Origin of the sequence: Empedobacter sp. UBA7611, assembly GCF_002484365.1 — a bacterium.
Classification (GTDB): domain Bacteria; phylum Bacteroidota; class Bacteroidia; order Flavobacteriales; family Weeksellaceae; genus Empedobacter; species Empedobacter falsenii_B.
In genome coordinates this window covers 1,462-59,132 of record NZ_DLJR01000038.1, presented here as the reverse complement: position 1 = coordinate 59,132, position 57,671 = coordinate 1,462, and the positions used below count along the sequence as shown (strand labels likewise).

Annotated in this window: 60 protein-coding genes (1 of these 60 running past the window's edge); 28 read left to right on the top strand and 32 right to left on the bottom strand. The window is 31.2% G+C overall.

Annotation, left to right across the window (positions count from 1 at the left end; all coding sequences use genetic code 11):
* From B3R94_RS06175 to B3R94_RS06155, 5 genes are all read left to right on the top strand, one after another.
* A protein-coding gene (locus B3R94_RS06175) for an ABC transporter ATP-binding protein (protein WP_115000904.1) crosses the window boundary here: on the top strand, window positions 1-238 show its final stretch. It extends 659 nt beyond the left edge of the window; 238 of the gene's 897 nt are visible here — the last part of the coding sequence; the start codon falls outside the window, past its left edge; its stop codon occupies window positions 236-238.
* Between the two features lies 1 nt (window position 239).
* Window positions 240-1,070, top strand: coding sequence for an ABC transporter permease (locus tag B3R94_RS06170; RefSeq protein ID WP_291099380.1), 831 nt, complete (start codon window positions 240-242; stop codon window positions 1,068-1,070).
* A 98-nt stretch (window positions 1,071-1,168) separates the two neighbouring features.
* On the top strand, window positions 1,169-2,194 hold the full coding sequence (locus tag B3R94_RS06165) for a DHH family phosphoesterase (RefSeq protein WP_280049281.1): 1,026 nt from the start codon (window positions 1,169-1,171) through the stop codon (window positions 2,192-2,194).
* Window positions 2,194-2,721 carry an FKBP-type peptidyl-prolyl cis-trans isomerase gene (locus B3R94_RS06160; protein ID WP_115000909.1) on the top strand — a complete coding sequence of 176 codons (528 nt, stop codon included), beginning with the start codon at window positions 2,194-2,196 and terminating at the stop codon, window positions 2,719-2,721. The genes B3R94_RS06165 and B3R94_RS06160 overlap by 1 nt, the downstream gene beginning before the upstream one ends.
* 25 nt (window positions 2,722-2,746) lie before the next feature.
* The gene (locus B3R94_RS06155; RefSeq protein ID WP_291099376.1) at window positions 2,747-3,826 is read left to right on the top strand and encodes a peptidylprolyl isomerase; all 1,080 of its coding nucleotides are present in this window, start codon (window positions 2,747-2,749) and stop codon (window positions 3,824-3,826) included.
* 50 nt (window positions 3,827-3,876) lie between these two features.
* On the opposite strand, the gene B3R94_RS06150 is transcribed toward B3R94_RS06155, so the two are convergent.
* On the bottom strand, window positions 3,877-4,104 hold the full coding sequence (locus tag B3R94_RS06150; protein WP_038331196.1) for a hypothetical protein: 228 nt from the start codon (window positions 4,102-4,104) through the stop codon (window positions 3,877-3,879).
* 48 nt (window positions 4,105-4,152) lie between these two features.
* A complete protein-coding gene (locus B3R94_RS06145; RefSeq protein WP_038331194.1) occupies window positions 4,153-4,497 on the bottom strand; it encodes an arsenate reductase family protein in 345 nt (114 codons plus the stop codon).
* A gap of 39 nt (window positions 4,498-4,536) precedes the next feature.
* On the opposite strand from B3R94_RS06145, the gene B3R94_RS06140 reads away from it, so the two are divergent.
* From B3R94_RS06140 to B3R94_RS06120, 5 genes are read left to right on the top strand one after another with little or no spacing between them, the layout of a single operon-like run.
* Window positions 4,537-4,944 (top strand): DUF6146 family protein, encoded by a 408-nt coding sequence (locus tag B3R94_RS06140; protein ID WP_038335835.1) that lies wholly within the window; start codon window positions 4,537-4,539, stop codon window positions 4,942-4,944.
* A gap of 33 nt (window positions 4,945-4,977) precedes the next feature.
* On the top strand, window positions 4,978-5,376 hold the full coding sequence (locus B3R94_RS06135; protein ID WP_038335837.1) for a hypothetical protein: 399 nt from the start codon (window positions 4,978-4,980) through the stop codon (window positions 5,374-5,376).
* A 42-nt stretch (window positions 5,377-5,418) separates the two neighbouring features.
* Entirely contained in the window at window positions 5,419-6,519 is a 1,101-nt protein-coding gene (gene prfB / locus B3R94_RS06130) for a peptide chain release factor 2 (protein ID WP_125350433.1), read from the top strand.
* A 20-nt stretch (window positions 6,520-6,539) separates the two neighbouring features.
* Window positions 6,540-7,907, top strand: a complete 1,368-nt coding sequence (gene trkA / locus B3R94_RS06125) for a Trk system potassium transporter TrkA (protein ID WP_291099372.1) — start codon at window positions 6,540-6,542, stop codon at window positions 7,905-7,907.
* Window positions 7,907-9,448: a TrkH family potassium uptake protein gene (locus tag B3R94_RS06120; protein WP_280046507.1), complete on the top strand. Its 1,542-nt coding sequence runs from the start codon at window positions 7,907-7,909 to the stop codon at window positions 9,446-9,448. Before trkA ends, B3R94_RS06120 begins: the two co-directional genes overlap by 1 nt.
* On the opposite strand, the gene B3R94_RS06115 is transcribed toward B3R94_RS06120, so the two are convergent.
* Window positions 9,445-10,419 (bottom strand): glycosyltransferase family protein, encoded by a 975-nt coding sequence (locus B3R94_RS06115; protein ID WP_291099369.1) that lies wholly within the window; start codon window positions 10,417-10,419, stop codon window positions 9,445-9,447. The two genes, B3R94_RS06120 and B3R94_RS06115, sit on opposite strands and share 4 nt — an antisense overlap.
* Window positions 10,420-11,244: a UDP-2,3-diacylglucosamine diphosphatase gene (locus B3R94_RS06110; RefSeq protein WP_291099367.1), complete on the bottom strand. Its 825-nt coding sequence runs from the start codon at window positions 11,242-11,244 to the stop codon at window positions 10,420-10,422. It lies immediately after the preceding gene.
* A 92-nt stretch (window positions 11,245-11,336) separates the two neighbouring features.
* On the opposite strand from B3R94_RS06110, the gene B3R94_RS06105 reads away from it, so the two are divergent.
* Window positions 11,337-11,549: a hypothetical protein gene (locus tag B3R94_RS06105; protein WP_286476837.1), complete on the top strand. Its 213-nt coding sequence runs from the start codon at window positions 11,337-11,339 to the stop codon at window positions 11,547-11,549.
* A 58-nt stretch (window positions 11,550-11,607) separates the two neighbouring features.
* Here B3R94_RS06105 and B3R94_RS06100 read toward each other — a convergent pair whose 3' ends face one another.
* Window positions 11,608-12,378, bottom strand: a complete 771-nt coding sequence (locus B3R94_RS06100; RefSeq protein WP_052217822.1) for a T9SS type A sorting domain-containing protein — start codon at window positions 12,376-12,378, stop codon at window positions 11,608-11,610.
* 137 nt (window positions 12,379-12,515) lie between these two features.
* Window positions 12,516-13,907, bottom strand: coding sequence for a dihydrolipoyl dehydrogenase (gene lpdA / locus B3R94_RS06095; protein ID WP_291072778.1), 1,392 nt, complete (start codon window positions 13,905-13,907; stop codon window positions 12,516-12,518).
* Window positions 13,908-13,997: 90 nt separating this feature from the next.
* Between lpdA and B3R94_RS06090 the strand changes: the two genes are divergently transcribed.
* Complete coding sequence (locus B3R94_RS06090) at window positions 13,998-14,345, top strand: hypothetical protein (RefSeq protein ID WP_291099363.1); 348 nt, start codon at window positions 13,998-14,000, stop codon at window positions 14,343-14,345.
* Between the two features lie 28 nt (window positions 14,346-14,373).
* Here the strand turns inward: B3R94_RS06090 and B3R94_RS06085 are convergent, their stop codons facing one another.
* Window positions 14,374-14,571 (bottom strand): hypothetical protein, encoded by a 198-nt coding sequence (locus B3R94_RS06085; RefSeq protein ID WP_038335852.1) that lies wholly within the window; start codon window positions 14,569-14,571, stop codon window positions 14,374-14,376.
* Between the two features lie 107 nt (window positions 14,572-14,678).
* Here B3R94_RS06085 and B3R94_RS06080 point away from each other — a divergent pair, with 107 nt between their 5' ends.
* Complete coding sequence (locus B3R94_RS06080) at window positions 14,679-15,293, top strand: alpha-ketoglutarate-dependent dioxygenase AlkB family protein (RefSeq protein WP_291099360.1); 615 nt, start codon at window positions 14,679-14,681, stop codon at window positions 15,291-15,293.
* Here the strand turns inward: B3R94_RS06080 and B3R94_RS06075 are convergent, their stop codons facing one another.
* Together B3R94_RS06075 and B3R94_RS06070 are read right to left on the bottom strand one after the other, a co-directional pair.
* Window positions 15,294-15,830, bottom strand: coding sequence for a hypothetical protein (locus B3R94_RS06075; protein WP_280037620.1), 537 nt, complete (start codon window positions 15,828-15,830; stop codon window positions 15,294-15,296).
* A 103-nt stretch (window positions 15,831-15,933) separates the two neighbouring features.
* Window positions 15,934-16,680: a M15 family metallopeptidase gene (locus tag B3R94_RS06070; RefSeq protein ID WP_280037621.1), complete on the bottom strand. Its 747-nt coding sequence runs from the start codon at window positions 16,678-16,680 to the stop codon at window positions 15,934-15,936.
* Between the two features lie 69 nt (window positions 16,681-16,749).
* Here B3R94_RS06070 and B3R94_RS06065 point away from each other — a divergent pair, with 69 nt between their 5' ends.
* The 4 genes from B3R94_RS06065 (at window position 16,750) to B3R94_RS06050 (ending at window position 20,449) form a co-directional block, all read left to right on the top strand.
* Complete coding sequence (locus B3R94_RS06065; protein WP_291090383.1) at window positions 16,750-18,027, top strand: hemolysin family protein; 1,278 nt, start codon at window positions 16,750-16,752, stop codon at window positions 18,025-18,027.
* Window positions 18,028-18,414: 387 nt separating this feature from the next.
* Window positions 18,415-19,473 (top strand): 3-oxoacyl-ACP synthase III family protein, encoded by a 1,059-nt coding sequence (locus B3R94_RS06060; RefSeq protein WP_291099355.1) that lies wholly within the window; start codon window positions 18,415-18,417, stop codon window positions 19,471-19,473.
* 339 nt (window positions 19,474-19,812) lie between these two features.
* Entirely contained in the window at window positions 19,813-20,238 is a 426-nt protein-coding gene (locus B3R94_RS06055) for a cold shock domain-containing protein (protein WP_115000942.1), read from the top strand.
* Window positions 20,239-20,257: 19 nt separating this feature from the next.
* Window positions 20,258-20,449: a cold-shock protein gene (locus B3R94_RS06050; protein WP_038335863.1), complete on the top strand. Its 192-nt coding sequence runs from the start codon at window positions 20,258-20,260 to the stop codon at window positions 20,447-20,449.
* An 87-nt stretch (window positions 20,450-20,536) separates the two neighbouring features.
* Here the strand turns inward: B3R94_RS06050 and B3R94_RS06045 are convergent, their stop codons facing one another.
* The 6 genes from B3R94_RS06045 to B3R94_RS06020 form a co-directional block, all read right to left on the bottom strand.
* Complete coding sequence (locus B3R94_RS06045) at window positions 20,537-21,286, bottom strand: GLPGLI family protein (protein ID WP_291099352.1); 750 nt, start codon at window positions 21,284-21,286, stop codon at window positions 20,537-20,539.
* A gap of 13 nt (window positions 21,287-21,299) precedes the next feature.
* Complete coding sequence (locus tag B3R94_RS06040) at window positions 21,300-22,025, bottom strand: GLPGLI family protein (protein ID WP_291099349.1); 726 nt, start codon at window positions 22,023-22,025, stop codon at window positions 21,300-21,302.
* 6 nt (window positions 22,026-22,031) lie between these two features.
* Window positions 22,032-22,784: a GLPGLI family protein gene (locus B3R94_RS06035; protein ID WP_291099347.1), complete on the bottom strand. Its 753-nt coding sequence runs from the start codon at window positions 22,782-22,784 to the stop codon at window positions 22,032-22,034.
* Window positions 22,785-22,928: 144 nt separating this feature from the next.
* Window positions 22,929-23,708, bottom strand: a complete 780-nt coding sequence (locus tag B3R94_RS06030) for an HAD family hydrolase (protein WP_291099344.1) — start codon at window positions 23,706-23,708, stop codon at window positions 22,929-22,931.
* Between the two features lie 60 nt (window positions 23,709-23,768).
* Window positions 23,769-25,058 (bottom strand): L-lysine 6-transaminase, encoded by a 1,290-nt coding sequence (lat, locus tag B3R94_RS06025; protein WP_291099341.1) that lies wholly within the window; start codon window positions 25,056-25,058, stop codon window positions 23,769-23,771.
* 12 nt (window positions 25,059-25,070) lie between these two features.
* Entirely contained in the window at window positions 25,071-26,600 is a 1,530-nt protein-coding gene (locus tag B3R94_RS06020; protein ID WP_291099338.1) for an aldehyde dehydrogenase family protein, read from the bottom strand.
* A gap of 140 nt (window positions 26,601-26,740) precedes the next feature.
* On the opposite strand from B3R94_RS06020, the gene B3R94_RS06015 reads away from it, so the two are divergent.
* Window positions 26,741-27,907, top strand: a complete 1,167-nt coding sequence (locus tag B3R94_RS06015; protein ID WP_038335874.1) for an acyl-CoA dehydrogenase family protein — start codon at window positions 26,741-26,743, stop codon at window positions 27,905-27,907.
* A gap of 72 nt (window positions 27,908-27,979) precedes the next feature.
* The gene (locus B3R94_RS06010; protein WP_038335875.1) at window positions 27,980-29,659 is read left to right on the top strand and encodes a PNGase F N-terminal domain-containing protein; all 1,680 of its coding nucleotides are present in this window, start codon (window positions 27,980-27,982) and stop codon (window positions 29,657-29,659) included.
* Between the two features lie 23 nt (window positions 29,660-29,682).
* Here the strand turns inward: B3R94_RS06010 and B3R94_RS06005 are convergent, their stop codons facing one another.
* The 3 genes from B3R94_RS06005 to B3R94_RS05995 form a co-directional block, all read right to left on the bottom strand.
* Complete coding sequence (locus tag B3R94_RS06005; RefSeq protein WP_038335880.1) at window positions 29,683-30,609, bottom strand: alpha/beta fold hydrolase; 927 nt, start codon at window positions 30,607-30,609, stop codon at window positions 29,683-29,685.
* 186 nt (window positions 30,610-30,795) lie between these two features.
* Window positions 30,796-32,127, bottom strand: a complete 1,332-nt coding sequence (locus B3R94_RS06000) for a metal-dependent hydrolase family protein (protein WP_115000951.1) — start codon at window positions 32,125-32,127, stop codon at window positions 30,796-30,798.
* Between the two features lie 110 nt (window positions 32,128-32,237).
* Complete coding sequence (locus tag B3R94_RS05995) at window positions 32,238-33,113, bottom strand: DUF808 family protein (protein ID WP_291093282.1); 876 nt, start codon at window positions 33,111-33,113, stop codon at window positions 32,238-32,240.
* Between the two features lie 197 nt (window positions 33,114-33,310).
* Between B3R94_RS05995 and B3R94_RS05990 the strand changes: the two genes are divergently transcribed.
* The 7 genes from B3R94_RS05990 to B3R94_RS05960 all read left to right on the top strand — a co-directional run bounded on the left by B3R94_RS05990 (window position 33,311) and on the right by B3R94_RS05960 (window position 39,001).
* Window positions 33,311-33,895: a Crp/Fnr family transcriptional regulator gene (locus B3R94_RS05990; protein ID WP_115000954.1), complete on the top strand. Its 585-nt coding sequence runs from the start codon at window positions 33,311-33,313 to the stop codon at window positions 33,893-33,895.
* Between the two features lie 54 nt (window positions 33,896-33,949).
* Window positions 33,950-34,384, top strand: coding sequence for a carboxymuconolactone decarboxylase family protein (locus B3R94_RS05985; RefSeq protein WP_038335884.1), 435 nt, complete (start codon window positions 33,950-33,952; stop codon window positions 34,382-34,384).
* A 93-nt stretch (window positions 34,385-34,477) separates the two neighbouring features.
* Complete coding sequence (locus tag B3R94_RS05980; protein ID WP_115000956.1) at window positions 34,478-35,191, top strand: AAA family ATPase; 714 nt, start codon at window positions 34,478-34,480, stop codon at window positions 35,189-35,191.
* A 74-nt stretch (window positions 35,192-35,265) separates the two neighbouring features.
* Window positions 35,266-35,688, top strand: a complete 423-nt coding sequence (locus tag B3R94_RS05975; RefSeq protein ID WP_260392513.1) for a GNAT family N-acetyltransferase — start codon at window positions 35,266-35,268, stop codon at window positions 35,686-35,688.
* A gap of 79 nt (window positions 35,689-35,767) precedes the next feature.
* Entirely contained in the window at window positions 35,768-36,805 is a 1,038-nt protein-coding gene (locus tag B3R94_RS05970) for a sulfite exporter TauE/SafE family protein (RefSeq protein ID WP_291090431.1), read from the top strand.
* Between the two features lie 81 nt (window positions 36,806-36,886).
* Window positions 36,887-38,170 (top strand): MFS transporter, encoded by a 1,284-nt coding sequence (locus tag B3R94_RS05965; RefSeq protein ID WP_291099331.1) that lies wholly within the window; start codon window positions 36,887-36,889, stop codon window positions 38,168-38,170.
* 66 nt (window positions 38,171-38,236) lie between these two features.
* Window positions 38,237-39,001: an Eco47II family restriction endonuclease gene (locus B3R94_RS05960; protein ID WP_291099328.1), complete on the top strand. Its 765-nt coding sequence runs from the start codon at window positions 38,237-38,239 to the stop codon at window positions 38,999-39,001.
* Here B3R94_RS05960 and dcm read toward each other — a convergent pair.
* Both dcm and B3R94_RS05950 read right to left on the bottom strand, forming a co-directional pair.
* Window positions 38,977-40,233: a DNA (cytosine-5-)-methyltransferase gene (dcm, locus tag B3R94_RS05955; RefSeq protein WP_375730946.1), complete on the bottom strand. Its 1,257-nt coding sequence runs from the start codon at window positions 40,231-40,233 to the stop codon at window positions 38,977-38,979. The two genes, B3R94_RS05960 and dcm, sit on opposite strands and share 25 nt — an antisense overlap.
* Before the next feature lie 103 nt (window positions 40,234-40,336).
* Window positions 40,337-42,721: an outer membrane beta-barrel family protein gene (locus B3R94_RS05950; protein WP_291099325.1), complete on the bottom strand. Its 2,385-nt coding sequence runs from the start codon at window positions 42,719-42,721 to the stop codon at window positions 40,337-40,339.
* A gap of 164 nt (window positions 42,722-42,885) precedes the next feature.
* Here B3R94_RS05950 and B3R94_RS05945 point away from each other — a divergent pair, with 164 nt between their 5' ends.
* Window positions 42,886-43,440, top strand: coding sequence for a DUF4303 domain-containing protein (locus B3R94_RS05945; RefSeq protein ID WP_219034351.1), 555 nt, complete (start codon window positions 42,886-42,888; stop codon window positions 43,438-43,440).
* A gap of 36 nt (window positions 43,441-43,476) precedes the next feature.
* On the opposite strand, the gene rpoN is transcribed toward B3R94_RS05945, so the two are convergent.
* From rpoN to B3R94_RS05890, 11 genes are all read right to left on the bottom strand, one after another.
* Complete coding sequence (rpoN, locus tag B3R94_RS05940; protein WP_280036142.1) at window positions 43,477-44,949, bottom strand: RNA polymerase factor sigma-54; 1,473 nt, start codon at window positions 44,947-44,949, stop codon at window positions 43,477-43,479.
* 82 nt (window positions 44,950-45,031) lie between these two features.
* On the bottom strand, window positions 45,032-46,480 hold the full coding sequence (gene asnS, locus B3R94_RS05935) for an asparagine--tRNA ligase (RefSeq protein ID WP_125349294.1): 1,449 nt from the start codon (window positions 46,478-46,480) through the stop codon (window positions 45,032-45,034).
* Between the two features lie 158 nt (window positions 46,481-46,638).
* On the bottom strand, window positions 46,639-46,968 hold the full coding sequence (locus B3R94_RS05930) for a hypothetical protein (protein WP_291099319.1): 330 nt from the start codon (window positions 46,966-46,968) through the stop codon (window positions 46,639-46,641).
* 58 nt (window positions 46,969-47,026) lie between these two features.
* Window positions 47,027-49,438, bottom strand: coding sequence for a DUF5686 family protein (locus tag B3R94_RS05925; RefSeq protein ID WP_291099316.1), 2,412 nt, complete (start codon window positions 49,436-49,438; stop codon window positions 47,027-47,029).
* A 76-nt stretch (window positions 49,439-49,514) separates the two neighbouring features.
* A complete protein-coding gene (gene frr, locus B3R94_RS05920) occupies window positions 49,515-50,069 on the bottom strand; it encodes a ribosome recycling factor (RefSeq protein WP_280036147.1) in 555 nt (184 codons plus the stop codon).
* 8 nt (window positions 50,070-50,077) lie between these two features.
* On the bottom strand, window positions 50,078-50,788 hold the full coding sequence (gene pyrH, locus B3R94_RS05915) for a UMP kinase (protein WP_038335903.1): 711 nt from the start codon (window positions 50,786-50,788) through the stop codon (window positions 50,078-50,080).
* Window positions 50,789-50,838: 50 nt separating this feature from the next.
* Window positions 50,839-51,606 carry a TatD family hydrolase gene (locus tag B3R94_RS05910; RefSeq protein ID WP_038335906.1) on the bottom strand — a complete coding sequence of 256 codons (768 nt, stop codon included), beginning with the start codon at window positions 51,604-51,606 and terminating at the stop codon, window positions 50,839-50,841.
* Window positions 51,596-52,582, bottom strand: a complete 987-nt coding sequence (locus tag B3R94_RS05905; protein WP_291099311.1) for a GSCFA domain-containing protein — start codon at window positions 52,580-52,582, stop codon at window positions 51,596-51,598. The genes B3R94_RS05910 and B3R94_RS05905 overlap by 11 nt, the downstream gene beginning before the upstream one ends.
* 3 nt (window positions 52,583-52,585) lie before the next feature.
* The gene (locus B3R94_RS05900) at window positions 52,586-53,557 is read right to left on the bottom strand and encodes a polyprenyl synthetase family protein (protein ID WP_180904652.1); all 972 of its coding nucleotides are present in this window, start codon (window positions 53,555-53,557) and stop codon (window positions 52,586-52,588) included.
* 39 nt (window positions 53,558-53,596) lie between these two features.
* Complete coding sequence (locus B3R94_RS05895; RefSeq protein ID WP_291059380.1) at window positions 53,597-54,052, bottom strand: hypothetical protein; 456 nt, start codon at window positions 54,050-54,052, stop codon at window positions 53,597-53,599.
* 42 nt (window positions 54,053-54,094) lie between these two features.
* Window positions 54,095-55,084, bottom strand: a complete 990-nt coding sequence (locus tag B3R94_RS05890) for an LLM class flavin-dependent oxidoreductase (RefSeq protein WP_280036155.1) — start codon at window positions 55,082-55,084, stop codon at window positions 54,095-54,097.
* Between the two features lie 504 nt (window positions 55,085-55,588).
* Between B3R94_RS05890 and B3R94_RS05885 the strand changes: the two genes are divergently transcribed.
* Window positions 55,589-57,166: a tetratricopeptide repeat protein gene (locus B3R94_RS05885; protein WP_280061161.1), complete on the top strand. Its 1,578-nt coding sequence runs from the start codon at window positions 55,589-55,591 to the stop codon at window positions 57,164-57,166.
* Between the two features lie 7 nt (window positions 57,167-57,173).
* Here the strand turns inward: B3R94_RS05885 and B3R94_RS05880 are convergent.
* On the bottom strand, window positions 57,174-57,671 hold a 498-nt coding region (locus tag B3R94_RS05880; RefSeq protein WP_291099304.1), incomplete at its 5' end, for a CBS domain-containing protein.

Here is a 57,671-nt window from a genome sequence, read left to right as displayed (position 1 = left end):
AAGCATCGAAGTTGCTGCGCAAAATATGGAAAGTTTGGAATATACATTAAAAACGTTCTCATTCGTTTCGAAAGTTACTAAAGAAAATAACAAACTTTTTGCTGTTTTATCAGAAGAAAAAGATCCTGCAGAAATCAATAAAATGCTTTATGAACAAGGAATTATCGTGAATCATTTAGTAAAACGTAAAGAATCTTTAGAACAACAATTTTTCCAACTAATCCAAAAACAGAACTAACATGAAAAGATTATTTAGCATAGAATGGAATAAATTATTCTACAACAAAGGAACACGAATTTTCATCATTTTATATTTTGTGATGATTCTGTTAATGGGAATTACGTTGCCGAATTTCAAACCAAATATGAATGGAATCGAAATTGATTTAATCAAATTAGGTGCATTAGAGTTTCCTGTAATTTGGCATAATATCACGTGGTTAATTGGTTTTGGAAAATTCTTTTTAGCTATTATTGTTATTAATAATATTACAAACGAATACTCTTTCGGAACTTTCAAGCAAAATACAATTGATGGTTTATCTAAAACTGAATTTTTAAACACAAAAGTTTTGATGAACGTTGTGATAACTTTGATTTCTACACTTTTAGTTGGCGTTTTAGTTTTTGCATTAGGTTCTATTTTTAGCGAAAAGTTTGATTTTGTAAACGGAATCGAATTCTTAGGAGGATATTTCGTCGAAATCTTCGCTTATATTGTATTCGCCATGTTTTTATCATTCCTATTAAAGAAAAGTGCTTTTGCGATTTTATCTTTAATTGTTTTGAATATTATAGAATCTGTTGCTAAAGTTGTTGAATTTTTAGTTCGATTTGGTAAAAATCCTCCAAAAAATCCTGAAGAAATTAAAATCTTAACTAATTATTTACCACTAAACTCAAACGGAAAAATAGTTGATTATCCTTCTGTAGATATACAAAAAGCAATTATGGAAGGTAAGTTATTTGTTGCCGATCATGTACAATGGGATCATTTTGCTGCAAATGTTTTCTACATCATTTTATTTCTTGGTTTATCCTTATTAATTATCAAAAAAAGAGATTTATAAATTATAAATATTTCATAAAAACAAGAAAACCTCCAAATTTGGAGGTTTTCTTCTTCAAAGCAATTTACAATTTCACTTGTTTGTTTATCTTTGCAACTATGCAAATGACAAATTTCGAAGAGTTAAAAACTCTTTTAAAATCAACACCAAAGAAAATTGCAATTCTACCGCACAAAAATCCTGATGGAGATGCGATAGGTTCTACATTGGCGATGTTTCATTATTTGAATAAATTAGGACACACGTGTAACATTGTTTCACCAAACGATTTTCCTAAGTTCCTAAAATGGATGCCTTCAGCAAAAGAGATTGTAATTGCAGATTACCGACCAAAAGTTGCCGAAGCAATTATACATCAAGCTGATTTGATTTTTATCTTAGATTTTAATACTGTAAAACGAATTGACGACTTAGGAAACTGGGTTGAACGTTCGAAAGCACCAAAAATATTAATCGATCATCACCGTGAACCAGATACATTTGATTTTATGTATTCGGATATCGAAATGCCTGCGACTTGTCAAATGGTTTATAATTTTATCGAAGCGATGAATGATTTGGATAAAATTGATAAAGGCATTGCTGAATGTATTTATACTGGAATAATGACGGATACAGGCGGATTCCGTTTTCGTAATACATCGGCTGATACGCATAGAATTGTTGCAGAATTGATTGATAAAGGTGTAGAAGTTGACAAAGTGACTTCGTATGTAAACGATTCGCAAACGCAAGGACGTTTAAAATTGTTATCATTAACCCTAAATAATCTAACTTTTTTACCAGAACATCGCACAGCTTTCATGTTCTTAAAACGTGAAGATTTGTTGGCAAATGGTTTTCAGAAAGGAGATACAGAAGGTTTTGTAAATTATGGTTTGAGTGTAGAGAATTTTATCTTTTCTGTAATTTTTATTGAAGACACACATCATAATTTCATTAAAATTTCGTTACGTTCGAAAGGTGATTTTGATGTGAATGAATTCTCTCGCAAACATTTCAATGGCGGCGGTCATATGAATGCTTCTGGAGGTCGTTCGGATATGAATATGGAAGAAACAATTGCTTATTTCCAATCCCTTTTACCAGAATATCAAGAAAAATTAGCTAGTATCGTTATCTAATGAAAAAAGTTATTTTATTCACTTTCGCTGTTTTTGCGTTAATGAGTTGTGATCAAAAAGTCATACAATATCCCGTTTCATATTCCAATGACGATTTTATGAAACGTTCGCAAGAACGTGGAAAATTATTGCATCAAGAAGAATTACAATGGTTTGATGATTATATGAAAACATCTGACCTAAAATTTGTTAAAACGAGTTCGGGCTTTTGGATTTCAAATAGTGGTCAACGAACAGCTTCTACAGCAAATAATGGAGACTACATCGAATTTGAATATCAAGTAACTGATCTCGAAAACAATATTTTATATTCGTTTAACGATAATAAAGTTCAGAAAATAATTTTAGGAAAAGCTGATATTGTGAGAGGTTTACAAGCTGGTTTGCAATTAATTCCTGAAGGTGAAACTGCTAAATTATTATTACCTTCGTTTTTAGCTTATGGAGGTTATGGTGATACACAAAAAATTGCTCCAGACTCGCCTATTATTATGGATGTAAAAGTTTTAAAAATAAAAAAACACTAATAAACACAAAGACTGTAAAGTTAAAATGAGAAAAATATTATTAATCTTAACTGTCATCACTACTCTTGTTAGTTGTGGCGTTAAAATTCCAAAATCGATGAGTAAAGAAGAATTTAAAAGTTTAGAAGACGGATTGTATGCAAAAATGACAACAAATCATGGTGCAATGACAATCAAATTATACGAAGAAGAAGCTCCAATGACTGTTGCTAACTTTGTAGGATTAGCAGAAGGTACAAAAGAAAATAAAGCAAAAGCAAAAGGAATTCCTTTTTATGATGGAATCATTTTTCACCGTGTAATCAAAGATTTCATGATTCAAGGTGGTGATCCAGACGGAAGAGGTACAGGTGGACCTGGTTACGATTTCGAAGATGAGTTTCATGCAACATTAAAACACGATAAAAAAGGTGTTTTATCTATGGCAAATTCAGGACCAGCAACAAACGGGTCTCAATTCTTCATTACAGAGGTTCCAACTCCATGGTTAGACGGTAAACACACTGTTTTTGGACAAGTTGTAGAAGGTTTAGAAGTTGTAGATTCTATTGCTAATGTAGAAAAAACAAGAGATGACAAACCAGTTGTTCCAGTTGTGATTGAGAAAGTAGAAATCGCTCGTAAAGGTGATAAATACGCCAAATATAACGGTGGAGAAGCTTTTGAAACTGCAAAAGCAAATCATGCAAAAAAACAAGCTGAAGCTGAAGCGAAAGCAAAAGCTGAAAAAGATGCAGAAATTGCTCGTCAAAAAGAATTAGAAGCAAAAGCTCAATCAACTCCTTCTGGATTAAAATATGTAATTTTAGAAGAAGGTAACGGAGCAAAACCAATTCAAGGAGATCCAATCCAAGTACATTATACTTTACGCTTAAACGATGGTGAAAAATTAGATTCATCTTACGATCGCAATCAACCATTAGACGCAACAGTTGGTGTAACAGGATTAATCCAAGGTTGGATGGAAGCATTAACAATGTTCAACAGAGGTTCTAAAGTTTTCTTAATTATCCCTGCTGAATTAGGTTACGGATCAAGAGGTGCTGGAGGTGTTGTTCCACCAAACGCAACTTTATATTTTGATATGGAAGTTTTAGATAAATAATTTATCTATTCAAAATAAGTAGAAAAGCCACTCAAATTGAGTGGCTTTCTTTATTTATTCTCTAAAACAGTTTCATTCTCTGCTTCAACTTTCTTCTCGTATTTTTTTCGGATATACTCTGCTGCCAATGTCACAGCAATCCCTCCAATTATTCCATAAATAGACCTTTTTCCTAGAAATTTAGCAACGGTTACGCCTGTTGTAGCTGCAGTTGTTAAAAGACCTATTTTAGTTCCTTTCTCGGTGTGATTTTTTGTTAATGCTTCTAAAATTTTCATAGCTTTTTATGTTTAGTTTTAGAAATACTAACAATTATCAAACCAATTTTATTTAATAAAATCTTCTACTAATTCTTTTGGACGACCTACTACTCCATTTTTTTCATCTGTTACAATCGGACGTTGAATCAATTTTGGATATTCAACCAAAGCATTCAAAACTTCATCATCAGAAAGTTCTTTTCCTTTAAAATTTGCTTTCCAATCTTCCTCATTTGTACGCACAATATCAATTGGTTTTAAATTTAGTTTAGTCAAAATTTCCTTCAATTCATTTTTCGTTAAAGGTTCTTTCAAATATTCTCTTACTACAAAATCTTTTCCAGATTCTTCTAAAACTTTCATCGCATCTCTGCTTTTCCCACAGCGAGAATTATGCAAAATCGTGTACATATCGTTATTTTTCAATATATTTAATCAAATTAAAAAATTATGAAAAAGCTATTTTTATTCTTCAGCGTTTCTCTCCTATTTTTTGCTTGTACAACCAATCAATCCACACAAAATTCAGTGCCGAATAAAGATGAGAATTCATTAAAATTCGAGCCGAATGAAGATGGCGATTATGATATTGTTGTATTTGATCCTCAATATGATATTTATTTAAAAACAACTGCATTACCCAAAGAATATTATTCAAAAGAATATTACGAACAAAAAAATCGCCAATATGTAATGATTTGGAATCAACGACATATGCAACCAATGACATATAATCCAGATTTGTATGCAGTAAGTATAGATTTAGATCCTTCTGTTGACTATGGTTATGATTTTGAATACAAATTATTTAACTTTTTTCGATTTATTGAACATAAATATCGTGTCAGAATTAGATAATATCGTTTATTTTTGCAAGCTAATTTTAGAAAGATGAACGATTTTTCAATCAAAATATACAATCAAATCATTGAAGCAATTCCAGATTTTACAGGGCTTCACAAAAAAGATACCGAATTATTAGAATTCCATATCGAGAATGAATACAAATCGACTTTTGGTGATCTTTATATTCAGACTTCGGATGATGATAAGATTTGGATCAAATCTTCTTTTCCTTTTACAACTTACGAAGTAGATTCTGTTGAGGAACTTTTGTATATTTTGGAAGGTTTGTTGTTCAACCAATTATTCTGGGTAATTAGTTATGATGATGGTGATTGGGACGATACTTTTTTGATGCTGAAAGACCAAGAAATTAAAACGGAAGACGGTTTTACTTATAAAATTCTTTCTTGGAACGGAAAAGATGATAAAGTGATTAATGCTTAACCTCGTGTTCATAAAATCCCCTATTTTTATACATTTGCAATTATGTTTAACAACGAATTACTAAAAGACATCCAAAAACGTACACAAGATTTGCACGAATATTTGGAAATCGAACAAAAAGAAATCGAAGTTCAAAATGAAGAAGAGCATGCTGCTTCACCTGAATTTTGGAACAACCCGAAAGAAGCCGAAGCTTTTATGAAAGTTTTGCGTGGTAAAAAGAAATGGATCGATGAATACCAAACGATTGCAAATGCAGTAAATGATGTCGAAGTTTTAGTAGAATTTAACCGCGAAGGTGAAGTTAGTGACGAAGAAGTTATGGAACAATATAATGTTGTTGCCAAGCTTTTAGAAGATATAGAATTCAAGAATATGCTTTCAGAAGAAGGAGATAATCTTGGTGCAATTCTTCAAATTACTGCGGGAGCTGGAGGTACAGAATCTTGTGATTGGGCTTCTATGTTGATGCGTATGTATTTGATGTGGGCCGAAAAACATGGATATAAAGTAAAAGAATTAAACTATCAAGCGGGTGATGTTGCGGGTGTAAAAACGGTAACATTAGAAGTGGATGGCGAGTTTGCTTTCGGTTATCTGAAAGGAGAAAATGGTGTACATCGTTTGGTGCGTATTTCGCCTTTTGATAGTAATGCAAAGCGTCACACAAGTTTCGTTTCGGTTTATGTTTCGCCAATTGTGGATGATACAATCGAGATTGAAATTAGTCCTGCCGATATCGAATTACAAACGTCTCGTTCTGGAGGAGCTGGAGGACAAAATGTAAATAAGGTTGAAACAAAAGTTCAGTTAACGCACAAACCAACTGGAATTGTGGTTGTTTGTCAGGTTGAACGTTCTCAATTAGCCAATCGTGAGCGTGCAATGGAGATGTTAAAATCTGAATTGTATAAGATTGAGTTAGAGAAAAAAATGGCCGCACGTAATGAGATTGAAGCAAATAAGATGAAAATCGAATGGGGTTCTCAAATTCGTAATTATGTGATGCATCCATACAAATTGGTAAAAGACGTCAGAACAGGAACTGAAACAGGTAATGTAGATGCTGTAATGAACGGTGATATAGACGAATTCTTGAAATCGTTTCTAATGTTAATGGGACAAAAAGAAACGTCAAAATAGTTTTATCCTAAATTTCTTTCATGAAAATATTAATCGGAGGTGCTGGAGAAGTTGGTTTTCATTTGGCTAAATTACTTTCTAATGAAATGAACGACATCGTCATCATGGACATGGACAAGGACAAATTGTTGATGATCGAAAACTCGTTAGATGTAATGGCTTATCGTGGTGATATTACTTCTTTCAAGGCTTTGCGAGAAGTTGAAATTGATGATACAGATATTTTTATATCGGTCACTCATCTTCAAAACACAAACCTTACAAGTGCTTCGATTGCGAAAGATTTAGGGGCAAAACGCACATTAGCTCGAATTTCGAATCCTGAATTTCTTTACAAAGAAAATCAATTTTGGGTTCAAGGAATGGGAATTGATGCATTAATTAGCCCTGAGAAATTAGCGGCTGATGAGATTTATTCTCTTGTTCAACAATCTGCTTTCAATGCGATGCATCCGTTTGCAAATGGTCAACTTTTTATGGTTGGAACTGTTTTGGATGCGGATTGTAAAATTTTGGACAAGCAGTACAAAGACATGTATTTGACGACGAAAGGTGGTGAAGACAATCTTTTGATGCCAATTGCAATAATCCGTAGTAATGAACGTGGCGAATATCAAACCATTATTCCTGAAGCTGATACTGAATTTAGAATAGACGATCACGTTTATTTTATTGTAAAAAAAGCTGGAATTTTAGAAGTTTATAAAATCCTAGGAAAAAAACAAGAGTATTTCAAAAATGTAATTGTTTTGGGAGGAGGAAGTATTGGTGTCAAAGTTGCCAAACTTTTAAAAGATAACAAACACAATGTTAAGTTATTAGAAATCAACCGAAACAAAGCTTTTGATTTAGCTGATGATTTAAATAACATTTTGATTATCAATGGTGATGGTCGAGATGGAGAATTGTTATTGGAAGAAGGTATTTCTGATTCGGATGCTTTTATTGCTGTAACAGGAAGTTCGGAAACGAATATTATGTCATGTCTTTTAGCAAAATCAAAAGGTGTTAAAAAAACAATTGCTTTGGTCGAAAATATCGACTATATTCATCTTAGTCAAGAAGTTGGAATTAACGCTTTTATCAATAAAAAACTCTTAACCGCAGATAGTATTTTCCGTTATATTCGACAAGGTTCTGTGATGGATGTAACAGGAATTTCAGATTTAGATGCCGAAGTTTTAGAATTCCGTATTCACGAAAATTCTGAAATCGCATTCAAAAAAGTAAGCGATTTTCCATTTAAAGAAGGTGCTATTATTGCTGGAATTGTTCGTAGAAATGATGGATTTATTCCAACCAAAGATTTCATTATCGAACCAAAAGATCATGTTGTTGTTTTTAGTCAAGCGAATTTAATTCCAAAAGTGACCAAATATTTTAAATAATGAAATCACTTAACATCAAAGTAATCCTGAATCTTTCGGGTGTTTTATTACTATTAAATGCGCTCTTTATGTTTATTGCAACATGTGTCAGCATTTATTTTAATGATCATCTACTCTACCCTTTTTTAGTTTCGGGGAGTTTAGTGGGATTGTCGGGAGCTGCAATGATGTATTTTACGCGTGACAGAAGAAAACACATCAACAAACGCGAAGGTTATATCGTGGTTTGTGTCGGATGGCTTTTCTTGATTCTTTCGGGATGTTTGCCATATGTTACGTCGTTAATATTTTTACCAAACGATCATATCATCAATGAGAATTTCAGTTTTGTGAACATTGTTTACGAAACCGTTTCTGGTTATACAGCGACTGGAACATCGATTTATGATGATGTAGAAAGTCTCCCAAAAAGCATATTGTTTTGGCGAAGTACAACCAATTGGATTGGTGGTATGGGAATTATCGTTTTGACGATTGCGATTTTACCGTTTCTTGGAATTGGTGGTCGACAACTTTTTATGGCAGAAGCGCCTGGAATTTATACGGATAAAATTCACCCTCGAATTACAGAAACAGCGAAAAACCTTTGGTTAGTTTATTTAGGATTAACTGCTTTTTTTGCATTGTTGCTTTATTTTGGTGGAATGAATTTATTTGATGCTGCAAACCATTCGATGAGTGTGATTGCAACCGCAGGTTTTTCTACTAAAAATGAAGGTTTGATGTATTGGAATAACAATGTTTTTATTCAATATGTACTAATCGTGATGATGTTTTTGGGCGGAACAAACTTCGCTTTGATTTATTTATTGATTAAAGGACAATTCAAAAAAGTGTGGAAAAATGAAGAATTTCGCTGGTGGGTTGGCTTACTTGCTGTCGTTACATTTATCGTTTTTGTCGTATTATTTTTTAATATTTACCCTAGCTATTCCGTCGAAACTTATTCCTGGTTTAACTTCGAACATTCATTCAGAAGCTCATTATTCCACGTCGTTTCTATCGCATCTACAACCGCTTTGGCAATGGAAGATTACACAAGTTGGTTAACCGTAACCACACTTATTTTCTTCTCTTTGTTCTTCATCGGAGGTTCGGCAGGTTCTACATCTGGAGGAATTACAGTTATCAGACACGTCATTTTATTAAAAAATAGTTGGATCGAATTTAAGCGTATTTTACATCCAAACGCAATTATTCCAGTTCGTTATAACAATCGTTCGCTTAACCAATCTATTGTTTTCCACGTTATGGCATTCTTTGTCATGTTTATGTTTACATGGATTGTGAGTTCTATTTTGTTTGCGCTTTTGAATTATGGTATAACAATGAGTTTCCAAGATATTTTGGCCTCTTTAACATTAACTGCTTCCACTTTAGGAAACGTAGGTCCGGGAATTGGCGAATTTGGTCCGGGTACTTCAATGAATTCTTTAACGGATAGTGCAAAATTATTATGTTGTTTTTTAATGGTTTTGGGACGATTAGAGCTTTATACAATCTTAATTTTATTTACGCCTGCTTTCTGGAAAAATAATTAATGGGATGCTTCTAAAATTACTTTCTGAATGATTTCTTCGGTTTGATCTGGGAAATCTTTCTCAATAATTTTATTCGAATCCACCCAACGTTGCAATTGTGCTACATTCAAATCATACGAATAATCAACGCCAATCATTTTTAAAGCCTCACAGTTACACAATTGTTCATATTGACCTTTGATCGGAATCACAAAAAGTTTCTTTTTAAGATAAATACTTTCGGCAGGCAATTCGAAACCAGCACCGCACAAAACTCCTTTACAATTTTCTAAGGTTTTTGTAAAAAGGCGTTCATCAATTGGATAAATTTCAACATTAAATTGACGCGTAACATCTTTCACAAAAGGTGAAAAAACTTTCCATTTTGAATCTTTAATCAGTGATAATTTCTCCATAATTTCAGTCGGATGAAAACTTGGTAAATACACCAAATAATAATCTTTCTGTTTTGGATGCAATGCTCTAATTTTATCTCGAATGATGGGTAAAAAAATAGCATCATTATATTCTTCGAAATGAAAACCGTAATGCTTAGAAGTTGGTGCATAATATTTTAAAATCGTCTCACCTGTTTTATTTTTCACTTTTGGTGTTTCATCAAATAAAAGCGAAGCTTGATGACTCAAACCAACAATATTTATCTTTTTCTTTCGAGCTGCATGTGCCGTAATTGGTTCAAAATCATTAATAATCAAATCATATTTTTCAATTGGAAAATGATTCACTTCATTCCAAAAAGATTTAAAACTATTCTCCTTAAAAATTCGTTTATACGAAACTTTTCCCATCTGATTATAAAATAATGACAATCCTTTATGATGTTTAAATTGATAATTTTCGAGTTGTAACTGTGAATTAGAACCGCTTACAAAAACATCCAAATCTCCATATTCTTCAAGGATTGGTAACATTTTTTGCGCACGAGCCAAATGTCCATTTCCCGTTCCTTGTAAAGCATATAAAATTTTCATTTACTTCTTATTGAGAATTGAAACAATCAGTTCATCCAATGAATAATTGAACTCGATTTCTTCTAAATTTTGCATCAAAGTATGTTTGTGTTCTTCAAAATAAAACACTGACCAATTTCCGTCTACACATTCTAAAGCCGATAAATTCTCAATCCAATCGCCTGAATTCATATACACACAAGTTCCTTTATCCGTTTTTACTTTTCTCAATTGTGGCTGATGAATGTGTCCACAAACCACGTAATCATATTCATTTTCGATTGCTAATTCGGCAGCAGTTTGTTCAAAATCATTGATATGCTTCACCGCTTTTTTTACTGAGTTTTTAATCTTTTGAGATAACGAATAACGTTCTCTTCCAAAAAACTCTAAACACTTATTGATAAAATAATTCAACTGAATTAATTTATCATAACCCCAACCTCCTAATTTCGCAATCCATTTCGAATGTTGAATCGATGCATCAAACACATCTCCATGAAAAATCCATGCGACTTTATCATTCTGTTTCAACATATATTTATCCGTTAAAAGAATATTCCCAAAACGCATTGTCGTAAATTTACGCAACAGTTCATCATGATTTCCAGTGATATAAACGATTGGAATTCCTTGTTCAGATAAATTCAATAAATAACTAATGATTTGAAGATGCGTTTCTGGAAAATAACTTTTCTTGAAATTCCAAATATCCACAATATCGCCGTTGAGAATAATTTTTTTTGGATTGATTGACTGTAGATAAGCCAACAATTCTTGTGCTTTGCAACCAAAAGTTCCTAAATGCACATCCGAAATAATAACAGCATCAAGATTACGCTTCATTGATTTTTATTTAAATTTCGAAATCAAATATTACTTAAACGTTTTTTTAATCTTATGAAATCTTTATAAATTTGAGTCTAAATTGTAAAGTTATGAGCGAATTGAAATTCAAAACAAATATAAATTGTGACAGCTGTATCAAATCTGTAAAACCTTTTTTGGATGAAGCTGTTGGTGAAGACAATTGGAAAGTTGACACTTCTGATGAACGAAAAGTACTGACTGTGACAACAACCGAAGATGAAGAAGAGGTTGTGGAAGCCGTGACAGATGCAGGTTTTAAGATTCAGAAATTAGAAGAATAAATAAAAGCGATTCAGTAAACTGAATCGCTTTTTTGTTAGATTAAGAATATACTCTTTCTTATTTTTTTACTACTTTTTGAGTAGAAGATTTTCCGTTAGAAGTTGTTTTAACCACATAAGTTCCTTTAACTAATGAAGAAACATTTACGTTTTGAACACCTTTAACTTCGAAAGATTTTACTAATTGTCCGTTGATATTGTATACTTCTACAGTTGTTTTATCTTTTGCATTGAATAAAGCATCTGTTCCCCAAACTGTATTAAATACAGCTTTAGAAGCTTCTAAATCATTTAACCCTAAACTTGGAGCTGTCCAAACTACATTATCCACAGTAAATTGTTTATTTCCTGCAGCTGTACCTCCTGCAAATGAAATTTTAACTTTTACAGCACCTTCTTTTTTAATAGTAGTAGTTGATGTATAAACAGTAGTTTGAGTTCCTGATCCTTCACCAAATGCTGGCATAGCATTTACTTGAACACCATCTACATAAACAGCTATAGTTCTAGGAACACCCCCTGTGAAAGCTTTTCTATAAGAAAAAGTAAAATCACCTACTCCATTTGGAATTGAAAATTCAACTGAACTTGGTTCATCAGCTCTTCTTAACATTATTCCTTTTGATTGAATAGCACTATCATCAGCAGTTCCTAAACCTTCATTTCTTGAATGTACAAAACTTACATTAACTCCTGCTGTCTCTCCAGCAAAAGATCCATCTGCATAAGTTGCTGTTAAAACCGTTTGAGACTCGAATGATTCAGAACCTTGCCCAAATGATAATGTTGATAATGCAGCAACTGCTACTAAAGAATAGAATTTTTTCATATTGTATTTTTTTAAATTATTTCTGTAAAGATAGTTAAAAAACTAAATCAATATACAAGACGCAAAAAATTAACGATTTGGTAAAATTAAAAAAGCAGCCAAAAGGCTGCTTCAACTATAAATTATAATTATATTTTTTAAATATGAATTGCATGTCCGTATGCATCTTCTACCGCTTCCATAATAGCTTCTGCCATTGTTGGGTGAGCATGTACAGATTTCATAATTTCGTGTGCTGTCGTTTCTAATTTACGTGCAACAACTGCTTCAGCAATCATTTCAGTAACACCATCACCTATCATGTGACATCCTAACAATTCACCGTATTTCGCATCAAAAACAACTTTTACGAATCCATCAGCAGCTCCATTTGCAACAGCTTTTCCATTTGCAGAGAATGGGAATTTACCAACTTTCACTTCGTAACCTGCTTCTTTTGCTTTTGCTTCTGTAAGCCCAACAGACGCAATTTCTGGTGAACAATATGTACAACCTGGGATATTTCCGTAGTCAATTGGCTCAACTTTTTCGCCAGCAATATGCTCAACACATAAAATTCCTTGTGCTGATGCTAAGTGTGCTAAATCTGCTCCTTTTACAACATCACCAATTGCGTAATATCCTTTTACAGATGTTTCACAAAAATCATTGATAACAATTTTACCTCTTTCAGTTGCAATACCAACTTCTTCAAGACCAATATTTTCTGTATTTGGAACAACACCAACAGCAGATAAAACAACTTCAGCTTCGATGATCTCTTCACCTTTAGCAGTTTTAATTGTTGCTTTTACTAAATCTCCAGTTGTATCAACTCCTGTAACTTCTGCATTTGTTAAGATATTAATTCCAGATTTTTTAAGAGATAATTGTAATTGTTTAGAAATATCTTCATCTTCAACATTTACAATGCGTGGTAAAAACTCTACAATTGTAACTTCTGTTCCTAATGTATTGTAGAAATGAGCAAACTCAACTCCAATCGCACCAGAACCTACAACAATCATAGATTTTGGTTGTTTTTCCATTGCTAATGCACCACGATAACCAATTACTTTTTTACCATCTTGCGGTAAAGCTGGTAACTCGCGAGAGCGTGCACCAGTTGCAATAATTATATTTTCTGAAGATAATTCGCTAACAGAACCATCTGCTGCAGTAACTTTTACTTTTTTTCCTGGTAAAACTTTTGCTTCACCTTGAATTACTTCAATTTTGTTCTTCTTCATTAAGAATTGAACACCTTTACTCATACGATCCGCCACTCCTCTACTACGAGAAACTACATTTCCAAATTCGAATGAAATATCTGAAGGTAAGTTAATTCCAAAATCTTCTGCATGATTTAAGTATTTGAATACTTGAGCAGATTTTAATAAAGCTTTTGTAGGAATACATCCCCAGTTAAGGCAGATTCCTCCTAATTCAGCTTTTTCTACGATTGCTACTTTTTTACCTAATTGTGCTGCTCTAATTGCTGCAACGTATCCTCCAGGACCACTTCCAATAACTATAATGTCGTAACTCATTTTTTCCATAATTTGATTGCTAATTTAATAATTATAACCCGAAAAAAAAGGAATTCCTTAAAATAGATTAAAATTTCTTACTTTTGCAATGTGAAAATATTCTTTGAAAATTACGCTGACGACTTACTGGTCGAAACTGAATTACCTTTAGAAGGTAGTTTATCACAAGCTATTGAGATTTTTCATAACCTACCTGATTATGACGGAAGTTATATTGGTTTGATGAATCAAGATGGGAATACTGTTCAGATTTCGAAATATGATCGATTTTTATTTTTAGTAGAAATCCCTGTTTATCAAGAACAAGCTTCATATTCAGTATTATTTACTTATTTTCAAGTAATGCAATTATTAGAAGATTTATACAAAGGATTTGATCCTTATAACATAAAAGGATTGAAATTTGAACAGTATTTAACAAAAGAAGCAACGAAATAATCGTTGCTTTTTTATTTAATATTATGTATTAATTCGCTAAATCCGTATATTTTTTTCTTGACTTTTTCAAACGAATTAATACATAAATTAAAGAGATTACAGAAATTGTAAACGTAGTATTTAATAATAAATCTGCAGATTCAAATTCTAAAATCTTAGTAAAACCAGCAATCACAACTAAAATAAAACTAAATACATAAATAAAAAATGGGTGTCTAACATTCATTTCTACTATTTTTTAACTTAAACTTAACATTGATAAAAATAAAAATAATTTTATAATTTCCAAATTATTTATCATCAATCAAATAAAATTTAACATAACTTCGCTCTATGGACCTATTCAACGATTTATTTGACGGACAACAAAATCTACTTCCAAAAGATGGAACTGTAAATTATTTTGGACAAATTATGACCGATGAAAAAGCGCATCATTATTATTCTATATTATTAAATGAAATTGAATGGAAAAACGATCAAGCAATAATATTTGGAAAATTGATAGAAACTAAACGAAAAATTGCTTGGTATGGAGATTTTCCATTTGCTTATACCTATTCCAAAATCATGAAAACAGCTTTGCCTTGGACTGATACTTTACTTGAATTAAAAAAATTAGCAGAGGAAAAAACTGGCGAAACTTATAATTCTTGTCTGGTAAATTTATATCACGATGGTTCCGAAGGAATGGCTTGGCACAGCGATGGCGAAAAACAATTGAAACGTCATGGCGCAATTGCGTCGCTTAGTTTTGGTGCTGAACGTAAATTTGGTTTTAAACACAAAGAAACCAAAGAAGTAATTTCTTTAAATCTTGCAAGTGGTAGTTTATTGGTAATGAAAAATGAAACGCAGGATTATTGGCTGCATCGCTTACCTCCTACTAAAAAAGTAAATTCGCCACGAATTAATCTAACATTCAGAACAATCGATTTGGAGCAATAATTATTTTTGCTTGGAGATTTCAGCTTTATAAAAAGTCAAACTTTGTTGATTAAATTTATTCAGAAATACATCATTAAAATCATTCAAAGAAATAACATCCAAATCAATTTTAGTTTTTAGCGTTGGTAAAGCAATCACTTTATTTGATGATTTATCCAAACTATTCCATTTCGCAATAAACTCTTTTGTAGCTGTAATAAAAGTTGATTCGCCATTTTCTTTCGAATAATCATCCGAAACTATTGAACGTTTTATGGCAGATAATTCAATCTTTTTTGTCTGACGATTGTATCGAAAATAAGATGTAAACAAAACATCTCCTATTTTATTGATAATCTTGAAACCTTTCTTTGTTTCCTCAATCTTCGTATTACGATCCAATTCATTAAAAGCTAAACTACTCTGCTTTTTATATTCAGTATCAGAAAGTAAAAACTCTATTTTATTCGTTTCAAAATTAATTGAAACCTTGTCAAACTTTCCATCGCCATCCAAATCTTTCACAATCGATTGTTTGGCAAAAGTTAGTAAACTCATGCTCAAAAATAACGATATGAAAAATGTTAATCTCATCAGAAAGTATAATCTCTTAAATTTTATTTAAAGATACCACAAAAAAAGCTCCAAAAAGGAGCTTTAACTATTTAATAACAGGATTTATATCCAAAATATTTTCTTTTCGATATTTTTCGATAAAATCATCTGTAAAATTTTCGCTTCCTAACAATTTATTTTCTTGTAAAACCTTTTTAATATCAAGCTTTTTATAAGCTTGTAACATCGGTTCAGAAATCGCTTTATACGTAAAATGCCACGGTTCATATTTGAATCCTTTTCTCGCTGAATTATCCGTGTACACCAAATAAAAACCATATTTAGATGCATTTTCATCTAACCAAAGTTTAAATTTATGCATTGATCCTCCTTCGTTAAAATGTTTCTCATTCAACGGATCTGCTGGTATTCCGCGCGTTCCGTCTATAATATCCAAATCAGTTCCCCAATGGTGACGAGAAGTTCCTGGAATGGTAGAATATTCAATAATCTTTTCGATGTTTTCTTTCGCTGCAATTTTCTTCGCTTGATTTGCTTTATACTTGCGCTCCCAAATTCCGTTTTGATACGTATAATTTCTATAGCTCGAAATCACTTGTATTTTAAAACCTGCTTTTTGTGCATCAGCTTTCATTAATTCAAATTGTTTTGCAACTTCTGGCAACAATTTATACCCATTTCCAACCATCGTAGGGTTGCCTTTACCAATCAATTCAGCCGTTGTAAAAGTAGGTAAAATAGTATCTGTTTCTTCTGGAGTTTGATCGCTGTTACCGAAAGCACAACCAGCATTTAGCATAAAAGCAAGTAAAATTAAATAAGAAAATTTCATAATATTAAATTGAGACATTATGGTAAGTATTAGATTTTGGTTTATTTTTATCAAAATTAAAGAATAAAAGTGGAGATTGTTATAATAATCGTATTGATTTTATTGAACGGAATTTTTTCCATGTCAGAAATGGCACTTGTTTCGTCAAGAAAATTCAAATTAGAAAATCAAATGAAGAAAGGAAGTTCTGGTGCTAAAACGGCTTTAGAACTTGCTGAGAATCCGAACAAATTTTTATCAACCGTACAAATCGGAATTACCCTTATTGGTATCTTATTAGGGGTTTTCTCGGGTGATAAACTAACTGCAAATTTAACAGAATTTTTAACATCTATTTCTTTCATTGCACCTTACGCCAAAACACTTTCTCCAATTATTATGGTAGTAATCATCACTTATTTTTCGATTGTATTTGGCGAATTATTACCAAAACGTTTGGGAATGAAATTTCCTGAAATGGTTTCTACTATTGTTTCGAAACCGATGAAATGGTTATCTATCATCACTTCTCCATTCGTTTGGTTGTTAACAGTTACCAATAATTTTTTCTTGAAATTGTTTGGTATTAAAGACGATAGCAGCGAAGTTGTTTCGGAAGAAGAAATTAAAAATATCATCAAAGAAAGTACAGAAGGTGGTGAAATTCAGGAAAAAGAACACGAAATCTTAGAACGTGTTTTCGAGCTTGGAGATCGTCGTGTGAATACGTTAGCAACGCATCGTTCAGAAATTGCTTCATTAGATATTTCGGATGATTATGAGAAAGCACGTGCAAAAGTTAAGAAAAATAAATATTCAGCCTACCCTGTTACGAAGAACAATAATCTGGACGAAATCGTTGGTATCTTGAAACTAAAAGATATGTTTGGTGTAAGTAAGGAAGATTTTAGCCTGAAAAAATTTATACACAAACCTATTTTTGTCAATGAAAATTCGTTTAGTTATCCTTTGTTGGAAATGTTACAGAATTCACAAGCACATTTTGCCATTATTTTAGACGAATATGGTACGACGGCTGGAATTGTAACAATAAACGATATTTTGGACGAATTGGTTGGTGATACACCAGAGAACCAAGACGAAGATTACGAAATCGTAGAACGTGAAGATGGTACATGGTTGATCGATGGGCAATTTTCGATCTATGAATTCGAGAAGTTTTTTGAGATTGATATCGACGAAGACATCGAAAATAGATATGTTACCGTTGCTGGAATTTTCTTAGATAAATACGAAACCATTCCAAATGTTGGTGATAAGGTAGAAGTAGAAGATTTGACACTAGAAATTGTAGACAAAGACGGTAATCGTATTGATAAGATATTGGCATATCGAAAATTTAATTGAATTTTTTAAATTAATAGGATAACATAATTTGAATTTGTTTCTTGAAATTCAGTTTTATTTGTGCAACTCATGATTTAAACAGAAAGTAAAACTATTGAACCTAATAATAAAGGTGTGATTATTTTTTTCATTGTAATAGATTTTGAGAAATAGTTTTATCAAAAATCTATCTGAATAAATTCTGAAGATTAAAAATTTATTTAAAACCATTCTCAATAAAATTGTATTAATTAATTCTCGATAAAAATTTTAATTTGTTATTTTTTATCACCTTATTTTTAATAGTACATAATTTTTACGTTAAAAAAATAAATTTATACGATTTATTAAGTAAGTTTTTCGGAGATTGTAAGCAATTGTAGATTTAATGCTACAATTTATAATACTATGACAAATCACTTTATAGGAATAGGAAAATATATTCCAACCGAAACAATTTCAAATCAATTTTTTGAAGAACATCAATTTTATAATGAACAAGGAGAAATTTTAGACCAAAATAATGCTACAATTTCGCATAAATTAAAACAAATAACTGGAATAGAAGAACGTCGATATGCCAGAAAAGATCAAGTAACATCAGACTTAGGTTATATGGCTGCGGCTGTGGCTATCACAAATGCAAATATCGATGCTGAAACTATTGACTATATTATATTCGCGCATAATTTTGGAGATGTAAAACACGATACGATTCAGTCTGATATGGTACCAAGTCTTGCTGCAAGAGTAAAAAATTTATTGAAAATTCAGAATCCTTATTGTGTTGCTTACGATGTTATTTTTGGTTGTCCTGGCTGGGTAGAAGGTGTTATACAAGCCAATGCATTTATGAAAGCTGGATTAGCAAAAAGATGTTTGGTGATTGGTGCGGAAACGCTTTCGAGAGTTGTCGATGAACACGACCGAGATACAATGATATATGCAGATGGTGCTGGTGCAGCTATTTTAGAAGCTTCTACAAACAATAAAGGAATACAAGCTCATTTATCTGCCTCTTATGCAAACGAAGAAAAAGATTATCTGTTTTTTGGAAAATCATATAATTCAGAAAAATGTCCGAATACCAAATACATCAAAATGTATGGTCGAAAAATCTATGAGTTTGCTTTATCCAAAGTACCTTTAGCAATGAAAAAATGTGTTGATGATAGCTCATATAATATTGACGATATCAGTAAAATAGTGATTCATCAAGCTAATGAAAAAATGGACGAAGCAATTGTAAAACGCTTTTATAGTTTATATGATCAAGATGTGCCAAAAAATATTATGCCAATGAATATTCATAAACTTGGCAATAGTAGTGTGGCAACAATTCCAATTCTTTTGAAAATGATTATGGATAATGATTTGGAAAATCACCAGATAAATGAAGGAGATGTGGTATTATTTGCATCTGTTGGCGCAGGTATGAATATAAACACATTTATTTACCAATTTTAACGATATCAATCATAATAAGATCAAAGTTCTAATCACAATTAGGTTAGAACTTTTTTGTCATATAGAATTCTCTAAAAATTAATACCATTTAATTCATTAAAACTTATTACCTTTGCAACGTACTTAAGAAGATATTTTGTCTTAATAGTTTACAATTGTATTCTTTATTTTACTTTTTTTAATTCACTAATTGACCTAGTCAATATAATTTTAACTTCTGTTTTCTAAAACGTATACTTGTAAGTTTTACTACATTATAATATAAATGTTGTTGGATAATTAATTCATGTTTTCTTAGGTTTTATGAGTATTAATAATAAAAAATCTATACAAACATTTATGGCAGATTCTACATCTAAAAAAGAAAATAGCAAAAAGAAAGCTTTAAAAAAATTAGAGAAATTAAACAAAAGAGAGAACAGAAAAGAGAATAACAACAAAGGAAAATCATTAGAAGATATGATTGTCTATGTTGATGTACTTGGTAATTTTACAGATGTACCACCTCATTTACAAGACAAAGAAGCCGATTTGCTGAATAATAAAAGATTAGAATCTGATAACAGAGATGTTTTTATAGAAGGTATGGTTGATATCTACAACGATTCAAAAGGTTTTGGTTTTATTAAAGTAGCAACTTCTAACGATAAAATCTTCTTCCACTTCAAAGAATCTAAAGAATTACTTAAAGTAGGAGATCAAGTGCAGTTCAAAAAAGAAATGTCTGAAAAAGGATTCAGAGCAATTCAAATATCAAAAAAATAAATTAATTAAATATACAACTATGCAAGAAGGAACAGTAAAATTCTTCAACGAATCAAAAGGTTTTGGTTTTATCTCTAACGCAAACGGAGGTGAAGATGTTTTTGTACATGTTTCTGGATTAATTGACAAAGTAATTGAAAATGATCAAGTTACTTTTGATATTGAAAAAGGAAAAAAAGGTCTTATGGCTGTTAATGTAAAAAGAAAATAATTGAACATATAATTATTTCTTATAAATCACAAAGTCCTTGTCNNAAGGACTTTGTGATTTATTACAAACCTATTAAAAGTATATCTCTTAATTTTTATCCACTCCTTGACTATTCATTTCTTGTTGTTTCTTAAAAAAAGCATCCATTTCTGCTTTATATGTTAAGAAATCAACAATTTTCCCTTTCTTTGGTTGATTTATTGTTACATTTTTCTTCGCTTCTTTTACAGATGTTGCTTTGTATGTAATAACCATATCAGCATCGTCGTTCGTTTTTCTTTCCAATTCCAAAATCAAACCAGGTAATCCCATATACTTATCTGGTCCCGAAGGAAAAGACAAAGAAGTAGCAAACCAAGCTGTAAACTCTTCTTTATTGATTTTTGCAGTCGCTTTACGAACATCAAAACCTAAAACTTTTTTCTTCTCGCGTGTTACAGTCCAATTAATTTTAGGAATAGAATCTTTGATAATTCGATCCATTCCAAAACCAACCGATTCGTGCATATAATAATTTTCAAGCAAGTCTTTGTAATACAATCCATTTCCTTGATTACTACTGTAGCTTACTGAATTTCCACCATTTAGTGTTGGTTTTTGATTATAATTAGATGCGATTTTATTCGTTATTAAAATATAAGGTCTAGGAATTTTCATTTGTTCAGTAAAATACCTAATCGTCTCATCTTTATTCAATTTGCGGTTATCAATTGTAACTGAACCTTGAGTTTTACTTGCGTCATATACTGTATATACATCATATTCTACTTCTAAAACATCTTGAGCATTTACAAAATAACATAAACTGCTTAAAACAATCAATAGTAATTTTTTCATAGTTTTTATTTAGTTAATCTTTATCTACTCCTTGATGTTCATTCGAACTTTGTTGGTTATAATCAGCTTTCAGCTTTTCAAATTCGGCTTTAGAAATTTCCTTAGCCTTGAATAATTTCTTAAATTCTAAATGATCTTTTGTTGTAACAGAAGTTGCTTTCAAAGAATAAGATGGATCAATAATTCCATTTCGAATAGATTCTACTTTTAATACCAAACCTGGAAGATTAATGAATTCTTTTGGACCAAAACGTTTGGGTAAACTTGGTGCGTACCAAATAATTGATTTATTATTGTCATCATATTTTACAACTGCTTGTTTAACATCAAAACCCAAATAAGTCGATTTTTCTTGCGTTAATTCGTATTTATAATGTGTCGAAATGGTATCAGTTACAAGGTATTTTTTATTCTCTATCATCCATTCTTGTTTCATTTTATTTTGATTGAAATCTTGTTCAAAATTATACGAAAAAATACCATACATCGTAACTAACGCATTCCCTTGAGAATTATTAATTTTCTCAATCTTAGAAAAAACACTTTTTCCTTTTTCTATTTGTAGTACATAATTTTTTGGAACAGAAAGTGCTTTTATAAAATCATCACCCAATTTTTCTTCCTTCCCATCTTTTCCTATAATTCTAGGAATAAAAACTTCTTCATATTCAATCTCTAGAGCTTCTTGCGCTTGAACTAAATTACAAAAAAAACTAATGAAAATTACTAAATATTTCATTTAAAATTATTTTTTGTCCACTCCTATCGAAAAAGATTCTCTCATTTTTTGACGAGATTCATCTTGCAATTTTTTAAACTCTTCTTGTGTTATTTCTTCACCTTTTATAGGTTTAGTTTTAGACATTTTCTTAGGGTTTAAGTTAATTTTATCCGCTTCATAAGTCATAATCGAACCAAATTTACCACCCGTTTCGCTCACCGTTTTCAGAATCAAACCTGGCAATCCATTCACTTGATTTGGTCCTGCATCAACCTTAATATCTGGCGCAAACCAAGCTGCTATTTGCTTACCTTTATCATTACCAATAGCTTTTTTTACTTTGTGACCCAAAATCGTATCTTCAATATCTGTAATTTTCCATTCATAATCTTTATATGGCGTGACCACAATAAAATTTTGTTTATCTAAAACGACTTCTTGGCGAAACGCTTTCTTACTTATTTCATTAATCAGATCTTTATATTCTCCTCCAATATTAATTGAAAAAGCCCCCATAGAGCTACCATTTTGATCATTATTAATGGTTTCTATTTTTTTGTAAATGGACTGATGATCACTATATTCTAATTGATAATAAATATTTGGAGCCCCTCCAATTTTTATTGTACCTCCTCCTTTTTGTGCTTGCTCTCTTTCAAACTCCTTTATTTTTTCTTCATCATGCTTTATATCGTATTTATAATCGACAATAAGCTTTTCTTGCCCAAAACCATAATTCGAAAAAAGTAAAAATCCAGCTAATAATAATTGTTTCATTATGTTGTAGTTTATAATTAATACTCTAAAATAATTTTTATTTTTTAATTCTACAACAATAGAACACGTAATTAACACAACATTGTGAAAAGAAAAAAATCCAACCTAAGTTGGTTTTTTTTCTATATAAATTAAAATAAGTTTCTAAATTATCTCAAAGTGTTTCAGCGCATTCCATATTCCGTGATTATCTGCAGAAGTTGTATAATAATCAGCCGCTTCACGAACATTCTCTTTCGCATCGCCCATTGCTACACCTATTTTACAACCTTTCAACATACTAATATCGTTACCACCATCACCAAAAGCCATTGTTTTAGTTAAATCTAAATTATCGCGTTCAGCCATTCGCTCTATTCCACGCATTTTACTAATATTTTTCGGATTTATATCAGCAAAATATTCTATCCAACGTGTTCCTACACTGTTTGTCAACACATTTTTCATCAAATAATCTTCTTGTTCTTCGTTCACAAAAAAATTCATTTGCATAATATTATCTTTCGGCAAAGTTCGAGGATCAACCACTTCTGGAAGTTCCATTCCAAAATAAGCAAACGATTTTTCTACATTATCATTCACACGATTAATACTAAACGCTTCTTTGGTCATATACGAAAATGAAAACGGATTCTCATCATCATATTGCAACAAAGCCTCTATATCATTAGGATTGATGTAATCTACAAAAAATGATTGACGATTTTCGTCCGAGCACATTCCACCATTATTATTGATGTAACCATCAAAACCATAATCAAAAATATGCTCAGGCATATCCACCATATTTCGTCCTGTTGCGATGTATATTTTTTTGTTTTTTTGTTTCAATAATTTCAACGCTTCTATTGTCGAATCACTGATTTCGTGGTTTTCAAAACCTTGTAATGTTCCGTCAAAATCGAAGAAAAAAGAATCTATCATACTTTAGTTTTATCTTTTACAAAATTAAAAAAGCAACCTTTGTTTGGTTGCTTTTGCAGTTTATTTTAATGCTAATTTAATAATTTCTATTGCTTTATTGGTATCTTCTTCGGAAATATTGAGATGAGGGCGCATTCGCACCGAGTTTTCACCACAAGGAAGAATAATCATGTGATTTTCGAAACACGTATTAATAAAATTAGAACGATCTGAATCTGATGAAAAATCAAACGCAATAAACAATCCTAATCCACGAACCGAATGAATTTTCTTCGTTTCTTTTGCGATTTCATTCAATTTTGATAAAATATATTTTCCTTTCTCTTCCGCATTTTCAACTAATTTTTCTTGTTCAATCACTTCTAAAATTAATTTGAAACGCAACATATCGATATAATTTCCACCAAAAGTCGAATTAATACGGCTTGATTCCTTGAAAACATTATTCGGAATTTGATCTAACTTTTCTTTATTCGCTAAAATTCCACAAACTTGTGTTTTCTTTCCAAACGAAATTACATCTGGAATCACATCATAATGCTGAAAAGCCCACATTTTACCAGTCATTCCCATTCCTGTTTGTACCTCATCAAAGATCAATAAAATCTCTTCTCTATCACAAATTTCTCTCAATTTCTGAAAAAATTCTTTTCGAAAATAATTATCTCCTCCTTCACCTTGAATCGGCTCAATAATAATACAAGCAACTTTATTTTTGCGTGTTTCTAAAGCATTTTCAATTTGTTCAATCGCACGTTTTTCAGCCTCAACAACCTTGCATAAATTATCTTCTGTAACAGGATAAATTCGTTTTGGATTTTCAATTCTTGGCCAATCAAACTTTGGAAAATATTCGTATTTACGAGGATCTTTCGTATTCGTTAGCGATAATGTGTAACCAGAACGTCCATGAAACGCTTGCTTAAAATGAATGACATCACTTGCTTCTTTCTCAATTCCTTTCGAAAAATTTAATCTTGTTTTCCAATCAAAAGCCGTTTTTAGTGCATTTTCTACTGCCAATGTTCCTCCAGAAATAAAGAATAAATATTGCAATTCTTTCGGCATCGCAACACGCTCAAATGTATCAATTAAATCGGCATAATCTTTTGTATAAATGTCTGACATCGCAGGTTTATTGACAGCATTTCGACCTAAAAAATCAATTTTCGCCATCAAATGTGGATGATTATAACCAATCGCCGTCGAAGCAAACATTGAAAATAAATCCAAATATTCAATGCCATTTTCGTCTACAACATAGGATCCATGCGACTTATCCATATCCATTACAATCGGATATCCATCTGCCAATATATGTTTTGCTAATCTTTCGTGTACTGTACTCATCTCTGTAAATTTTTAAAAATCAAACTTAATTCCTTGCGCCAATGGCACTTCTGTCGAATAATTAATTGTATTCGTTTGTCGTCGCATATACGCTTTCCAAGCATCCGAACCAGACTCACGCCCACCTCCAGTTTCCTTTTCTCCACCGAAAGCGCCGCCAATTTCAGCTCCAGAAGTTCCGATATTTACATTTGCAATTCCACAATCAGAGCCTTGCTGACTCAAGAATAATTCAGCTTCACGAAGATTATTTGTCATAATAGAAGACGATAAACCTTGTGCCACATTATTCTGAATTTCAATTGCATTTAACACATCTCCAGAATATTTGATTAAATATAAAATTGGAGCAAAAGTTTCGTGTTGAACAATTTCAAAATGATTCTCAACCTCAGCAATAACAGGCTTTACATAGCAACCGCTTTCAAAACCATTTCCTTCTAAAATTCCTCCTTCAACGATAATCTTTCCTCCTTCTTCATTAATTTTTTCTAATGCTTTTGAATACATTTCAACCGCATGTTTATCAATCAACGGTCCAACATGATTTGCTATATCCAACGGATTACCTATTTTTATCTGTTTGTAAGCATTTACTAACGATTCTTTTACTTTATCATAAATCGACTCGTGAACAATCAAACGCCTTGTTGTAGTACAACGCTGTCCAGCCGTACCAACCGCACCAAAAACAGCTGAAGTTAACATAATTTTTAAATCTGCATCTGGCGTAACAATAATCGCATTATTACCGCCTAATTCTAAAATTGTTTTACCCAAACGAGCAGCAACAACTTTATTCACTTCAATTCCCATTCGCGTAGAACCTGTTGCAGAAACCAAAGCCACACGAGCATCTAGCGCAATTAATTCACCGATTGTTTTATCCCCCATTACCAAAGAAGAAACTCCTTCAGAAATATTATTTGCTTTTAAAACTTCTGCTAAAATATATTGACACGCAACCGCGCACAAAGGTGTTTTTTCACTTGGTTTCCAAACAACAACATCACCACAAACCATTGCTAAACATGTATTCCAAGACCAAACTGCAACTGGAAAATTAAACGCAGAGATCACCCCTACAATTCCAAGCGGATGATATTGATCGTACATGCGATGCAGCGGTCTTTCCGAATGAATTGTCGAACCATATAATTGACGAGATAATCCAACCGCAAAATCACAGATATCGATCATTTCTTGCACTTCACCTAAACCTTCTTGATAAGATTTCCCCATTTCATATGAAACTAATTTTCCCAAAGAAGCCTTTTTTTCACGAAGTTTCTCTCCAAATTGACGCACAATCTCTCCACGTTTCGGAGCAGGAATCATTCGCCATTCTTTGAAAGCAACTTGCGCTTTTTTTATCACTTCTTCATAATCATCTTTTGTTGATGATTTAACTTTTCCAATCAATTTTCCGTCTACTGGCGAGTAAGAAGAAAGCTCTTCACCTTTTCCAAACCAAGTATTTCCTGTTGATGTTCCGAGATTTTCGGAAGAAATACCTAATTCTTTTAATTCGTTTTCTATCATTTTTTTGTGTTATTTTGTGTTTTAACTTTTACCTAAATTAGTCAAAAGTTTCATAAATTAAAATTTTTAATAAATATTATTCAGAATAATTTTTAATTTAATGAATAATCGTTAGATTTAATAAAATAAAACCGCATAAAATGAATTCAACTACAGATTATTTTAAGATTGATGATTTATTAACCGAAGAACATAAATTAATTCGTCAATCTGTTCGAGATTTTGTGGATAACGAAATAAAACCTGTGATAGATGATGCCGCGCAACATCATAAAGATATTCCAGATTTAATGAAAAAATTAGGTGCAATTGGTGCTTTAGGACCTTATATTCCTGAAGAATATGGAGGTGCAGGCTTGGACCAAATGTCGTATGGATTAATCATGCAAGAATTAGAACGTGGCGATTCGGCTGTTCGTTCTGCTGCATCTGTACAATCTTCGTTGGTGATGTATCCAATTTTTTCTTTTGGATCAGAAGAACAAAAACGCAAATATTTACCAAAATTAGCTTCAGGAGAATTCGTTGGAAGTTTTGGATTAACTGAACCAAATCACGGTTCAAATCCTGGCGGAATGGAAACTCGTTTGACTAAAAATGGTGATCATTATATCTTAAATGGAGCAAAAATGTGGATTACAAATTCACCAATTTGTAATATTGCAGTTGTTTGGGCAAGAGATGAAGAAGGAAAAATTCGTGGAGTTATTGTAGAACGCGGTATGCAAGGTTTTACAACGCCAGAAACATTGAATAAATGGTCATTAAGAGCTTCAAAAACAGGTGAATTAGTTTTCGAAAATGTAAAGATTGAAGAATCTCAAATTTTACCAGACGTAAAGAGTCTACGTGGACCATTATCTTGTTTAAATTCTGCTCGATACGGAATTTCTTGGGGTGTAATTGGCGCTGCAATTGATTGTTATGAATCTGCTTTGAAATATTCATTAGAACGAACACAATTTGGAAAACCAATTGCTTCTTATCAATTGCAACAAAAAAAATTAGCTGAATTTATTACAGAAATCACGAAAGCACAATTATTATGTTGGCGATTAGGAACGTTGAAAAACGAAAATAAAGCAACGCCTGAACAAATTTCTATGGCAAAACGCAACAATGTAAAAATTGCTATTGATATTGCGCGAGAATCTCGTCAAATTATCGGTGCAATGGGAATTGTAGGCGATTTCCCTATGATGCGACATGCTGCAAACCTGGAGTCTGTAATCACTTACGAAGGAACGCATGATGTCCATTTATTGATTACTGGCGCTGATGTGACAGGAATTAATGCTTTTGTATAAGATATTTTTTCATACAATCAGATATTTTTATAGGTTTACAATTCGTTTGTAAACCTTTTTTATTTATCACACATGAAATTGAAATCAATTCTACTTATCATTTTTTGTATTCAGGCTATTGTTCTTGACGCACAGGAAACCTACAAAATTACGTATGAACGCTTTTCGAATGGAAAGAAAGTGGAAGAAAGCAATCCCATACAAGTTATTGCGAATATAAAAGAAACCGTTATTGGAAAGCAACAAAGTTTTAGTAATTCTTCAAATTATCCTGATGAAATGTTTTATTATACCAAAACAAATCCATCAATTATTTCCTTGATTACACAATTTGACCCGACTAATTCTATCATTACAAATGATTCTGTCGCGTTTAATAAATCAGTTTTCACGATTTCTAAAGAAACAAAACGAATTTTAGGTTTACGTTGTAAAAAAGCGACGACAAATATCAATTCGAATACAATAGACGTTTGGTTTGTGGACAATATGGACTTGAATGCCTCTCCTACAATGGTTGGAATGAATTTAGGTTTTGTGTTAGAACTTACTCGAAATAATAATTCAACGATTCGAGCTTCAAAAATAGAACGCGAAAAAGATTTGATTCCAAGTCAATTTATTCAAAAAGAATTGCATCAAAATAGAGTTGATTTGTTGACATATAAAGACATTATTTGGAAAAGTAAATTCGTTGATATTCCACTTTTATCACATCAACAAGTTAATTTTAGTAAAGATTTTTCTTCAAATGATTCAATTTATCGCTTTGCAAATGGAACTGTTGTGGTTCGAAAAATTAAAATTCCTCAAATTAAAGAAGGGAGTCAAGTTTTCTTAAATGTTTCGCAACAATCGAATGGCGATGCTTACGATAGAACAGGTTCTGTATTTTTGATTCCGCGTGATTCTAAAATTACGTTTATGGATGGTTTACAAAAAGGAATCAACGAATTACCTGTTTATACATCGGCAAATAATAAAAAATACCAAGGTTATTTTTTGACAGAAAATTATTCGCCAACGATAGAATTAATGCGCTTTTTCACACCTTTTGGAATTAATAAATTCAATCATATTCAATTAAAAAATCAAACTTGGGAAACCGAAGCGAAATATCGTCAAGAAATCACAGAATTTCAAGGTTTATTATCTAATCAAGAAGTTTTGATTGGTTTCTTCATTGGAAATTATGATCAAGGCGGACATACAATTACTGCTAATATTTCTATTCATCCGTCAAGTTCAACGACAACGTTGCCTATCAAAAAAGTTTTACCAATTTTCAATACTGCAAATGTGATGGAAATGGCTGGACAGGAATATCCTACTTTGTTCGAAAATTCGAATGGTTTTACAGTAGAATTCACGTTGAAAGAAGATTACAACAATGCTAAATTGCGTTTTACAACAACTGGACATGGCGGTTGGGAAAATGGAGATGAATTTGTTCCAAAAGAAAATAGTATTTTTCTTGATGGACAAAAAGTATTTAATATAGTTCCTTGGAGACAAGATTGTGGTTCTTATCGCGCTTACAATCCAGCTTCTGGTAATTTTGATAATGGTTTGTCATCATCCGATTATAGCCGTTCTAATTGGTGTCCAGGAACAATTACAAATCCATATTTTATTAATTTAGGAGATTTGAAAGCTGGAAAACATAGCATACAAGTGAAAATTCCGCAAGGAAAACCTGAAGGAAATAGTTTCAGTTATTGGAATGTTTCTGGTGTTCTTTTAGGAGAATAATTTTTTTGGAGCAAAAAGATTTATTAAACGTCTTTTTGCTCTATTTTTTTATGATTTATCAAAACCATTAACCAATCTACAATATCTTGATATACTTCATCTTTGATAGATTCATTCAATATTTCATGTCTCAAGTTTGGATATAATTTCATTGTTACATGTTGAAATCCATTTTGCTTTAAATCTTTATACGATTGCAAAACTCCTTTACCAAAATCACCAATTGGATCATCTGCTCCACTCACAAAATAAATAGGTAAAGATTGCGGTATAGCTTTTGCCCAATTCTTTTTTGTTGCTTGTATATTTAAATTAATCAAAGTATAAAAACCGTTAACAGTGAAAGGTATTCCGCAAAGAGGATCTTTCAGAAAATTTAAACGATTTAACTCATCTAAACTAAGCCAATTAGTCTCATGAAAATTTTCTTCATTTTGAAAATGTTTATTATTCGATTTTGAAAAAATAGTATTAAGTAATTGACTTCTTTTATGAGGAATCAATTTATTTAGAATACTTAAAAAACTACTCAATAATTTAATTCCAGGAATTCTACCTCCTGTTCCCATAATTATAGCACCATCAAAGTGGTCTCCATATTCTTGAAGTAGGCAACGTGTTATAAACGATCCCATTGAATGCCCCAAAATAAAATGTGGTAATAAAGGGTATTCATTCTCTAACAATTTAGCTAAATCTTTTGCCGTCTTTATTAAATTTTCTTTTGGATTATCTAAGCAGAAAAAACTGTAATCTTCTTCTATTTTAGCTGTTCTTCCATGTCCTAAATGATCATATAACAAAACTAGAATTCCTTTGTCAGCCAAATACTTTGCAAAATTTTCATATCGCCCACTATGTTCTTGCATACCATGGACAATAAGTAAAGTAGCTATAATCTCATCTTCTGGAAGAATTACTCTATAATAAACATTCTCTGGTATTGACATTTTTATTAAGATTTAATTATTAATTTACAGTTTTACTTATTCAAAATCAACATTTTTATAAACAAACCATTGACTTTTTCAACAAATTTCAAGCCGATAAATAAGATCTAAAATTTCTAATTTTTATAACTAAAAAAACGAGGTAAATAAAAATTAACCTCGTTTTTTTTATGATGTACAATAATTTTACTTTTTAGTTTTAATTGTATTCTTATAAATCTGACCATCTTTAATAATCACTAAAAAGTTTTTATCAGGATTAGCTATTAATGATAAATCTTTCAACGGATTTCCATCAACCAAAATCAAATCTGCTAAAGCTTTCTCTTCTACAACACCTAATTTCCCTGGATATGGGCTTCTTAAACCAGATAATTGCAACAGTTCTCCATTATCTTGTGTAATCATTTTCAAAATTTCAGCATTTGTAAACCATTTTTGAAGACGTAAAATATAACTATTTTGCTCATCATTCAACTCAGGTTCAAACAAGAAATCCGTTCCCCATGCTAGCTTCACACCAAGTTTTTTTGCTAATGGCCAAACTTTATCTTGACCATCCAAAACTGGTTTACGTTTTTCTTTTCGCTGCTCGTCCATGTTTTCATTATTATCCATCAAATTTTGAAGGCTTAACCAAACACCTTTTTTAGCAAGAATTTTCAATGTTTCTTCATCTAACATTTGACCATGCTCAATTGACTTCACTCCTGCTTCCACGGCACGTTGCACTGCTCTCGGCGTATAGGCATGTACCATTACATATGTCCCCCAATCTTCAGCAGCATCAACAGCCGCTTTCATTTCGTCAAAAGTATATTGCGTAACATCAATCGGATCATAAGCAGAAGACGTTCCACCACCTGCCATTAATTTGATTTGACTCGCACCAAAGCGTAAATTTTCTCTTGTTGCTGTCAAAACTTCATCTCTTCCATCAGCAATAAAAGTAGCTCCTAATTCCTCTGCACGAGATGCTTTTCCAAAGAATCTACGAGAACGTTCGTCTGGAGTTCTAAAATCTCCGTGACCAGCCGTTTGACTAATCGTTGCTCCCGAAGGCCAAATTCTAGGCCCTACAACTTTACCTTTATCAATTGCTAGTTTCAAAGGAAAAATTGGTCCACCAGCATCACGAACACTCGTAAAACCACGCATCAACATTTTGTGAGAAGCTTCGCCAACTTTATTCATTAACATTTCTTCTGACATATCTGGCGACATCATTTGCGTCATCGTCAATGAACCAAATACCATATGTACATGAACATCAATTAAACCTGGCATCAATGTTTTTCCTCCTCCATTTATTTTTACAACATCTTGAGTAGGTGATGAAATTTTTGCAGAACTAATTTTTTCAATTTTTTGACCAGAAACCAAAACATTCATTGGTAATGTTAATGCTTGAGTTTGATGATCTAAAATTCTAACATTTTCAATCAGAATCTGTTTTGTTTGAGCAAAAGTAAAAGTGGTAGCGAGAAAAAAAAGTGCTATTATCGACTTTATTTTCATAATTTATTGTTTAATTGTCCTAAAGATACGTTGAATGCGCGTAATTTGAGGATAATAAAGGTTATTTCTTAATTAAATGGAAACAATTCTTTTCTAAATCTATCTATCTCCTAACCTTTAGCTAAACCTATTATTTTCTTAACTATTGTGACAATTACCACAACCAATAATCCTGCAATCAAAGCAATCAAAGCTTCACTAATCATCATTGGAATTGCTGTAGGTAAATGGTGATGAATATAATCGATGTTATGAACAAATATCCCACCTGAAACCAATAAAAGTGCAACAGTCCCTACAAATCCTAAAATTTTGATCACATAAGGTAATGCGTCAACCAAAAAATGTCCTAATTTAGAAACAGCTCCTTTGTCGTGTGATGCTTTTATCAGTTTAAAACCTGCATCATCCATACGAACAATTAAGGTTACAATCCCGTAAACACCAATGGTTGCTAAAATTGCAATAAACGAAACTGTAAAAACTTGTGTCAACATTGGTTGTTCCAAAACTGTACTCAATGCAATAATCACAATTTCTATCGAAAGAATAAAGTCCGTAATAATTGCAGATTTCACTTTTGATTTTTCCGAGACTTGCTTCTTATCTTCTACTTTATCTTCATGAATAACTTCTGAACCTTTTTTTGGACGGTGAAAAATAAACTCGATTATCTTCTCTACACCTTCAAAAGCTAAATAAAAACCTCCCAAAATCAAAACATATTTTATGACCTCTGGCATGTAATGATTTAGTGTCAAAACAATTGGAACAATGATCAATTTATTGATAAAAGAGCCTTTTGTAATTGCCCATAAAACTGGTATTTCGCGCGAAGATAAAAATCCCGTTGCTTTCTCAGCATTTACAGCCAAATCATCTCCTAAAATCCCTGCTGTTTTACTCGCTGCTACTTTACTTGTAACCGCTACATCATCCATCAATGCTGCAATATCATCTAAAATTGCAAATATTCCTGAAGCCATATTATTGTTATTTTTTGGTTCGTAAAAGTAAAAAATAATGTCAAATCTTTATAGATTATTTTTATGTTCTTTCGACGATTCATTTCAAGCAAATTGCACTCCAAATTCTGACTATAAACCTGATTAATTTTAAACTAAATTAAGTCCTTTCGGAAACTAATCATTAATTTTAAAGAGAAATATATTAAGCTTATAAAATGGAAAATTCTTTCGGTCAGTTAAAGAAACATATTCAAATTTTCACTTCAATTTCTGAAGAAGAATTTCACGATTCAGTCCAATATTTTGAAAAATTTTCGGTGAAGAAAAAAGAAATGATTCATAAAGCTGGAACAGTTTGTACGTACAATTATTTTATTATTTCTGGATGTATTCGATTATTTTTCATCAATGAAAAAGGTGTAGAACAAACCATTGATTTTGCTATCGAAAATTGGTGGTTGACAGATTCGTTTTCTTACATTAATCAACAAATTTCTGAGTTTTATATTCAAGCTCTAGAAAATGCAATTATTATGAAAATGAGTAAAACAAACGAAGAAATTTTATGCGAAAAACATCCTATTTTCAATTCGTATTTCAAACAAATTTATCAAAAAGCAAATGCTGCTGCTCAAATGCGTTCCAAATATTTGAAAGAGTTTTCGAAAGAGGAGTTTTATCTTCACTTCAAGAAAAATTTTCCTGAGTTTTTACAACGTGTTCCGCAATATTTATTAGCTTCTTATTTAGGTTTCACACCCGAATATTTAAGCGAAATCCGAAAGAAAGAGTTTTCTTAAACCAGTTTAATTTTTTTGAATAAATAATCGACGAACTTTGTTAAAAATTAAGAAATGAAATCACGATTAAACATTCAAAAATTAGAACCAAAAGCTTACGAAGCAATGTATGGTCTAGAGAATTATTTAGCAAATTCTGAATTAGATAAATTACATTTAGAACTTATTAAAATCAAAGCTTCACAAATCAATGGTTGTGCTTTTTGTATTAATATGCACACCAAAGACGCGATGAAATTAGGCGAAACAAATCAACGTATTTTTTTGTTGAATGCGTGGCGAGAAACGACACTTTTTACAGAAGAAGAGCGTGTGATATTGGCGATGACAGAAGAAATTACAAATATTAGTCAACATGGTTTATCAGAAGAAACTTATCAAAAAGCATTAACACTTTTTTCTGAAAATTATATTGCGATTATCATTATTGCAATTACCACGATTAATGCTTGGAATAGAATTGCAATCAGTTCTCATATGACGGTTTAAAATTTTAGCTTCAGAAATCTGAAGCTTTTTTTGTGCTAAAAATCGGCTTTCGGATTAAAATAGTTTATTTTTGAGTCTTGAAGTAAAATTGATATGAATATTTACGATTTAATTGTTGACGATAAGGAAGAAATTTCTTTGAATGATGTTTTTTTAGATGATCAAAATCTTGCTCAAGTAAAACAACTTATCAAAGAACATAGATATATAGAGGAATTGAGTAAATATAATTTACCTGTCAATAATAAAATTTTGTTGCATGGATTTTCAGGTTGTGGAAAAACAACAACTGCAAAAGCAATTGCAAATGAAATCGGAAAACCTATATTGATTTTGAATTTAAGTAATATTGTTTCATCAAGAATTGGTGAAACTTCACAAAATATTCGAATGCTTTTTGATAAAGCTGCGCGTGAAAAAGCGATTCTATTTTTGGATGAGTTTGACCAAATTGGAAAAGCGCGTGGAAATGACGACAAAGATGTTGGCGAAATGCGTCGTTTGGTAAACACGGTAATTCAATTAATTGATTATTTGCCACAAAATTCGTTGTTGATAGCCGCAACAAATCATCCACATATTATTGATGTTGCATTATTGAGAAGATTTCAGTTAAAAATTGATTTCAAAATGCCAACATCTGAAATGTTAGATGTTTATTACGATAAACTTTTAAACGATTTACCAAAAGATATTCAATCTCTTAAACGAAAATACAACGTTTCATTTGCAGAAGCTAAAGATTATGCGCTTACAAATGCAAAAGCATTATTGATTGAAAAATTAGAACGTCAAGCAAATTCTTAAAACCAAAATATGGAAGACGAATTAATTTATTTCAGAGAACTTTTGGACACTGATGTAGCACACGGCTTTTCGAAATTTATTCGAATGCAAAAGCCATGAAATACCGCGAAACCGCATCAATGAAAACGATCAAAGATTCGTACAAAATGCTAGAAAGAGATAAAGAAAAAAAGAATTCTGGATATGAATTTCGCTTTGCTGTTATCGAAAAATCTTCTGAAACCTTGATTGGTACTGTAATGTTTCAACCTGTTCATGACAAAGCGATTATTGGCTATTCCATTGATGAACAATTTTGGAACAGAGGTTACGCAACACGAATCATCAATCTGATTTCGAAAGAGTTGAAATTGAGAAAATATATGCTGATTGAAGCTTGGGTGAAAAAAGAAAATATCGCCTCGTCTAAAGCCTTATTAAAAAATAATTTTCAGCAAATTTCGCAAACAATTTATCCGAAAAATCATCTTTTTCAATTAAGATTTACTTATTCTTAAGTTTTACTTAAGATAAGTCTTTAGACATTTATTTCTAAAATCATCGTCCTAATTTTGTAACAGAATAAAATTTCTGATCATGATTTTTACTATTTTTCTCCTATTTATTGGAGCAATTTTAGCATTTTGGATAAGTGCAATTTGTGGCGGTGGCGCAAGTTTAATCTTAATTCCAATCCTCAATCTTATTATTCCAACTTCGTTAGTCCCTTTTTCGTTAACAATCGGAACATTTACAAGTTCTGCCTCTCGAATAGCGGCTTTCAGAAAATCTGTACATTGGAAAATCTTCTTTTGGTTCGTGCCATTTTCAATTCCAGCAGTTTTAATGGGTGCTTATTTAATCAAATTTATCAACCCAATTTATTTACAAATTATTGTAGCTGTATTATTGATTTCAAATGTTCCACAATTATTTCTAAACAAAAAACAACAAGACAATGAAGAAAAACCTTCACCAAAATATATTTTGGCCATTGTTGGTTTTTTAGCTGGATTTGTATCTGGAATAACAGGAGCAATTGGCTTATTATTCAATAGATTTTATTTAAAATATGGATTAACAAAAGAAGAAATTATTGCAACACGAGCTGCCAACGAAATTATACTTCATATCATAAAATTAATCATTTATATTGTTCTTGGTTTATACTCAAAAAACGCTTTATTACTTGGGTTGACGATTGCTGTTGCCTCAATTATTTCTTCTTATACGGTCAAATATATTTTACCTTATTTTAGCGATTTTATTTTCAGAAAAGTTGGTTATGCAGCGATGGTTATTTCTGGAATTACACTTTTTTATACAAGTTCCCAAAAAATCATTCAAGAAGATAAAGTTCAACTTACAACAACAAGTAAAGGTGACGAAAATGAAACAACTTTGAAATGGCGAAACAGCGATTTTGTGATGGAATATTCGTTAGATGGTGAATTTGAGATTGAACGTCCAATTCAACCGAATGAATTACCTGAAGGTTTATTAAAAAAATACAATGAAATTTTACCTAATTACGATAAAATCCATCTCGAAAAAGTATTCAGAATTGGAGAAGATAGTTATGAATTTTATTGTTACAAAGACAATAAACTGACCAAATTTGAACTGAAAGAATAGAAGATTGAACAATTAATTTTTACGAAACATTATTTTTAATAAATTATTCTTAAGTTTAACCAACATTACTATAAAAAATTTATGAATACAAAAGATAATCCCAAACTAATACGAGCTTGGATTTCTTACGATTGGGCGAATTCTGTTCATTCTTTAGTTATTGCCTCTGCTATTTTTCCGGTTTATTACACTTTAATGACCTATGATGCGAACGATCAACCAATTAAATTCTTAGGATTATTACCAGAATCCGCATTCAATTTTTCATTAGCAATTGCTTTCTTTTTTGTGATTGTTTTGTCTCCTGTTTTATCTTCAATTGCAGATTTAATCGGATATAAAATCAAATTTCTTCGCTTTTTTTGCTACTTAGGATCGTTCTCATGTATCGGAATGTTTTTCTTTACATCAAGCGATTTAGTTTGGTTAGCTTTATTACTCAATATCACTGCAAGCATAGGTTTTTGGGGAAGTTTAGTTTTTTACAACGCCTATTTACCAGAAATTGTCTCAGACGAAAAAATGGACAAAGTTTCGGCGCAAGGTTATATGTTTGGTTATATTGGTTCTGTCATTTTATTGACGATTTGTTTGGCAATGATACAATTCGCCCCAGAAGAACAACAAGCAATGTTTACTCGAATAAGTTTCTTATTAACAGGAATTTGGTGGTTAGGATTTGGACAAATTGCATTAAGTAAATTACCAAACCACAAATATGATCGCGAAATTCCAAAAGATATCATCAAATCGAGTTTTAGAAATTTAAAACATACCTTCAAAGATCTTAATCAATACAAAAATATTCGTGTTTTTTTGGCTGGATTTTTCTTTTACAGTTTAGCGATGCAAACTATCTTTTTGATGGCTGCAATGTTTGGAAGTTCAGAAATTGGAATGGAATCTTCAGAATTGATTATGACCATTTTATTAATTCAAATTGAAGCTGTTTTAGGTGCATGGTTATTCTCTTTTCTATCAGGAAAAATAGGAAATAAGAAAACCTTATTAATCGGGATTTTTATCTGGATTATTACATGTATTATTGGTTATTTAATTAATAAAAATGAACCTAATGTAAAAACTCAATTTTACGTAATGGCAGCAATGGTTGGTCTTGTAATGGGAGGTTTGCAAGCTTTATCACGTTCTACATACGCCAAATTATTACCAGAAACAGAAGACACAACAACCTATTTTAGTTTTTATGATGTGTTCGAAAAATTTGCCTTATTCTTAGGTTTAGTTATTTACGGATTATTGATTGAATATTCTGGCGGAATGAAAGCTTCTGCACTTGCAATGGGCGTTTCGTTTGCGATTAGTTTTGTGATTTTATTGTTCTATAAAATGGAAAAGAAGTAAAGCATAATTACATTTTTATATAATCGAATAATTATTCTAACTTAGCAATATTATACAATACTGGTAATGAAAAATAAATATGTAAACTTTATTTCAGATGAGCATTTATTAAATTGCATTGAAAATTTATATAAATCTTATCAAAAGGCTAAAAGCAAAATTTCTAAAAAAAGTTTTTATACAAATAAAGTTGACACTATTAAATTAACTTTTGATTCAAAATTTAATAATATTGATGAAGAAGATTTGATACAATCTGAGATTCTTAGACAAATTGATAAATCTATAAACAATTCTATCGGAACTTTTCATGAACAAATTTTAGGTGGAATAAAAGGTTATGAAATTGGAAATTTAAGTGGATTTGATATAAAAGCAAATGATGACACGTTATTTGCAGATATCAAAAACAAACATAATACAATGAATAGCAGTTCTTCGGAAGCTCTTTTTCAAAAATTGGCTCGATATGCAGATGATTACAAGAAAGCTAAATGTTATTGGGTTCAGATTTTAGCGAAAAATAGTTTTAACGAAAATTGGAAAGGCGAAATTAATAGCAAAGAATATAGTCATTCAAGAGTTTTTAAAATCTCTGGAGATCAATTTTATGCTTTACTAACTGGAGAAGAAGATGCTTTCTATCAACTTTATAAAGCGCTTCCTATTGCAATAAATGATTTTTTAGAAACCACAAAAAAAGAACAAAACGAAAATGAAAATTCGGCTTTAGAAGAAATTACTTCAGAAACCGAAAATTCAAAACGTTCTATTCTTGATCAAATTTCCTTTGATAATTATTCTTATTATTCAGGTTTTAATAAACTATAATATTGGTTAAGAAAATTAATTATTGAATAACCAACCTCTTTTCCTAAATTAACGGGAACTGCATTACCAATTTGCTTATATTGTTGTGCCATAGGCCCTGAAAATTCCCATTCATCAGGAAAAGTCTGAATACGAGCATATTCTCTTACTGTAAAAGGGCGAGTTTCATCTGGATGACAACGCTCTGTTTGTTTTTGGGCAGGGCTACATGTTAAGGTTAAACAAGGTTCGTCCCAGCCTATTCTTCTTGCCATTCCTGTTTTTCCTCCACCTAAATAAAAACTTGCTCCCATAAATTCTTTCTGAATTTCAAGAGGTAAATCTCTCCAATAGCCTTTTGGAGGAACTAAATCTAATACACTTTTCTTGCTTTCAGGATATTTAGCTCCAGTAGATTTTGGAACATTACAATCGAACAATTCTCCTTTTTTCAATGCATCAGAAAGATTATATATTTTTTTGTACGGCGTTGGATAGTGATAATCTATTGGAATATCTTTACGAATTCCTACTAAAATTAATCGTTCTCTTTTTTGTGGAACATTATAATTAATTGCTTTCAAAACCTCTACTGGAACTACTTTATACCCAATTTCATCTAAAATCGAAATCATTCCACGTAAAGTATTACCATTATCATGATTCAATAAACCTTTTACATTTTCTCCAATACAAATAGGTGGATTAACTTCTTTTACAGCTCTTGCAAATTCATAAAATAAAGTTCCTCTTGCATCTTCTAAACCAAGTCTTTTTCCTGCGTAACTAAAAGCTTGACAAGGAAATCCTCCTGTTACAACATCAACTTTATTATAATATTCAGAAAAATTAAAATTCTTAATATCACCTTCTAAGACATTCCAATTTGGTCTATTTTTTCTTAAAGTTTCACAAGCGTGTTTATCAATTTCATTTAATGCAACACATTTCAACCCTGCTTTTTCCATACCAATTGCCAAACCTCCAGCTCCAGCAAATAATTCTAAGACATGAAAATCTTGCGTTGGCTTTACAAAATTTGAAACAGTTTCTTCAATATCTGTCTGCAAAAATTCAGCAAACAACGTCTCTACATCTCTTCTCCTATAAACTCTATAATTACTTATAGGTTCTCGAACAGCCGATAACTTCCCTTCTTCATCCCAACGACGAAGTGTTTTTGTACTTTTATTAAGTAATTTCGCTGTTTCTGAAATAGTTAAATATTCACTCATAACCAAATTATACAACATTAGACATTGGTTACAAAATAAAAGAAAAAAAATAGAATTTCAAAGAAAAAATTATAAAAAAACAACCCCAATATCATCGAATATTAGGGTTTAGTTTTAAAAATTATAACCTTCCTTTTTCCGAACTACTTTTTGATTGTTCTATTGTGAATGATTTTCCGAAATTGTATCGAATTCCAACACGATAATAACGAGCGGATTGTCCTGTATAAACAAATTTTGTATCGTTACTAAAACTTTGATCTTGCCAAGCTCTATCTTTAAATACATTGTTTACATTAAACGAAACTTCAAACTTTTTATCCAAAAATAACGCTCTCAAACCTAACGCCGTACTCCAATTAGCACGACTTCTTGACATGGCATCAATTGTTTTTGTCGTATAATTTGTAGTATGATTAAACAATAATGTTTTCGATTTATTCAATTCTAAATTATTTGTCAAACGAAATTCTCCATTAAATCCATCCAATACATAATTGTATTCTGGAATAATTCCTTTCGTTTTTTTGTAATACAAATCAATCGCTCCATTGACTTTCCACCATTTTACAAGCTTGAAATTTAGATTTTCACTAATCCCAAAACTCTCCGAATCAGCATAATTATATGGAATCCAATTTTGTGTATTTTCTGTTGGATTTACAACCACAATTTGATTGATTTCATCCGTAGAATTTCTATAATATAATGTTGTAATAGCCAAATCTTTGTATGCATATTCCAACTCATAATTATACGAATAAGAAGGTTTTAACTTCGGGTTTCCTTCGGCAAAAGAATAAGGCGAATAAATGGTACGAAACGGATTCAATTGTCCCATATAAGGTCGCTCAATACGGCGTCCCACATTTATACTTAACGAATGATTTTCAGCTGGTTTATACATCAAATAAGCCGTTGGGAATAGCCCATCATATTTATAGGTATCATGTTGATTTTCTTGCGGAGAAAAACCTTTTGCATCAGTATTTTCGTATCTCAAACCAATTTTTGCAGACCATTTTTCTGAAATATCTTTCTCGATACTCGCATAAAAAGCTAAAATATTTTCGTCATAATAAAAACCATTACTCAACTTTTTATCATAAACAGGCGTTCCAGAAGATGTGTTGTAAAATAAATTATCGCTATTATTTTTCGTCCAACTATAACGTCCACCATAATTTAGTTTCCAAGTATTAACGGGGTGTTCCATATCAATATTCAAACTATAATTATTTGCTTTTTGATCAGACAAACTTTTATTTCCTTGATATTCTGCTGTATTTTCAAGATCATTTGAATTAAAAAATCGGTTTGAAGTTACACTTGTATTGTTATTATTAAAATTTACCCAATCAAAATCAAATGTCAGTTTTTTTCCGATTGTATCCATTTTATAAATGACATGATAATTCAGTGTATTGTATTTCGTGTTTCCTTTGCTCCCATTTCGATCATTCAAAATATAGCTCAACAATTCGTTCTTATCCAAACTATTTATCGTTGTTTTAGTACCACCAGTTCCTTTTCGATTTCCAGCATATAAATCAACCGTAAAACCAGTCGTCAACTTCTCCGAAATTTTATAATCTAAACCTAATTTTCCGCCAATATTTCTATTTTTACCACTATTTTTTTCTCTTTCGGTCCAAACTTCATTGGTTTTTGTGAAATAAATATCAGATTGTCCAATTCCGTCATATTCACCAAAACCACCAAAAATATTCGAAACTAAAGTCCATTTATTTTTTCGGTAATTAAACGATGCACTATTGTTCCAATATGGTTTGTTATAATGTTGCAATGATGACGACAAACTCCCATTCCACGAGTCTTTTTTACCAGATTTTAATACAATATTGAGAATTCCACTATTTCCTATTGCTTGATATTTTGCGGGTGGATTTGTAATTACTTCAATTTTCTCAATATCATCTGCGCGAAGCGTTTTTAAATAATTTGTCAATTGATCACCAGACATTTCCAACAAACGATCGTCCACCATCACACGCAAATTACTTTTACCAATTATCGAAACTACATCATTATCAACCTTTACACGAGGCGCCAATTTTAGCAAATCTAATGCATCTCCACCTTTTGCTCCTTCCGCTAAATCAGCATTAAAAACAAGTCGATCAACTTTCTTTTCTATTAATTTTTTCTGACTCTTTACAACTGTTTCATTTAATGTAATATTTTCAGTTTTAGGAAGAATAATAACGCCTAAATCCTGATTTTTTCCACATAAAATCGTTTGAGTATGAAGCAAAACACCAGCTTCTTCTATTCGAAACATATAACTTCCTTCGGCTAAATCAACTGTAAAACTTCCTTTATCATCAGTTGAAATTTCATCGATAATTTGATCATCTTTCAGAATAATCACATCTGCTAGACTAACAGGTGTTTGATTCGTATATTGTAAACTTCCTTTATATTGTTGTTGCGCAAAAATAGAGGTCGACGCAAATAATAGAATTGGAATATATAATTTAGACATATTAGGTTTGTTTACTATATGACGTACGAATTACAGAAAAGTTACATGGAAAATGAAGAATAACAGAATTTGTCTTAAAAAAATAAATTAACAATGATTTAATATTTAAAGAATTTTACTACATTTCAAAAAATAATTATAACTGATTAAAAAAATATAAATGAATGGATTTTAATGTATTAAAAAACAAATTAGTGCAATCAACCAAACAAGCCTTTTTGAAAATTTATAACGAAAATCCTTCCCAAGACCTTTACGCTTTTGCCTTGTGCAATAACGACACGAAAATAGCTATTCATCCTTCGGCAAATTCTATCGAACATTTGGAAAAAGTATCGGATGAAGACGATTTTTGTTACTACAAATACGAGCCTTCTGAATGGAAATATGATTATTTAGGAGCTGAAAATTCTTTTCAAGAAATCAATCAAATGTGCAAACAAATAGTTGATGAACACGACGATGACGAAGATTGGTTTTATCAATTTCAGAATAAAATTAACGAAAAATGCATCGAAGTGTTGGAAGAATTAAAGAATGAAAATTTCTTTTCTAAATTAATCGGTAAAGATATTTTCTTAAACTTTTCTGTAATTGATGATGATTTGAACAAAGAAAAACAACAAAAAATTATTACTCAATTGAATGATAATTCATACAAAGAAGATTATTTTGAATGGATGACAACTTGGGGTAAAAATAAAAAAAGAGCTTTATAAAAAGCTCTTTTTTTATTGATTATATTTCTAAAAATTTTAGATTTCTTTTCTCAATCTTGCAACCGGAATATTTAGTTGTTCACGATATTTTGCAATTGTACGACGAGCAATTGGATAACCTTTTTCTTTTAAAATTTCGGTTAATTTTTCATCTGTCAAAGGTTTACGCTTGTCTTCATCTGCAATTACATCTTGTAAAATTCGCTTGATTTCGCGTGTCGAAACTTCTTCACCATCATCATTTGTCAACGATTCTGAGAACAAATCCTTTATCAAAAATGTACCATAAGGCGTTGTGACATATTTTGAATTCGCAACACGAGAAACTGTCGAAATGTCCATTCCAATTCGATCCGAAATATCTTTCAAAATCATCGGTTTGATTTTCGTTTCATCTCCTGTTAAGAAATATTCTTTTTGAAATTTCATAATCGCTTCCATCGTATACAAAAGCGTATTACGACGCTGCTGAACCGCATCAATAAACCATTTCGCAGAATCTAACTTTTGTTTGACAAACATTACAGCTTCTTTCTGTTGATTCGATTTATTTTCGGTTTTTTTGTATGTATCTAACATTTCTGCAAACGCACTCGAAATTTTCAATTCAGGTACATTACGTCCATTTAACGACAATTCTAAATCACCATCGTTGATATGAATTGTAAAATCTGGCGTTATTTGCTCTACAATTTTACTACTACTCGAAAATGATTTTCCTGGTTTTGGATTCAAACGTTCAATCTCCGAAATTGCATCACGCAATTCATCATCATCTGCATCATATTTTGCCATCAATTTCGAATAATGTTTTTTCGTAAATGCATCAAACGATTCTGAAATTAATTTTTCGGCTAATTCTACTGCTTCTGTTTGATTTTTATTTTCTAATTGAATCAATAAACATTCTTGCAAATCTCGCGCACCTACTCCAACTGGATCCATTCGTTGAATATAATTAATCAACAAATTTTCGACCTCTTCTGGCGAAGTGTAAATATTTTGCGAGAATGCTAAATCGTCTACCAACGATTTAATATCACGACGCATATAACCATCATCGTCAATATTTCCTAAAATAAATTCAGCAATTTGAAATTGTTCCGAAGTTAATCGATTCGTATATAATTGTGATGTCAAAAACTCGATAAAACTCTCTCCTTGTGCGTAAGGAACAGATTTATCTTCGTCATCATCACTATAATTATTCGTATACGTTTTATAATTTGGGATGTCATCATCGCTCAAATAATCATCAATATTGATGTCACTTGTATCAATCACTTGTTCGTCGCCAAAGTCATCACTCTGATTATCCCATTCTTCCTGCTCTCCTCCGTAATCTTCGTCATATTCAGAAGATTGATCATCCAAAGCAGGGTTTTCTTCCAACTCTTCCTTTACGCGTTGTTCAAAAGCAACCGTAGGAAGTTGAACCAACTTCATTAATTGGATTTGTTGTGGCGATAGTTTTTGTTGTAATTTTAAATTTAATTCCTGCTTTAACATATTTTGGGTTTTGGCTTATATAAAAAAACGGATTTAGCTTAAAGTTACAATTTTTAAGCATAAATCCGTAAAAATATTTTGATTAAAATTCAGCGTTATTCGGTGTTCTAGGGAAAGGAATCACGTCACGAATGTTACCCATTCCAGTAACGAATAATACCAAACGCTCTAAACCTAAACCGAAACCAGAATGTGGCACAGAACCGAAACGTCTTGTGTCGCGGTACCACCATAATTCTTCTTTATCGATTCCGAATTTTTCCATTTTTTCGTCTAAAACTTCTAAACGTTCTTCACGCTCAGAGCCTCCGATAATTTCTCCGATTCCAGGGAATAAAACGTCCATTGCGCGAACTGTTTTTCCATCGTCATTCATACGCATGTAGAATGCTTTGATTTCTGCTGGATAATCAAATAAAATAACAGGCGTTTTGAAGTGTTTCTCAACTAAATAACGTTCGTGTTCTGATTGTAAATCTGCTCCCCAACCTTCGATTGGATATTTGAATTTACCTTTTTTATTTGGTTTAGAATCTTTTAAGATATCAATTGCTTCTGTATAAGTTAAACGAATGAATTTGTTATTTAAAACATATTCTAAACGCTCAATTAAACCTAATTCAGAACGCTCTGCTTCTGGTTTTTGTTTTTGCTCTTTGTCAAAACGTTCAGCTAAGAATTTCAAATCATCTTTACACGTTTCCATTGCGTAAGTGATAACAGATTTCATGAAATCTTCTGCCAAATCCATATTTTGATCTAAACGGAAAAACGCAACTTCTGGTTCAATCATCCAGAATTCAGCTAGGTGACGAGAAGTATTCGAGTTTTCTGCGCGGAAAGTAGGTCCAAATGTATAAATTTTTCCTAATCCCATTGCTGCAGTTTCTCCTTCTAACTGTCCAGAAACCGTTAAATTAGTCGATTTACCAAAGAAATCTTGTGTATAATCTACTTTTCCTTCTTCGTTTTTAGGTAAGTTTTCCATATCCAAGTTTGTGATATGAAACATCTCTCCTGCTCCTTCAGCATCAGATCCTGTAATAATTGGCGTGTTGATGTAAACGAATCCATTTTCGTTGAAATACTTGTGAATCCCGAACATTAACGCGTTACGAACACGCATAGTTGCAGCAAAAACATTTGTTCTGAAACGTAAATGTGCTTGCTCACGCAAAATCTCTAAACTGTGTTGTTTTGGTTGTAAAATTGTTCCTTTTAAATCATCAGATGGCGCAGTTCCTAAAATTTTGATTTCTTTCGCAACAATTTCAATCTCTTGACCAGCTCCTTCACTTTCTACCACTTCTCCTTTTACTTGTAAAGAAGCTGCTGTAGAAATTTGTTTTATAATTGATTCGTCAAAATTTTCGAAATCTACTACTACTTGAATATTATTAATTGTAGAACCGTCATTCAACGCGATGAAACGATTACTTCTGAACGATCTTACCCATCCATTTACAACTACTTCCTGTAGCAACAAATCCTTGCCTTTTTCTAATAAGGCTTTAATTCCGTACGATTGCATAATTTTTTAATTTATCCTTACAAATTTAGTTATTATTTAAAGTTATAAAAATTATAGGCATAATTTTTGCGAATATTTTTCAACCAACCTAAAAATCCTTTACAATTTCAATGAAAATGTAAAGGATTTTTGATTTTAGTTTATTTTTTGAAGTAAAATTATTCTATTTTTCTAGATTCAAAACGCAAAAGAATTTCATTTATTCTTTGAATAAGATCTTTATCAGAATTATTATCTTGAACTAAATAATCTACATAATTTTTTAATTCATGGAATTGACTCTCTGTTTTGATAAAACCTTTTTCAACTAATTTTTTAATTCTTTTGAAATATGATTCAAAAATATCAATTTCATAATGTGTTGTTTGAATTTTTAAACGAATAAATTCATCTTTCATTTCATTATTAAACGCAAGATGAACAATATAATAATCTAAAGTCGCAAGTACTAAATCTCTATATTTTTTAAGTTCAAACTCTTTATTCATAAATTTAAATCAATATATACGATTCTGAAACGAGTCCAGAATGACAAAATCTAAATACCTACAAAAAATTCAAATTTACAGTTAATTTTAAATAGAAATTGTCTTGGAATTTTTCTTCTGAATAAGCTCCTAAACGGTAAAATGCTCCTAAACCAAATGTTTTGAAAATTAAATTGTTTACCTCAACACCTGTTTCGTGATAATAATGATTTAAGGTTTTGAACTCTAAATTTTGATGATCTGCTCTATCTTTCATATCACCCAAAACTCCACGGTAAACGAATTGCGGGAAAATAATTTTGTTTCCAACTTTAACACCAGCAAAAATATGTTTCAACTGAAATGATACAAATCGATCCGAATAAAATTCACCTGGACGCATTGTTTCGAAATTCGTTAAACCTCCTACTCCAAAATTCAAAAAGTCATTTCGTTTTGCATTCCCTTGTCCTTCGAACAAATTCATCAACGGCATTTTTCCTTCAACCCAACCCGCATTTACATTGAAATTTGTTTTACCAACTCGCGTATCGAACACATCAAAATAAGAAATATTGAAACGAAGTGGATCATAATCAGAATTGAAAATATCCCAATATTTCGTCAACATTGCATAGAAAACAGATTTCCCGCTATTCACCGTCACTTTTCCGTAAGGCGTGCGGATAAACTTGTCTTTTGGTGCAAAACGGATCGCTAATTGCGTATTATACAAATCGTACCAACCTATATTATTCAGGAAAGAATAATCAAATTCTGCTTGTTGTTTTTCATAATTTGCCGAAATATTGAAGGTTACATTCTTGAAAATATCTTGCTCATATCCAAAAGAATAATGTTTATACGAAAAATATTCGTGATTATAAATATTACTAAAAGCTCCAGAAATTAGACGTGTATAATTCGATTGTAATAAAATTGGCGTTTTCCCAGAAGCCGAAACATCTTGCGAGTATTTTGCAAAAATTCGACCCGAATAAGGCTTATTTACATAATAATCTCCACCAAATCCAAACTTGAATGTTTCATCTTTGAAACCATAAGCTGAATACGCATTCAACGAATATTTATCGCTCCAATTTTCATTTGTATTAAACGCGGCACCAAGTCTAAAACCTTCGTAATCATTAAACGCTAAGATTTTTGTTAAATCTAAATCAACTTTTCCTAATGATAATTTCCCACCAGAATTGATGATTCTCATCAATTTCATTTGACGTTCTAACTTATATTTATCGCCAATACTATCAATTGTCGTATAAGTATTTCGCTCTTTGTTTGATAATGACGAATCGCGGTAATCTTCCATCACATTGTCCCATTTCTTTTCGTTCATATTTTGAAAAGAAATTTCGTCTTCGTAACCTAAAAATTCGTTGCGTTTGAAATGTGCTGGATTTTGAATATCCTTGAAAGTTGTTTCAAGATTAATCCAAATTTTTTCTTTTTTATCAATAAAATCATCATCGGATAATTTCTCTGTAATCTTAAAATTACCAGCTTCCATGCGATATTTTTGTTGATTTGGAATCCAAGAACCATTATTCAATTTCCAATCTGCTTCTAATTCTGCAACATAATTTGAAATCGTATTTTCTGCTTCAATTTTGATTAAAGCATACGTTCTATCATCAATCCAAAGTGTTCCTTTAATTTGTCTTTTATCCGTTTTGATTGAAGGGAAAAAGCTAATAACAGCCGTTTTTCGCCCATCAATAAAAATATCCTCTTTGAAACCATAACGGTAATGCGAAAGACCTTCTCGACTTACTGGATTAATAATTCCTTTGAAGAAAAAATTGATTTTATCTTGATCAAAATTGAACGCAATTGGTTGCATCGCCAAATATTCGTACAAAGGCGAACGCATTCCAGAAATACGAGAAGATTGCACGATATTTTTTAGTCCAAAACGCTTCGAAACTTTATGATCCATTGCACGTTCTCCCAAAAATAAATGACTGTTGTCTAACAATTTTTTCCATTGATTATTGACAGAATCTTTGTGATTTTGAGGTTGAATGATAAACGGAATCGAATCGTTATTTACTGTACTCCAAAATTTAGTGTATGATTTTAGGAAAATATTTCCTCCGTTTCTGATTGTATTTTTGGATTGATTGCGAATTGCTTTGATAATCAAATTACGACCAACAGAATCATTTGTCGTAAAACTAACCTCATCCAAACTAATGAAAGAAGGTTTCATCATAATTTCCACCAACTTTTTACCATCAGTCTGAATACTTTCTGAGAAATATCCGTTTTTGATTATATCAATAAAATGAACAGAATCATTGATATCCAATTCTCCTAATTCGTCTGTTTGACCAAGAAATTGTTTGGTATCGCTGTAAACATTAGCACCAGTTAAACGAAATTCGTCTTGAGCATCGAATACTCTCACTTTAATTTGAGCAAATGTGGCAATTGAAATACAGAAATTTAGCAGGAATATATAGTTCTTCATCTTTTGAAATTGATTATGCAAATAAATAAAAAAAGCAGCGAAACGCTGCCTTAAAATATTTTTTTTTCAAGAAAGATTAAACTTTCATGATTTCAGCTTCTTTTTTCGTTAAAGCTTCTTCTAATTTCTTAGAAAACTTGTCTGTTAATCCTTGTACACGTGTTTCGTAATCTTTCACCATGTCTTCAGAAGCTTCTTTTACACCTTTAAGAGCTTTGTTAGCATCTTGACGAGCATTACGAAGAGAAACTTTAGCGTTTTCCATTTCAGCTTTTGCCATCTTAACTAACTCTTTACGACGTTCTTCCGTTACTGGAGGAATACTAATGATAATAGAATCTCCATTGTTAGAAGGTGCAAAACCTAAATTAGCATTAATAATTGCTTTTTCGATTTCACCAATTAAATTTCTTTCGTACGGTTGTATACTCAATGTCATTGCATCTGGTGTATTTACATTTGCAATTTGAGTTAACGGAGATAAACTTCCGTAGTAATCAACACGAACTGAACTTAACATTGCAGGAGTTGCTTTACCTGCTCTTAATTTGTCAAATGCTACCTCTAAGTGACTTACAGTACCTTGCATTTGTTCCTTAGCCGTTTCTAAAATAATATCTAATTCTTCCATTTCGGGATTTATTTATTTGTTACTAGAGTACCTACGTTATCTCCTAAAATTAATTTTCTCAAGTTACCATCAGTATTCATATCAAATACAATAATAGGTAAATTATTTTCTTCACTCAAAGTAAAAGCAGTCATATCCATTACTTTTAAGTTTTTATCGTAAACTTCTTGATAAGAAATTGTTTCGAATTTCTCTGCTGTTGGATCTTTTTCTGGATCTGCAGTATAAATTCCGTCAACACGAGTTCCTTTCAAAATAACATCAGCTTGTGTTTCAATCGCTCTTAAAACTGCTGCTGTATCTGTTGTAAAATATGGATTTCCTGTTCCTGCACCAAAAATTACGACACGCCCTTTCTCTAAATGACGCGTTGCTCTTCTTTTGATAAATGGTTCTGCGATTTGCTCCATACGAATAGCCGTTTGTAAACGTGTATTAACACCAGCATCTTCCAAAGCTCCTTGCAATGCCATACTGTTAATCACTGTTGCCAACATTCCCATATAATCTCCTTGTACACGATCCATACCAGAAGCAACACCTTGTACACCTCTAAAAATATTACCACCTCCGATTACGATTGCCACTTCGCAACCAAGTTCAGCAACTTCTCTAATTTGTTGCGCATATTGTTTCAGCATATTTGGATCAATACCATATTGTAAATCTCCCATTAATGCTTCACCACTCAATTTAAGTAATATTCTTTTGTATTTCATCTTGTCAAAGGTTTTCTTTTGCAAATATAATTTTTCTATTCTGATTTATCCTAACGTTCGAAAATGTCAAACGCATTTTTTGTTGTAATTGCTGCAATTTCAGCTGGTGTTTGATGGTAAATATCAACCAACTTATCGCAAACATGTGTCAAATAACTACTTTCATTTCGTTTTCCGCGAAACGGAACTGGAGCTAAATAAGGTGAATCTGTTTCGAGAACGATATGTTTGATATCAAAATCACCTAAAAATTGATCTATTTTACCATTTTTGAAGGTTACAACTCCACCAATTCCTAATTTCAGATTGAAATCAATTGCGCGTTGTGCATCTTCTTTTGTTCCTGAAAAACAATGAAAAATTCCGAATAATTTTTCATCTTTTACTTCTTCTAACACTTCAAAAACTTCGTTGAAAGCATCTCGACAATGAATGACAATTGGTAAATTCTTTTCTTTTGCCCATTCAATTTGCATTTTGAAAGCATCTTGTTGCGTTTGTAAAAATTCTTTTTCCCAATACAAATCAATTCCGATTTCGCCAATTGCTTTAAATGGTCGTTTATCAATCCATTCGCGCACATGAGTCAATTCGTCTTCTATTGTATCTGGATGAACCGAACACGGATGCAAACCCATCATCGCAAACATCGAATCTTGGTGTGCAGTTTCTAACGCCAACATTTTGTCCGTGTAACTTTTATCAATTGCAGGCAAATAAAATCGCTCTACTCCATTTTGCTTTGCTCGCGCAATTACTTCATCTATATCATTCTCAAATTGCTCCGAATATAGATGTGTATGTGTATCAATTAACATGTTTTATTTTTGATTTCAAAAGTTCTTTTTCAGCTAAAAAATCAAGTTGATTTCCTTTTTCTAATTCATTCATCAATGCAATCGTTTTTACTAAAAATTGTTGATGATTTTCTGATTCTTCATTAAAAGGGCGATGATTAATCGCTGAAATAACTTTGTTTATTTTTTGAATAATTGTTTGCGTTGATTGCTCGAAATAAGTCTCCGAAAACCTTTCCCAAATATAATCAACGGCTTGTTTTGATGGATGAATCAAATCTTCTTTGAAAAAACGATAATCTCTCAAATCATCTAAAACCAATTCGTATGACGGAAAATATTCAACTTGATTATTTTGACTTAATTGATATAAAGCGTCTAACAATCTCGCTTTGCTTACATTATTTTCGACCATTCCATCTTTTGTGTGACGAACAGGACTAACTGTTGTAATAATGCGAATAGTTGGATTAATTTTCTTCAAATCTGAAACAATTAATTCCAATGATTTTAGATTTTCTTCTGTTGTTAATAATCGTTTTTCAAATTGTTTAGCCTCTACTTTATGACAATTTGCGACAACTTGATTAGATTCTTTCCATTCATAAATCCACGATGTTCCTAATGTAATCATCAATACATCACAAGAATGAATGTAATCATAAACTTCATCTAAAGTCGAATTTAATTCCTCTAGAACAGCTTCTTTCGTCAACGCATTAAACGAAGAATGTACATCGAAACAGAAAAATTCTTCTCCATTTTGATGTACATCAGCTGTTGTAAAATATTTTTTTTGAATGCTTCTTTCGATTAAATTTTGAATAGAATTCGAATTAAAAATCACTCCAAATGGATTAATTAATCCATCAAACTTTAAATCGGTCAAACGCTTTCCAATTTCATCTGAAAAACAAGAGCCTATCGTCAATATTTTGTGTTGATGATTGAGCTTAAAATCAGAAGATTGAATTTGAAAAGTCGTTCGAAATTGCATTTTTTATCCTTGTCGATCAATTAAAACTTCGCTTAATTCTCTCAAATAAGATTTACGTTCTTCTGGAACATCAATTTGATCCAAATAGCTGTGCGCTTTATTTGTATACTCTCTAATTAATGTCGAAAGTTTACGGTTAACATTCAGTTTTCTGAATAATTTCTCTACCGCATATACCTTATCGATATTATCTGTATTTGAGCTATACCAATATAATAATTCCTCTTTTTCTTCTTCGTTTGCCGCTTCTAAAGCAGAAATGTAAAGAATCGTTTTCTTATTCTCGAAAATATCTCCAGCGTGTTTTTTACCTAAATGTTCAAGGCTACCAAAAACATCCAAATAATCATCTTTCAATTGATACGCGATTCCTAAATTCAAACCATATTGGTACAATTTATCCGAATCCTCTTCCGAAGCATTTCCAATCATTGCGCCTAATTTCAAAGCACAACCAAGTAAAACACTCGTTTTTAGAGAAATCATTTTGATGTAATCTTCGTACGAAACATTCAATTTTGTTTCATAATTCACATCCAATTGCTGTCCTTCACAAACTTCTAAAGCAGTTTTAGAAAATAATTTTGTCGAACGTTTAAATAATTCTGGTTCTAAATCTTCTAAATATTGATATGCTTTTACCAACATCGCATCACCAGAAAGAATCGCTGTATTTAATCCAAATTTTTCGTGAACTGTTGGTTTACTTCTTCTTAATGAAGCATTATCCATAATATCGTCGTGCATCAACGAAAAATTATGAAAAAACTCAATCGCTAACGAAGGTTTCAACGCTTTTTCAACTTCACCATCAAACAAATCAGTTCCCAATAAAGTCAAAATTGGACGAATTCTTTTACCACCAATATTCAAAATATAATCCATCGGTTCGTATAATTCTTCTGGATTTTTAGAAAATGGATTTTTATCGATTGTTTCGGCAATTAATTCGTGAAATTTATCAAATGAGTACATAGTTTGATTTTTGTAAAAATTAAGTTTTGGCAAATATAACTAAGAATGATTGATTTTGGGTTGTTTTCTTTTATTTTTGATTGAACCTAAAAATTCGTTTCCGACAATCAAATACAAAAGAATTTGACCAATAATCGCCGCAATAAAATAAGGATGACCTTTTTGTAAAACAATCTCAGCACTTTGCAGCAAAGGAATTGTCCAAAAATAAGTGGAAACAATTACTAAAAGCAACGCATTAAGCCTAAAAATCCAGATTTTATTCATTTTATATGTTCCGAAATGGATAAATAAAGCACCCAAAAAAGTATAAGCCAACACCTCGAAAAATTCGTTCAGCACAAATTGTTCTCTAAATAAGCCAAAAATATCTTTGTGACTTACAAACAAAAATTCTTCTGGAACAAGATAACTCCAATGGTTTGCAATAAAAAATAAAACAAGATTTAGCATCAAAACAATCGTCAATTGATCTTTGAATTGATCAACAAACATTGAATAATACTTGAACTTTGAGATTGATTTCTTTGATTTCATTTAACGAAATAATTCACTTACAATTTGATACGATTTTCGTTTTGCTTTTTGATCAAAAACATTCGTCGAAACCATAATTTCATCAATTTTAGATTCAAAAATAAATTCATCTAAACTCTGCGCCAGAGCACCTTTACTTCCAATAAAAGACAAAGCTGTCATTCCTTTTAGCATATATTTTTGCTCAGGCGAAGCTAATTCTAACTGTGTTTTTTCGGGTGGAACAATTGGTTGGCGTTTATCGGTAATAATATTCAAAAATCCTTGGTACATCGACATCGATAAATAATGCGCTTCTTCGTCTGTATTCGCCGCAATTACATTGACACAAGCTATCGTATAAGGTTCTTGCAAAAATTCTGAAGGTTGAAATTGAGAACGATAAATCTCTACCGCATTATAAAATTGTTGTGGCGCAAAATGCCCCGCAAATGTATAAGGCAAACCTAATTTAGCCGCCAAAAAAGCAGAATCTGTACTTGATCCCAAAATATAAATCGGCACATTTGCACCTTCTCCAGGAATCGCACGCACTTTACTTTCTTTATTATCTAAACTAAAATAGTTTTGTAGATTTTTGATTTCAGCTTCAAAATCATAATTCATAAAATTATCGCCTCTACGCAAAATAGACGCCGTTAATTGATCTGTTCCTGGCGCACGACCTAAACCTAAATCGATACGATTTGGATAAAGCGCATCTAATGTTCCAAACTGTTCTGCAACTGATAAAGCAGTATGATTAGGTAACATGATTCCTCCCGAACCAACTTTAATTCTTGAAGTTCCATTTGCTACATAACCTATTAATAAAGAAGTTGCCGCACTCGCAACATTTTGCATATTATGATGTTCGGATAGCCAATAACGACTATACCCTATTTCGTCGACAAATTTTGCGTTATCTAACGTGTTTTTGAACGTTTGATTTAATGTATCCCCTTCTCTCACATAAGCCAAATCTAACACCGAGTAATTTATTTTTCTCATCCGTTCTTTTCTAATTAAAATATGAAACTAAATTACAAAGAAAAAATTTAAAAAAAATTCCTCCATAATATACATTATAGAGGAGATAAATTTGATAATTGGATTTATAAATAGGTTTAAGTAGTTGAGAGCGTTTAGTTTTTAATTAATAGTTTGATGATAGATTAGTAATCTTTCGAAATACATAATTCAAAAATAGATTATAAATCAAAAAAAATTATATTTTCAGGGGGGACAATTGAGGGGACAAATTACATTTAATTCATTTTCAATTATTTATCCTTTACAAAAAAAGGATAAAATATTTTAAGATTATCTAAAATAAACTAAATATTAAAATTATATTTGAAAAAAAATATGCTCAAGTCCTCTATATTTTTTACTTTTTTACTAAACCTAATACTTTTATTCTCATCATTTGAATCATTTCATACTGTATATGATGATCAAATTGCATTAGAAAAAATCATATTTCAAAATAGAGATGTTGAAGATTCGTTACAATTGCAACTTAATTTTAATGAAATTAATCGTCAATCGACTTCTAATTTTAAACAAAAAAATCAAATTATTTATCAAGTATTATTAGCAAATATTTATGCTCAAAACTATGATAAGTTAAATGTAAAAAGCGAATCATTATATAATTCCGCATTAAAAAAGGCTAAAAAATTAGATTCGAACATTCAGATTTGGGTGAATACACAATTCGGATTCTATTTTTATAATTTCAGTCAATATCAAAATGCTTATCCATATTTTATGGAAGCTTCGAAACTTATCGACTTGACAGAAGATGAGAAAATTTTGTCTAAAAGTGATGTTTACAAAAAAAACGCATTTTACTTTATGAACGTTAAAGAGTATGATAAAAGTGAGAAATATCTTTTGTTGGCATTAAAATATACGGAGAAAAATGATAATGAATATGGTACAATTCTGAATGCAGTTGGACATAATTATTTGAATAAAACCAATTTCACCAAAGCAAATTATTATTTTGAGCTGACCAAAAAATATGCTTTACAAAACAAAGACGAAATTCGTTATGCAAAAGCTTTGGGTGATATCGCTTCTATAAACATACACAATAAAGATTATTCACTTGCTATAGATAATCTAAAAAAGGATATCGAAATTTCTAAAAATCTTGTAAATCATCGAAATCTTATGTATGCGAATATTCAGCTAGGAAAATTGTATTTGCAACTTAATCATTTGAAAGAGGCAAAAAATATTTTGATTGAAGCAAAAGAATATGCTGCACAAAAGAAATATTTAAATAGCTATGAATTTGACATTTACACCATTTTATTAGAAATCGCAATACGAGAAAATAACGAAGCTGACGAATTATTTGCAAGAAGAAGGTTGAGTATTTTAGAAAATGAAATTCAAAAATCAGACGGAAAAGATGTTATAAATGAAATAAATTGGAAGATTCAGAAAGAAAATTTCAATTATAAATTTGAGACCGAAAAAGTAAAACAAGAAAAAGCAATTTTATTAAAAAACGCTTTACTTTTGATTACATTATTATTGATTATCATCATTTTATTTGTCATCATTTCCTATCGTAGAAGAATAAAAATTCAAAATTCTAATTATGAAAATAAGGTTTTATCTATTCAAAATGATAAACTAAAATCTGAGAATAAGTTAAATGAAACGACCAAAACACTCGAAGCTTATAAAACTTATTTATCCGAAAAAAATAAACAAATTGTTACGCTGAAAAAAGAAATCAATACAGTTTCGAATTCAAATTTCTCAAATAAAGCACAGCAATATGATGAATTAGTTAATTTATTAGATTCTCATCTTATGACAGCTAAAAACTGGACAAACTTTAAAAGTATTTTCGATCATGAGCAGAAAAATTTTATTGAACATTTAGATCAAAACTTTCCTGGATTAACAGAATCTAATTTGAAAATAATTTACTTGTTAAAATTAGGTTTAACCAATATTGAAATATCTCAACTTTTAGGAATTTCTGCAGATTCAGTCAAAAAATCGAAACAGCGCTTAAAAAAGAAATATGAAAATTTTGAGTTGATTTTTAAAGATAATGATGATTAAGAAACAATTATTCAATTCTCAACTTATTCAAATTACTTCGATAACTTTCTAATAATAAACTTTCCGTTACATAACCTTCAAATTTACCTTTTTTAGTGAGTAAAATATAATCTATTTTTTTTGCTTCCATCATTTTCATCACGTTAGCAGCATTCGTAAAAATAGATGTCGAAGTTGCTTCTGTTATACATTCTAAGTAACTTTTATCAATATTATCATTAAAAATAAATGATCGAATATTATCTAAAACTATAATTCCATGAATCGATTTATCTTCATTGAGGACTGGAATAAAATCTTGTGTTGTAGTAGAAAAAATTTCTTTTATATCTTCAATTGAATTGTAAACCGTCAATGTTTTGATATTCTTGATATAAATCGAAAACAAATCAATTTTATTAAACAAATTTCGGTCTTTATCAGATGTAAAAACAATTCCTTTTTCTGCTATTGCGTATATATCCATCGAATATTTGTCGTATCGTTTTGAAATTGCAAAACTTAT

What these genes read in the sequence shown, in the direction of transcription:
- B3R94_RS06015 (WP_038335874.1), top strand. Translation starts at nt 26,741, where the DNA reads ATGAATTCAACTACAGATTATTTTAAGATTGATGATTTATTAACCGAA.
- B3R94_RS06120 (WP_280046507.1), top strand. Translation starts at nt 7,907, where the DNA reads ATGAAATCACTTAACATCAAAGTAATCCTGAATCTTTCGGGTGTTTTA.
- B3R94_RS06150 (WP_038331196.1), bottom strand. Translation starts at nt 4,104, where the DNA reads ATGAAAATTTTAGAAGCATTAACAAAAAATCACACCGAGAAAGGAACT.
- B3R94_RS06070 (WP_280037621.1), bottom strand. Translation starts at nt 16,680, where the DNA reads ATGAAATTTTCTTATTTAATTTTACTTGCTTTTATGCTAAATGCTGGT.
- B3R94_RS05925 (WP_291099316.1), bottom strand. Translation starts at nt 49,438, where the DNA reads ATGAAGAACTATATATTCCTGCTAAATTTCTGTATTTCAATTGCCACA.
- B3R94_RS05985 (WP_038335884.1), top strand. Translation starts at nt 33,950, where the DNA reads ATGAAATCACGATTAAACATTCAAAAATTAGAACCAAAAGCTTACGAA.
- B3R94_RS05945 (WP_219034351.1), top strand. Translation starts at nt 42,886, where the DNA reads ATGGATTTTAATGTATTAAAAAACAAATTAGTGCAATCAACCAAACAA.
- B3R94_RS05970 (WP_291090431.1), top strand. Translation starts at nt 35,768, where the DNA reads ATGATTTTTACTATTTTTCTCCTATTTATTGGAGCAATTTTAGCATTT.
- B3R94_RS06055 (WP_115000942.1), top strand. Translation starts at nt 19,813, where the DNA reads ATGGCAGATTCTACATCTAAAAAAGAAAATAGCAAAAAGAAAGCTTTA.
- B3R94_RS06050 (WP_038335863.1), top strand. Translation starts at nt 20,258, where the DNA reads ATGCAAGAAGGAACAGTAAAATTCTTCAACGAATCAAAAGGTTTTGGT.
- B3R94_RS05995 (WP_291093282.1), bottom strand. Translation starts at nt 33,113, where the DNA reads ATGGCTTCAGGAATATTTGCAATTTTAGATGATATTGCAGCATTGATG.
- B3R94_RS05990 (WP_115000954.1), top strand. Translation starts at nt 33,311, where the DNA reads ATGGAAAATTCTTTCGGTCAGTTAAAGAAACATATTCAAATTTTCACT.
- pyrH (WP_038335903.1), bottom strand. Translation starts at nt 50,788, where the DNA reads ATGAAATACAAAAGAATATTACTTAAATTGAGTGGTGAAGCATTAATG.
- dcm (WP_375730946.1), bottom strand. Translation starts at nt 40,233, where the DNA reads ATGTTGTATAATTTGGTTATGAGTGAATATTTAACTATTTCAGAAACA.
- B3R94_RS06110 (WP_291099367.1), bottom strand. Translation starts at nt 11,244, where the DNA reads ATGAAGCGTAATCTTGATGCTGTTATTATTTCGGATGTGCATTTAGGA.
- B3R94_RS06160 (WP_115000909.1), top strand. Translation starts at nt 2,194, where the DNA reads ATGAAAAAAGTTATTTTATTCACTTTCGCTGTTTTTGCGTTAATGAGT.
- B3R94_RS06155 (WP_291099376.1), top strand. Translation starts at nt 2,747, where the DNA reads ATGAGAAAAATATTATTAATCTTAACTGTCATCACTACTCTTGTTAGT.
- B3R94_RS06075 (WP_280037620.1), bottom strand. Translation starts at nt 15,830, where the DNA reads ATGAGTTTACTAACTTTTGCCAAACAATCGATTGTGAAAGATTTGGAT.
- B3R94_RS05980 (WP_115000956.1), top strand. Translation starts at nt 34,478, where the DNA reads ATGAATATTTACGATTTAATTGTTGACGATAAGGAAGAAATTTCTTTG.
- asnS (WP_125349294.1), bottom strand. Translation starts at nt 46,480, where the DNA reads ATGCAATCGTACGGAATTAAAGCCTTATTAGAAAAAGGCAAGGATTTG.
- B3R94_RS06135 (WP_038335837.1), top strand. Translation starts at nt 4,978, where the DNA reads ATGAACGATTTTTCAATCAAAATATACAATCAAATCATTGAAGCAATT.
- B3R94_RS06100 (WP_052217822.1), bottom strand. Translation starts at nt 12,378, where the DNA reads ATGAAAAAATTCTATTCTTTAGTAGCAGTTGCTGCATTATCAACATTA.
- B3R94_RS06165 (WP_280049281.1), top strand. Translation starts at nt 1,169, where the DNA reads ATGCAAATGACAAATTTCGAAGAGTTAAAAACTCTTTTAAAATCAACA.
- B3R94_RS05890 (WP_280036155.1), bottom strand. Translation starts at nt 55,084, where the DNA reads ATGAGAAAAATAAATTACTCGGTGTTAGATTTGGCTTATGTGAGAGAA.
- B3R94_RS06000 (WP_115000951.1), bottom strand. Translation starts at nt 32,127, where the DNA reads ATGAAAATAAAGTCGATAATAGCACTTTTTTTTCTCGCTACCACTTTT.
- trkA (WP_291099372.1), top strand. Translation starts at nt 6,540, where the DNA reads ATGAAAATATTAATCGGAGGTGCTGGAGAAGTTGGTTTTCATTTGGCT.
- B3R94_RS06030 (WP_291099344.1), bottom strand. Translation starts at nt 23,708, where the DNA reads ATGATAGATTCTTTTTTCTTCGATTTTGACGGAACATTACAAGGTTTT.
- prfB (WP_125350433.1), top strand. Translation starts at nt 5,419, where the DNA reads ATGTTTAACAACGAATTACTAAAAGACATCCAAAAACGTACACAAGAT.
- B3R94_RS06105 (WP_286476837.1), top strand. Translation starts at nt 11,337, where the DNA reads ATGAGCGAATTGAAATTCAAAACAAATATAAATTGTGACAGCTGTATC.
- rpoN (WP_280036142.1), bottom strand. Translation starts at nt 44,949, where the DNA reads ATGTTAAAGCAGGAATTAAATTTAAAATTACAACAAAAACTATCGCCA.
- frr (WP_280036147.1), bottom strand. Translation starts at nt 50,069, where the DNA reads ATGGAAGAATTAGATATTATTTTAGAAACGGCTAAGGAACAAATGCAA.
- B3R94_RS06080 (WP_291099360.1), top strand. Translation starts at nt 14,679, where the DNA reads ATGGACCTATTCAACGATTTATTTGACGGACAACAAAATCTACTTCCA.
- B3R94_RS05950 (WP_291099325.1), bottom strand. Translation starts at nt 42,721, where the DNA reads ATGTCTAAATTATATATTCCAATTCTATTATTTGCGTCGACCTCTATT.
- B3R94_RS05905 (WP_291099311.1), bottom strand. Translation starts at nt 52,582, where the DNA reads ATGCAATTTCGAACGACTTTTCAAATTCAATCTTCTGATTTTAAGCTC.
- B3R94_RS05960 (WP_291099328.1), top strand. Translation starts at nt 38,237, where the DNA reads ATGAAAAATAAATATGTAAACTTTATTTCAGATGAGCATTTATTAAAT.
- B3R94_RS06060 (WP_291099355.1), top strand. Translation starts at nt 18,415, where the DNA reads ATGACAAATCACTTTATAGGAATAGGAAAATATATTCCAACCGAAACA.
- B3R94_RS05910 (WP_038335906.1), bottom strand. Translation starts at nt 51,606, where the DNA reads ATGTTAATTGATACACATACACATCTATATTCGGAGCAATTTGAGAAT.
- B3R94_RS06170 (WP_291099380.1), top strand. Translation starts at nt 240, where the DNA reads ATGAAAAGATTATTTAGCATAGAATGGAATAAATTATTCTACAACAAA.
- B3R94_RS05895 (WP_291059380.1), bottom strand. Translation starts at nt 54,052, where the DNA reads ATGTTTGTTGATCAATTCAAAGATCAATTGACGATTGTTTTGATGCTA.
- B3R94_RS06005 (WP_038335880.1), bottom strand. Translation starts at nt 30,609, where the DNA reads ATGTCAATACCAGAGAATGTTTATTATAGAGTAATTCTTCCAGAAGAT.
- B3R94_RS06145 (WP_038331194.1), bottom strand. Translation starts at nt 4,497, where the DNA reads ATGTACACGATTTTGCATAATTCTCGCTGTGGGAAAAGCAGAGATGCG.
- B3R94_RS05900 (WP_180904652.1), bottom strand. Translation starts at nt 53,557, where the DNA reads ATGTACTCATTTGATAAATTTCACGAATTAATTGCCGAAACAATCGAT.
- B3R94_RS06040 (WP_291099349.1), bottom strand. Translation starts at nt 22,025, where the DNA reads ATGAAATATTTAGTAATTTTCATTAGTTTTTTTTGTAATTTAGTTCAA.
- B3R94_RS06115 (WP_291099369.1), bottom strand. Translation starts at nt 10,419, where the DNA reads ATGAAAATTTTATATGCTTTACAAGGAACGGGAAATGGACATTTGGCT.
- lpdA (WP_291072778.1), bottom strand. Translation starts at nt 13,907, where the DNA reads ATGAGTTACGACATTATAGTTATTGGAAGTGGTCCTGGAGGATACGTT.
- B3R94_RS06045 (WP_291099352.1), bottom strand. Translation starts at nt 21,286, where the DNA reads ATGAAAAAATTACTATTGATTGTTTTAAGCAGTTTATGTTATTTTGTA.
- B3R94_RS06020 (WP_291099338.1), bottom strand. Translation starts at nt 26,600, where the DNA reads ATGATAGAAAACGAATTAAAAGAATTAGGTATTTCTTCCGAAAATCTC.
- B3R94_RS06010 (WP_038335875.1), top strand. Translation starts at nt 27,980, where the DNA reads ATGAAATTGAAATCAATTCTACTTATCATTTTTTGTATTCAGGCTATT.
- B3R94_RS06085 (WP_038335852.1), bottom strand. Translation starts at nt 14,571, where the DNA reads ATGAATGTTAGACACCCATTTTTTATTTATGTATTTAGTTTTATTTTA.
- lat (WP_291099341.1), bottom strand. Translation starts at nt 25,058, where the DNA reads ATGAGTACAGTACACGAAAGATTAGCAAAACATATATTGGCAGATGGA.
- B3R94_RS05965 (WP_291099331.1), top strand. Translation starts at nt 36,887, where the DNA reads ATGAATACAAAAGATAATCCCAAACTAATACGAGCTTGGATTTCTTAC.
- B3R94_RS06140 (WP_038335835.1), top strand. Translation starts at nt 4,537, where the DNA reads ATGAAAAAGCTATTTTTATTCTTCAGCGTTTCTCTCCTATTTTTTGCT.
- B3R94_RS06035 (WP_291099347.1), bottom strand. Translation starts at nt 22,784, where the DNA reads ATGAAACAATTATTATTAGCTGGATTTTTACTTTTTTCGAATTATGGT.
- B3R94_RS05930 (WP_291099319.1), bottom strand. Translation starts at nt 46,968, where the DNA reads ATGAATAAAGAGTTTGAACTTAAAAAATATAGAGATTTAGTACTTGCG.